The sequence below is a fragment of the Azospirillum sp. ST 5-10 genome, from assembly GCF_051225715.1.
In the GTDB taxonomy this organism is placed as follows: Bacteria; Pseudomonadota; Alphaproteobacteria; order Azospirillales; family Azospirillaceae; genus Azospirillum.
This window is the reverse complement of record NZ_JBPJSP010000039.1, coordinates 1-57,042: the sequence shown is the minus strand read 5'-3', so window position 1 is coordinate 57,042 and position 57,042 is coordinate 1. Positions and strand designations below refer to the sequence as shown.

Below are 57,042 nucleotides of genomic sequence, written 5' to 3'. Positions count from 1 at the left end.
AGCATGCGGCGGTAGGCCGCCGCGGCCTCGGCCGTGCGACCGGCACGGTGCAGCGCCAGGGCCTCGGGCATCGTCTCCGGGACGCCCGCGGCGGACGGGACGGGCCGGCCGGGCCGCGCCGGAAGCAGCCGGCCGCGGTCGCCTCCCGCCAGCGCCGCCAACTCGCCGGCGACCCGCTCGAACAGGCCGTCCCAATCCCCCGGCGCCGGCTGCCGGAAGAAGCGCAGGGTCGGATACCACGGGCTGTCCTCGCGCCCCTCCAGCCAGCGCCAGCAGGAATCGAAGCGCGACAGCACCCACACCGGCTTGCCCAGCCCGCCGGCGAGGTGCGCCACCGAGGTGTCGACGGTGATGACCAGGTCGAGCCGTTCCACCAGGCCGGCGGTGTCGGCGAAGTCGCCGGCCTCGTCCATCCAGTCGACCAGGTCCATGCCCGGCGGCGGGGTCTTGGCCTGAGCGGCCGCGGCCCCCTTCTGCAGGCTGACGAACCGCACCCCCGGTATCCGCGCGAACGGCGCGAAGGCGTCCAACGGGACACTGCGACGCCGGTCGGTCAGGTTGGCGCGCACCACGCCCGGCCGCGGGTCGCCGGACCACACCAGCCCGACCCGCACCCGGCCGTCCTGCGGCAGCCTGCCCTCCCAGCGGGCGACCGCCTCGGCGGGCGCCGACAGATAGGGGCAGGCGGCCGGGATGGAATCGAGGGTCGTGCCGAACAGGCGCGGCAGACTCATCAGCGGCGCGTGCCGATCGAACGCCGGCAGCGTTTCACCGGCGCCGCACACCGCGGCGAGGCCGGGCAGGCGCGCCACCAGCCGCTTGAGGGCGGGCTGCACCAGCAGCACCACCCGCGCGCCGCGTGCCGCCAGCAGAGGGGCGTAGCGCACGAAGTGGAGGGTGTCGCCGTGGCCCTGCTCGGCGTGCAGCAGGATCGTCCGCCCGGCCGGGTCCTCCCCCTGCCAGGGTGGCCGGCCCAGGGTCGGCGCGGCGAGCTGGCGCGTCCGCCAGCGCCATTCGTACTCCTCCCAGCCCTCCGCCAGGCGGCCGGACTTCAGCAGGACGAGCGACAGGTTGAAATGGGCGTCGGCGTCGTCGGGCCGCACCTCCAGCACCGCGCGGAACGCCGTCTCCGCCTCGGCCAGGCGGCCGAGATCAAGGGCGATGATCCCGAGATTGTTGAGCGCGACGGGATGGCGCGGATTCAGGCGCAGCGCCCGTCGGCACAGCGCCTCGGCGGCGGCATGGCCGGGACGGTCGCGGGCCTCGAGCCGGCCGAGATAGGCGAGGTTCGCATGGGAGTCCGCGGCGTCGGGACACGCCGCGACGGACCGCCGCAGGCTGCGGGCCGCCACGTCGAGCCGGCCGCGCTCCAGCAGCGCGCAGGCCCGATTGTTGTGGGCGTCGGGGTAGTCGGGACGCACGCGCAGCGACCGCAGGTAGAGCGTTTCCGCCTCGTCGTGCCGCTCCATGCCCAGGCATGCGCCGCCCAAATTGTTCATGGCCTCCACGAAGGCCGGCCGCAAGGCCACCGCCCGCCGGTAGCACGCGGCCGCGGCGGCGTGGTCGCCCGCGCCCATCCGTGCGTCGCCCGCCGCCCGTTCCGCCTCGGCCAGACGGTCGGCAACCGCCGGGTCGGCCGGCGCGAGGCGCAGGGCACCGGACAGCGTGTCCCGCGCGGCGGCGGCGTCACCGGCAAGGCGATGCATGCCGGCCAGCGTCAGCCGGAGATCGAGCCCCTCCTGCCCCAGGATCACGGCCCGGATCAGCGCCGCCCGGGCGTCCGCCGGCTCGCCGATCCCGGCCAGGACGATGCCGAGGTTGCGGTGCGCCTCGCCGTAGGCCGGATGGTCCACCAGCGCCCGTCGGTAGCTGTCGGCCGCCGCCGCGGCGCCGCCCAGCAGGCGCCGTGCCTCGCCGAGGCTGTTGCGGAAGGCCGCCCGCTCGCCACCGCTGCGCAGGGCGCGGCGGAGCCACGCGACGGCCACGCCGGCCCGGCCGGACTGCAGCTCGACGAGGCCGAGCAGGTGCAGGGCATCGGCGAAGCCGGGCTCGACCGCCAGCGCGGTGCGGTACAAGCCCCCCGCAGGCCGGACACGCCCGGCCCGGTGGTCGCCGAGGGCACGCGCCACGAGGTCGCCCGGACGCGGGAGCAGCGGGCGCGGGCGGACCGGGAGGAGATCTTGCATGTCTTCTTGTGCCACAGGGCGGGCCGCCCTGTCTTGCTCCCCAGGGCCACGGGGCGACGGGAACGCGGATCCCCCACCCCCGGATCTCCGACGTCGCCCACGGGGACGGCGCCCATCGCGCCGACGGCGGCGTCCGCCGAGCCCGACGCCGCAACCGCGCTGTCAGCTGGCCCGCGACGCGGCCCGGCCGGCCGGCCCCATCCCCCTCAGTCCCGCCGCCAGATCCCCCTCCCTTCCAGCCGGTCCCGGTCGTGCGGCCGGTCGAAGTCCAGCGCCGGCCCCTTGGGGACGATCAGCGTCGGGTTGATCGCCGGATTGGTGTAGTAGCCGACCTTGATGTGGTCCAGCCTCACCGTGCCGCGCACGCCGGGCCACTGGTGGAGCTCGCGCAGGTAGTCCGACAGGTTCGGGTAGTCGTCGAGGCGCCGCAGGTTGCACTTGAAGGCGCCGTGGTAGGCCGCGTCGAAGCGCACCAGGGTGACGAAAAGGCGCCAGTCCGCCTCGGTCAGCCAGGGGCCGGCCAGGTATCGGCTCCGGGCGAGCCGCGCCTCCAGCCGGTCCAGCGTGGCGAACAGCGTGTCGAAGGCCGCGTCGTAATGGGCCTGGGTGCGGGCGAAGCCGCAGCGGTACACGCCGTTGTTCACGTTGGGATAGACGAGGTCGTTCCAGGCGTCGATCTCGGGCCGCAGCGGCTCGGGATAGAGGTCGAGCCGGTCGCCGGTCAGATGGTCGAAGGCATGATTGAGGATGCGGACGATGTCGGCCGATTCGTTGTTGACGATGCGGCCGTCCCGCCGGTCCCACAGCACCGGGACCGACACCTTGCCGGTGTAGGCGGGATCGCTGGCGGTGTAGAGCCGGTGAAGGTGGCGGAACCCGCCGACCCGCGGGCCCGCGTCCTGCTCCGTGGCGAAGACCCAGCCGTCCTCGCCGATCACCGGCTCGGCGACCGAGACGCCGACCAGCCCCTCCAGCCCCTTGAGGGCGCGGACGATCAGCGTGCGCGACGCCCAGGGGCAGAGGTACGAGACGTAGAGATGGTAGCGCCCCGCCTCGGCCGGCAGGGCATCCCGCCCCGCACCGGCGGGCCGCCCGTCCGGGGTGATCCAGGCGCGGAACCGGGTCGGCTCGCGGTGGAAGGCGCCGTCCCGGATCTCGCCCCCGGCGATGGGCCCCTTGACCCACGCGCCGTTCACCAACTGCGGCATGGTCGCCCCCCGACTCGGCAAAAGGGAGGAGCCGGCGGAACGGCCCCTCCCACGGACAACAGGCCGGCGCCCAGGACGCTCCGGCGAGGGATCGGACGGACGCCCTCTCAGGCCTTCACGGCCTCGGCTTCGATCAGCACCTGGATCTCGTCGCCGACGTTGGGGGCGCCGTACTTCATGCCGAAGTCGGTGCGCTTGATCGTCCCGCGGGCCGAGAAGCCCACCGTCTCCTTCTTGCTGGCCGGGCTGACGCCGTCCTTGTTGAAGGTCACGTCGAGCACCACCGGCTTGGTGACGCCCAGCAGGGTCAGCTCGCCGTGCAGCTTGCCGGTGTTCTCGCCGGTCTTCTCCAGCCGGGAACTGGTGAAGGTGAGGGTCGGAAACTCCTTCACATTGAAGAAGTCCGGCGACTTCAGGTGCTCGTCGCGCTTGGCGTGGTTGGTGTCGACGCTGGCCGCGTCGATGACCACGGACACCTTGCTGTTCTCCACCGCCTCCTTGTCGAAGGCGACGTCGCCCGACACCGTGTTGAAGCGGCCGATGGCGTTGGAGAAGCCGAGATGGTTGACGATGAACACCACCGCCGTGTGCGCCGGGTCCAACGTGTAGGCGACGGGGGCCGCCGCCGCGGGGGTCAGGGCGGAGAGGGCGGTGGCGGCGGCCAGGGCGGCCGCGAGGAGAACCGGTTTCATCGGACGAACGACTCCAGCACGAGGAAGGGACAGGGCATCAGTAGGGGGAGGCTTCGCCGCCGCTGAGCGCGTAGGCGGCGGCCACCGCGACCGCCGCCGGCAGGACGGCGGCCACCGTCACCGCCGCCGCCCCGGCGGCGTGGCCGAAGCCGGTGTCGGCCACCGGCAGGATGCGGCGCAGGCGGTCGGCCAGCAGGGCCGGCAGCGCCAGCACCAGGACCGCCACCGGCGCCTCGGAGAAGAAGGCCAGCACGCCGGCGAGCAGCACGGCGATGCCGAGGGCGACCCGGCCGGACATCCCCCAGCCGTGGCGTTCGACCGGCCAGTTCCACAGCAGGAAGCCGCCCGCCGCCGCCGCCAGGGCGAGCCCGAGCTGGGCGACCGAAGCCGAGGAGCCGATCAGCGCCGTGCCGCCGACCGCCAGCCCGAGGGCCAGCAGGGAGGCCGCCGGTGCGGTCGGGCCGGCGGAGCCCGCCGGCCGCGCGAAGGCGACCCACGCCGCGACCGCCAGCAGCACCGCGAGGGTCGCCACCGCCGCCGCGGAGTCGAGAACCGGAAGGCCGATCCAGACGAGCGAGGCGGCGAGCCACAGCGCCGTCAGCGGCGGCGCGATCCGCCCGTCCGGCGCCGCCGCGTCGACGGCCGCCGCGAGGGCGACGCCGGCCGCGGCGCACCAGAACAGCTTGCCCATGCTGGAGGGCGGCGGCAGGGCGGGCACCCCGACCACCAGCGTGAAGATCGCCAGGAAGCCGAGGCCGATCCCGGCGGCGGCCAGGCCGCGCCGGGCGCCGAGGGCGTGCAGGACTCCCACCGCCAGCAGGCTCGCGACCAGCGGCAGGATGCTCGACTGGACGAAGGGGTCGTGCATCAGGTCGGACATGCGCGGAACCTGCGGATGGGTGAAAGCTTCCTCTCGACCGTACGGTGTGCTTGGGTGAGCGGGAATTGGGAAGTTTTGCAAATGGCCTCTGCATGAACGAGCGGGACGACTGGGACGACCTCCGCCACCTGCTGGCCGTGGCGCGCCACGGCTCCCTGTCGGCGGCGGCGCGCGCCCTGGGTGTCAACCACAGCACCGTGCTGCGGCGGATCACCGCGCTCGAGGAGGCGATGGGCGTGCGCCTGTTCGACCGGCTGCCCGGCGGCTACGCGCTGACCGCGGCCGGCGACGAGATGCACCGGGTGGCGCAGAAGGTGGAGGAGGATCTCGCCGCGGCGAACCGCCGCCTGTCGGGCCGCGACGCCCAGATCGGCGGGGTGCTGCGGGTCACCACCGTCGACATCGTCGCCCTGCACGTCCTGCCCCGCCACCTTGCGGCGTTCGGCCGCCGCCACCCGGAGCTGCGCATCGACCTGATGATCGCCGAGGCCTCCCTCAGCCTGACCCGGCGCGAGGCCGACGTCGCCATCCGCTCGACCAACCGGCCGCCGGAGAACCTGGTGGGCCGGGCGGTCTCCGGCCTCGCCTTCGCCGTCTACGGCGCGGCGCCGTACCTGGAGGGGGCGGCGCCGGCCGCGGAGCCGGCGGACCACGCCTGGGTGGTCCTCGACGAATCCTTCGACCACACCGCCCTGGGACGCTGGCACAAGAAGACCGTCCCGGACGAACGGATCGGCCTGCGGGTGAACTCCGTCGCCGCGGCGGTGGAGGCGGTGCGGGCGGGAGCGGGACTCGGCTTGCTGCCCTGCGGCCTGGCCGACCGCGACCCGCTCATGCGCCGCCTCGGCGCGCCGGTTGCCGAGGTGGCGACGAGGATCTGGCTGCTGACCCACGAGGACCTGCGGCAGATGGGCCGGGTGCGGGCCTTCCTCGACGCCATGGCCGACGCCTTCGCCGACGAGCGCGACCTTCTGGAAGGACGCCGCGGCGGCTGACCCGCCGGCCGGTCCGGCCGGCCGGCGGCGGCCGCGTCAGCGGGCCTCGGCCGTTCCCTGCATCGGCGGGATCCCCCCGCCGTTGCGCTCCATCTCCGCCTTGAGCGCGGCGGCGAGACGGCGGAAGGTCTCCTTGCGCCCGGAGGTGCGCCGCCACACCAGGCCGATCCGCCGGTAGGGCCGCTCCCCGCTCAGCGGCCGCACGGCGAGGTCGAGGCCGCGCAGGATGCCGGAATCGACCGCCATCTGCGGCAGCAGGGTCACCCCCAGGCCGTTGGCCACCATCTGCACCAGCGTGTGCAGGCTGGTGCCCTGGAACGCCGCGTTGCGCCGCCCGTCCTCCAGCGAGCAGGCGGCCAGCGCGTGGTCGCGCAGGCAGTGGCCGTCCTCCAGCAACAGCAGGTCGTCCACCGCCACGTCGGCGGGATGGGCCGAGGCCGAGCGGCACAGCCTGTGGCCCGGCGGGCAGACGACGGAGAAGCGGTCGACGGCGATGTCCGCCGACTCGACGTCGCCCGACGGGTACGGCAGGGCCAGCAGGGCGGCGTCCAGCTCGCCGGTGTCGAGCCGCTCCAGCAGGCGCGCCGTCTGGTCCTCGCGCAGGAACAGCTTGAGCTGGGGGAAGGTTGCCCGCAGCCCCGGCATGACGCGGGGAATCAGGAACGGCCCGATGGTCGGGATCACCCCGAGGTGGAGGGGGCCGGCCATCGGGTCCTCGGTGGCGCGGACGATGTCGACCAGGTCCTCGGCGCCCTTCAGCAGGTCGCGCGCCCGTTCCGCGACCTCGCGGCCGAGCGGCGTCGGCATCACGGAGCGCCGCGTGCGCTCCAAGAGCGGCGCGCCCAGGAGCTCCTCCAGCTCCTGCACGCCGGCGCTGAGGGTGGACTGGCTGACGTGGCAGGCCTGTGCCGCCTGGCCGAAATGGCAACGGTCGACGACGGCGACCAGATAACGGAGCTGGCGCAGGGTGGGGAGCGGTCTCATGCCGCCATTCTAATCGACTCAGTCGATCAATGCGATCTGAATTTTCCGCTTTTTGCGACGCAAGATTCCCCCTATTTTCGCTGCGGGCAACGGGCTGAGGAAAGCCGCCCCCTGGCAATCGGTCCCTGTTCGCGGACTCCTGGGAAGGCCGCGGCCGGCGGAACGGGCGACAGGATCGCGAGCGTTCCAAACTGTTTACACAACGGAGCATTATAATGTCGCTGATCAACACCGAAATCAAGCCCTTCAAGGCCACCGCCTTCAAGAACGGCAAGTTCATCGAGGTCACCGACGCCGACCTGAAGGGCAAGTGGTCGGTCGTGTTCTTCTATCCCGCTGATTTCACGTTCGTGTGCCCGACCGAGCTGGAGGACCTGGCCGACAACTACGGGGCGTTCCAGAAGCTCGGCGTCGAGATCTACAGCGTGTCGACCGACACGCACTTCTGCCACAAGGCCTGGCACGACACCTCGCCGGCGATCCGCAAGATCGAGTACACCATGGTCGGCGACCCGACCCTGGCGATCTCCCGCAACTTCGAAGTGCTGATCGAGGAAGCCGGCCTGGCCGACCGCGGCACCTTCGTCGTCGACCCCGACGGCAAGATCCAGATCATGGAGATCACCGCCGGCGGCGTCGGCCGCAGCGCCACCGAGCTGCTGCGCAAGATCAAGGCCGCCCAGTACGTCGCCGCCCACCCGGGCGAGGTGTGCCCGGCGAAGTGGGAGGAAGGCGAGAAGACCCTCGCCCCGTCGCTGGACCTGGTCGGCAAGATCTGAGTCCCGGCCGCGCCGCGGCCAAAAGCGATCCGGACCATCGCCGTCCCTGGGCCCGGACCCGTCCGGGCCCAGGGTGCGACGGAGCCAGTGCCGCGCGGGTCTGCCGCGCGGGTCTGCCGGCGTGGGACCGGCTCATCGAGAAGACCTGCCTGGGGGACCCATCGCCATGTTGGATGACACTGTAAAGGGCCAGCTCAAGGCCTATTTCGAGCGCATCACGCAGCCGGTCGAGCTTGTCGCCAGCCTGGACGATGGCGCCAAGTCGCAGGAGATGCTGACGCTGCTGCAGGAGATCGCGGCGCTGTCGGACAGGATCACCCTGGTCCGCCGCGACGACGATCCCCGCAAGCCGTCCTTCGCGATCAACCGCGCCGGCACCGGGATCGGCGTGCGGTTCGCCGGGCTGCCCATGGGGCACGAATTCAATTCCCTGATCCTCGCCCTGCTCCAGGTCGGCGGCCACCCGCCCAAGGAGTCGGCCGAGGTGATCGAACAGGTCAAGGCGCTCGACGGCGACTTCCGGTTCGAGACCTACTTCTCGCTGTCGTGCCAGAACTGCCCCGACGTGGTGCAGGCGCTGAACCTGCTCAGCGTGCTCAACCCGCGGATCAAGCACGTCGCCATCGACGGCGCCCTGTTCAAGGACGAGGTCGAGGCGCGCAAGGTGATGGCCGTGCCGTCGGTCTACCTCAACGGCGAGCCGTTCGCCCAGGGCCGCATGGGCCTGGAGCAGATCCTCGCCAAGCTCGACACCGGCGCCGAGGCGCGCGCCGCCGAGGCCATCAAGGGCAAGGAGGCCTTCGACGTGCTGGTGATCGGCGGCGGCCCGGCCGGCGCCGCGGCGGCGATCTACGCCGCCCGCAAAGGCATCCGCACCGGCATCGCCGCCGAGCGGTTCGGCGGCCAGGTCCTCGACACCATGGCGATCGAGAACTTCATCTCGGTGCCGCACACCGAGGGCCCGAAGCTGGCGGCCGCCCTGGAGCAGCACGTCAAGGACTACGAGGTCGACATCATGAACCTGCAGCGCGCCGAGGCGCTGGTGCCGGCCAAGGCGCCGGGCGGGCTCATCGAGGTCAGGCTGGCCAACGGCGCCTCGCTCACGTCGAAGACGGTGATCCTCTCCACCGGTGCGCGCTGGCGGCAGATGAACGTCCCCGGCGAGAACGAGTACCGCAACAAGGGCGTGGCCTACTGCCCGCACTGCGACGGCCCGCTCTTCAAGGGCAAGCGCACGGCGGTGATCGGCGGCGGCAACTCGGGCGTCGAGGCGGCCATCGACCTGGCCGGCATCGTCGCCCACGTCACCCTGATCGAGTTCGACAGCCAGCTCCGCGCCGACGCCGTGCTGCAGCGCAAGCTGCGCAGCCTGCCCAACGTCACCGTGATCGTCTCGGCGCAGACCACCGAGGTGCACGGCGACGGCGACAAGGTCACCGGCCTCACCTACAAGGACCGGGCGAGCGGCGACCTCAAGCGGATCGACCTGGAAGGCATCTTCGTGCAGATCGGCCTGGTGCCCAACACCGAGTGGCTGAAGGGCACGCTGGCGCTGTCGCCGCGCGGCGAGATCGAGGTGGACGCCCGCGGCCAGACCTCGGTGCCCGGCGTGTTCGCCGCCGGCGACGCCACCACGGTGCCCTACAAGCAGATCGTCATCGCCATGGGCGAGGGCGCCAAGGCGGCGCTGTCCGCCTTCGACCACCTGATCCGCATGGTCCCGGCCAACGAGTCGGTGGCCGCCTGACGGCGGGCCGGCACCGGACGAACAGCGGCCCGGCGGCAACGCCGGGCCGTTCCTTCATGGCGCCTCGGCGCCCGTATCCTTGGCGTTGCTCTGCAGCCAGACCTGCAGCAGACCCGTCTCCTCGCGGTCGAGGCGGGTCAGGCGCTTCATGGCGTTGAGGTTGCCGATCCAGGCATCGGCGGTGTAGGCGTCCGGCGCGTAGGGCGTGTGGCACAGGGTGCAGTTGGCGTCATAGATCGTCGCGGCGTAATCCCACAGGGCGTCGCGGTCGGCGGCGTAGCCGTCGGCGCGGGTCCAGGCGACCAGGCGCACCTCGGTCCAGTCCCGGCCGGTGTCGGCGTCGGCCACCGTGCGCAACGGCTCGAGCCGGGCGACGGCCGCCGCCTCGAGCCGGGCGCGCGGGATGCGCCGGCCCAGGCGGGCGTACAGCGTGTCGCCCGAGCCGCCGCGCTGCCAGCCCGTGATCTCCACCCGCAGGAAGCCGCCCTCGGCCGCCAGCACCTTGACCGGCGTGGCCGCGGCGATCTCCCCCTGCGGCGGCGCCCCCGCCGCCCCCGCCGCCCCCGCCGCCTCCAGGAGATCGAGGCCGGTGAGCGCGTACGCCGTGGCGCCGGGCGCCGGCGTGCGCGTCTTCGCCGCCGCGAGCAGGTCGGCGAAGATCCGCCGGTGCCCCGCGTCGATGTCGGGAAACTTATGGGCGATGCCCTTGTGGCAGTCGATGCAGGTCTTCCCCGCCTTCATCGCGTCCGGCATGGTCGAGGCCGCCTTGGCCGACTGCTTGTGGAAGTCCATCGCCGCGAAGGAGTGGCAGTTGCGGCACTCCCGGCTGTCGGAAGCGCGCATGCGGTCCCATTCGTGGCGCGCCAGCTCGTGGCGCTTGGCCTCGAACTTCTCCGGCGTGTCGATGGTGCCGACCAGCCAGTGATAGAGCTCCTTGGTCGCGTACACCTTGCGGACGAGCTTGTGCGTCCAGTCCCGCGGCACGTGGCAGTCGGCACAGACCGCGCGCACGCCGGAGGCGTTCTGGAAGTGCACGCTCTTCTGGTATTCCTGATAGACGGTGTCGCGCATCTCATGGCACGAGATGCAGAAGTCGAGGCTGTTCGTCGCCTCCATCGCGGTGTTGAAGGCGCCCCAGCCGACCACGCCCACGGCGACGCCGGCGACGCCCACCAGCGCGAGCGTGCTCCGCCAGCGCGACCGAACCCAAGCCAGAACCATGACCGATCGCTCCCGATCGTTGCACCGGCGGCCGCCCGACGCGGCACCGGCAGCCGAGACGCGCGGGGGCCGGACGGCGTGCCTGCCGTCCGGCCCCCTCTCATCCGGGACGCTGCGTCGCGAACGCGATCCCCTGCCTCATCCGATCAGTCGAACGGCTTCGGCAGCGGGGTCTTGTCGGTCGACGGCGGCAGGATCGGCAGCGCGAAGCTCGGCTGGTCGCCGGTCAGCGTGTGGAGGAACGCGACGATCTTGGCGTTCTCGGAGTCGGAGAACTTCCGGCCGAGCTGGATACGGCCCATGACGTCCACCGCCTGCGTCAGGGTCGTCGCCTGGCCGTCGTGGAAGTACGGGTAGGTCAGCTCGACGTTGCGCAGCGTCGGCACCTTGAAGTTGAAGCGGTCCGCCTCCTCCTTGGTCACGGCGACGCGGCCTTCGGCCGGGTTGGTGGTCTGGTAGGGCTCCATCACGCCCATCTTCTGGAACGTGTTGCCGCCGGCGGCCGCCCCGTTGTGGCAGGCGGTGCAGCCGGAATCGCGGAACAGCTCGTAACCCTCCAGCTCGTCGTTGGTCAGGGCCGTCTTGTCGCCCTTGAGCCACTTGTCGAAGCGCGAGTTGGGCGTGACCAGGGTCTCCTCGAAGGCGGCGATCGCCCGCGTCACCTCCTCGATGGTGATCTGCTCCTGGCCGAACACCGTCTTGAACTCGTTGACGTAGCCGGGGATCGAGGAGAGCAGCGTGACGGCCAGGGCGTGGGTGAAGGCCATTTCGCCGGGGTTGGCGATCGGCCCGCCCGCCTGGTCCTGCAGGGTCATGGCCCGGCCGTCCCAGAACTGGGCAACGTTGAGGCTGGCGTTGAGCACCGTCGGCGCGTTGATCGGACCCTGCGTCCAGTTGTGGCCGATCGACGTCTTCAGGTTGTCGGAACCGCCCATCGACAGGTTGTGGCAGGAGTTGCAGGAGATGAATCCGGACTTCGACAGCCGCGGGTCGAAGTAAAGCTTCTTACCCAGTTCCACGAGGCTCGGGTTCGCGACCTTCGCCGGCTCGATCGGCTGGATCGGCTCGTCCATCGCGGCGGTGGCACCCCCCGCTCCACCGACCACGACGGCCAGCATGGCCGCTACCGAAAGCGCATGACGCTTGGACATGTCCTGCTCCCTAAGGGTTCTAAGTTAGTGGGAACCGCGCTGATATCGTTGGGAGTTTAGATATCGGAACCGGCCTTCGCGCCCGGCTGGATGCCGCGCGTCAATTTGCCCCAGGCCGGGATGACCGCCGTCAAGGCGGTCCGGCCGGTCGCCACCGCCACCGACGCTCCGGCACCGCGACGGTGGCGGCGGCGGAACGAACCTCTATATTCCCTGGACCATCCGCTTGTCCGGCAAAGGGGATCCGCGTTTTGAAGGCCTTGCGCAGCGTGCTTCCGGCGACGGCCGGCCTGGTGCTCCTCACGGCGGCGGCGATGGCGCAGGACGACGGGTCGCGCAGCGGCGTCCGCGGCTGGATCGCCGGCACCATCGAGAAGCTCGTCTCCGGCCCCGACCTGCAGGTCCGCATCGGCGAGATCAGCGGCTTCGTGCCCTTCAACTTCCGGGTCTCGACGGTGTCGGTCGCCGACCGCGACGGGGAGTGGCTGCGCCTGGAAGGGCTGCACCTCAACCTCGCCCCGTCGGCCCTGTTCTCCGGCCGGCTCGGCGCCGACGCGATCGAGGCGGCGCGCGTGGTGGTCGAGCGCGCCCCGGCGGCGTCCGCCGCCGCGCCGCCGCCGGAGGAGGAGCCGGGCGGTCCGGCGTCCCTGCTTCCCGACCTGCCCATCGGCGTGCAGGTCGACCGGCTGGCGGTGGACGAGCTGCGGCTGGGCGCGCCGCTGCTGGGCGAGGCCGCGGTCCTCAGGATCGCCGGCCGGGACATCGTGCTGAGCTCCGGCGGATCGGCGGTGTCGGCCGACCTGGACGTCGAGCGCATCGACGACAAGCCCGGCCAAGCCAGCCTGGACGTCGCCTTCCGGCCGGAGGACCAGACCCTCGACCTCGGCCTCCAGGTGTCGGAACCGGCCGGCGGCGTCATCGCCCGGGCGGCCGGGCTGCCGGGCCTGCCGCCGGTGGAGGTGCGCGTCGACGGCAGCGGCACCCTGGCGGACTGGCGGGGAACGCTCGTCGCCGCCGCCGCCGACCTGCTGCTGAACGCCGAGGCGACCATCCGCGCCGAGAACGGCGGCCATCGCCTCGCCCTGGACGCCGGCGGGAACCTCGCCCCGCTGGTCGCCGCCTACGCCGGCCCCGACATGGCGCCGCTGGTGGGCGGGGAGCCGCGGGTGCACGCCGAGGTCCTGGTCGGCGCGGACGGCGCGCTCACCCTGCAGCCGGTCACCGCCACGCTGGCCGCCGGCACCGCCACCCTGTCCGGGACCATCGGCCCGCAGTTCGAACGGGTCGCCCTGGACTACGAGATCACCGCCGGACCGCAATCGGCCCTTCACGGCATGGTCGCCACCCCGACCTGGGACACCGCCACATTGACCGGCCGCGCCGAAGGCCCCCTGACGGCGCTCGCCGCCACCCTCCAGGCCCGGCTCACCGGCCTCGACGCCGGCGACCCCGCGCTCGCCCCGGCGATCGGCGACCGGCTGGAGGCGAGCGCCGACGCCACCGTGCACACCGGCACCGGCCGCATCGAGCTGACGCGCGCCGTGATCACGGCGGGCGCCGGCACGGCCACCCTGGACGGCACCGTCGGCAACTGGGGCGAGACCGTCGACGCCGTGCTCGGCCTCGCGCTGCCCGATCTCGCCCGTCTGTCGGCGCTCGCCGGCCAGCCGCTGTCCGGCGCCGCCGAGCTGCGGGGGCCCCTCACCGTGGCGTCCGGCAACGCCGTGCGGGCCGAGCTGACCGGCTCCGTCCGCGATCTCCGGACCGGCACGCCGGCCGACCCGCTGCTGGGCGACGCGGTCGGCGTCGCCGTGACCGCCGGCCTCGGCGCCGACGGCGCGGTCCGTCTGGAGCGGCTGACGGTGGACGGCGCCGAGGCCAAACTCAGCGCCGAGGCCACCCTGGCGGACGGCCGGCTCGATGCGGCGGCACGGGTCGCGCTGCCGCGGCTGGCGGCCGTCGGCGACGCGGTCGGCACGCCGATGCAGGGCGCCGCCACCGTGGAGGCCACCGCCTCCGGCCCCCTCGACGCCCTGCAGGCCCGCGCGGCGGTCGACGCGCGCGGGCTGGAGGCGGCCGGACGCCGCTTCGGCGACACCACGCTGACCGCCACCGCCGGCGATCTGGCCCGGCGGCCGAACGGCCGCGTCGAGGCGCAGGCGCAACTGGCCGGGCTCGGGCTGCGGCTGCAGACGGCCTACGCGCTCGACGGCAACGCCCTGCGCCTGTCGGACCTGGCGGTCGCCGGCGGCCGCAACCGGGTGAGCGGCGAGGCGACGGTCGCCCTCGACACCCTGACCGCGACGGGCAGGCTGAACGGCGCGCTGCCCGAGCTGCGGGCCTTGTCGGAACTGGCCGGCATGGACCTGCAGGGCGACGCCTCCTTCACCGTGGCGCTCGACGGCAGCGGCGGCGAGCAGGCGGCGACCCTGGAGGCCCGCGCCGCCGGACTGCGGGTGGCGCAGCCGGGCGAGGACCTGCTGGCGGCCCGCCGCCTCACCGTCTCGGCGCAGGTGCAGCGGGCGCTGACCGCGCCGTCCGGCAAGGCGCAGGTGCGCCTCGACGACGGCACGCTCGCCGGCACCGCGGTGACCCGCCTCACCGCCAGCGCCGACGGCGACCCGACCCGCGCCGCCTTCCAGGCGAAGGCGGAGGCGCCGGGGCCGGACGGTCTGAACGCGGAGCTCGCCGGCACCTTGGAAGCGGCGGGCGCCGTCACCACGGTCCGTCTCGACCGGCTGCGCGCCAGCGCCCACGGCGAGAGCGTGCGCCTGGCCGGACCGGCCCGTCTGGAGATCGGGACCGAGCGCTACGTCGTGGCGGACCTGCGGCTGGTCAGCGGCAACGCCCGGCTCGCCGCCGACGCCGGTCTCGTCGAGGGCCGGCTGAACGGATCGGTCCGCCTCGACCGCATCCCGCTGGCGCTGGCCCGGCTCGCCGCCCCCGACCTGCCGGTCGAAGGAACCTTGAACGCCAGCGCCGATCTCGGCGGCACCCTGGCGGCGCCGCGGGTCGACGCCCGCCTCCGCCTGGACGGCGTGCGCGCCCGGCAGATCGAGGAGGCCGGGATCGCCGGACTCGACGCCAGCGTCCAGGCGAACTGGCGCGACGCGCGCCTGACCGTTTCCGGGACGGTGCAGCCCCACGGCCGGTCCGACGCCCTCGCCCTGCGGGGCTCGGTCCCGCTGGTGATGGACCCGCAGACCATGGTGCCGGCGGTGCCGCCGGGCAGCCGGGTGGATGCGGCGGTGACCGGCAACGTCCAACTCGCCCAGTTCAACGACCTGCTGGCGACCACCGGCGACCGCATGGCCGGCCGCATCGGGCTGAACGTCACGGTGGGGGGAACGTTGGACGACCCGGCGGTCGGCGGCACCGTCACGATCGCCGACGCGCGCTACGAGAACCGCGCGTCGGGCGCGGTGCTGACCGGGATCGACGGCCGGATCGTCGGTTCGGGCGACGTCTTCCGGATCGAGAGCCTCGGCGGCCGGACGCCGGGCGGCGGCGGCTTCCGCGTCGCCGGCACCGTGGCGCCGGCGGCCGACCAGGTGTTCGACCTCACGGTCACCCTGAACGACGCGGCCCTGCTGCAGACCGACCTCGTGAGCGCCGCCTTCGACGCCGACCTGACGCTGACCGGCACCCTGGACCGCTCCGTGCTGGCCGGCCCGATCCGCATCGTCCGTGCCAACGTCCGCATTCCCGACAGTTCGCCGCCGGAGGTCGTCGACCTCGACGTCGTCGAGGTCGGGCGCGGGCGGCGGGCGCCGGTGCCGGAGCGCAAGCCCGGCCAGCCGGAGGCCGCCACGGCGCCGGCGGCGGACAACGCCGCCTTCACCTTGGCCCTCGACATGACGGTGGCGGCGCGCAACCAGATCTTCGTGCGCGGGCGCGGCCTGGACGCCCAGTTCTCCGGCGACCTGAGGATCGGCGGCACCGCCGACCGGCCGGCGGTCGACGGGCGCCTCGTCATGGTGCGCGGCGACCTCGACGTGCTGGGGCAGACCTTCGGATTCCAGCGCGGCATCATCGCCTTCGACGGCAATTGGCCGGTCGATCCCGGCCTCGACCTGGTGGCGCAGGCGACCGCCAACGACGTGACCGCCGAGATCCAGGTGTCCGGCCGCGCCAGCCGGCCGCAGATCGAGCTGTCGTCGCCCCAGGGTCTGCCCCAGGACGAGGTGCTGGCCCGCGTCCTGTTCGGCAAGCCGCTGAACCGCCTGAGCGCCTTCGAGGCGGTGCAGATCGCCCGGTCGGCGGCGGACCTCGCCGGAGTCGGCGGCGGCGCCGGCTTCGTCGATCGGCTGCGCGAGGGGCTCGGCATCGACCGGCTGGAGTTCGTCCAGGGGACCAACGGCAGCCCCGGCGGCGTCGAGGCCGGACGCTACGTCAGCGACCGCGTCTACGTCGGCATCGAGCAGGGCATCGGCCCCGCCCAGAGCCGCGCCCGCGTGGAGGTGGACGTCACCGACAACATCAAGGCCGAGGCCGGCGTCGGCGCCAACGCCGACACGCAGGTCGGCGTCACCTTCGAGTGGAACTACTGACGCCGCGCCATCGCCGGGAACGCCGCCGGCCCGGCGCGACCGGGTCTGCTCCGCCGCCGGCCGGGCCACCGCCCGAACGCATCGGCGCGGCGAACGGTGCGCGGGGGCGGCGTGGCCGACCGCGGCACCAAATGCCGCAGGCCGGCGCCGGCCGCCTTCCTTGAAGAGGCGGGCCCGCTCGGCCTACCGTCGTGAGGCGAAGACGGCGCCGCTGCCGCGCCCGTCGTTCCCGGCGCCTGGAGACCAGGCCGGATGCCACTCATGCCTGCCGGAACGGTCCACATGTTCCCGACGTCCGTCGCGCGCGCCGTACGGGTGTTCCTGTGGATCGCGGTGGCGGTGATCGTCGCCGCCGCCCTCGCCTACGCGACCGCCGCCTGGCGCAGCCATCTGGACTCGCGGCGCATCGTCGACCTCGCCGGGCTCGACCGCTCGGTGTTCGACGCGGTGACCGGCATCCGTGCCGAGATCGGCACGGTCGGCGTGGCGCTGCTGAGCGAGGCCGAGCCGTCGGCGACGGTCGCCGGCGCGCTGGCGACCGTCGCCGGGAAGACCCGCCACGTCCTCGTCCTGCTCCGCGACTCCGCGCTCGCCGACCGCGACGCGCTCGCCGCCGCGCTCGACACTGCGGTCCGGCGGCTGGAGGCCAGCGAGACCGCCGTTCGCGCGGAATCCCGACGCCCGCCGGGAGCCCGCGACGTCGTCCGCATCGAACCGTGGCGGCAGGCGATCTACGGCGCGGCCGACGCCCTGTCGGCGGTCGGCCGCGCCGTCGGCACGCGCCTGTGCGCGGTCGATTCCGCCCTGGCCGACCTGGTGGCCGTGCGCGAGCTGTCCTACGCCATCCGCGACCGCTACTCGCGCCAGTGCTCCGGCTTCCGCCGGCAGGTGCAGAACGACCTCCCGCTGACGACGGCGGAGCGGCGGACCTGGCACGAGGACATCGGCGCCTACCGGGAGCTCTGGAACCAGCTCGACCGCATCGCCGCGCACCTGCCGGAGACGTCCGCCCTGCGCCGCCTGGTCGAGGCGGGACGGCGCCGGACGGCGGCGACGCAGGCGGTCATGGACCGCGTCCTCGACGGCCTGTCGGGCTCCGGTGCGCCGGCCTACGATGCGGCCGGCTGGTCGCAGAACTGCATGTCGGCCTACGATTCGATCCTCGCCATCGGCTTCCGCGCGCTCGACGAGGCCGTCGAGCGCGCCGAGGAGCGGCGGGCCGGCGCCCTGGTCGCCGGCGCCGGCGCCACCGCCGTCCTGGCGCTCGCCCTGCTGTTCGGTGTCGTCGCGGTCCGCTTCGTCCGGCTGCGCCTGTCGCGGCCGCTGGACTCGCTGCGGGCCGCGGTCGCGCGGATCGGCCAGGGCGACCACGAGACGCCGGTCGCCGCCTCGCCCTGGCACGACGAGCCCGGCGCCATCGCCGACGCCCTGGAGACCCTGCGCCGCCGTGCCCTCGAAAGCGTGCGCCTGCGCAAGCGCATCGACGAGATGCGCGACGAGCTGGTGGAGCACGCCGGCCGGGCGAGCCGGGCCAAGTCCGAGTTCCTGGCGACGATGAGCCACGAGCTGCGCACGCCGCTGAACGGCATCCTGGGCACGGTCCAGCTCCTCGAGTCGAGCCCGGTGACCGAGGAACAGCAGCGCTGGCTGAAGGCGCTGGAACAGTCGGGACGGCTGCTGCGGGAGATCGTCGACGACATCCTCGACTACACCCGGATCGAGAGCGGCCGCGCCCCGGTGGAGCGGGTCGCCTTCTCGCTGGCCGACCGCATCGCCATCGTCGAGGCGACCATCGCGCCATCGGTAGCCGCCAAGGGGCTGGAGTTCCGGCGCACGATCGACGCCGCCCTCCCCGACCGCTTGGTCGGCGATCCCGGCAAGCTCGGCCAAATTCTGCTCAACCTGCTGGGCAACGCGGTGAAGTTCACCCGGACCGGCCGGGTCACCCTGAGCGTCCGCGGCGATCCCCGGCCGGCCGGCGGGGCCGGTGCCTGGGTGCGCTTCGTGGTGGCGGACACCGGGATCGGCATCGCCGAGTCCGCGCGCGGCGACCTGTTCCGCCCCTTCACCCAGGCCGACGGCAGCATCGCCCGCCGCTTCGGCGGCTCCGGTCTCGGCCTCGCCATCTGCAAGGGCCTGGTCGACCTGCTGGGTGGCGAGATCGCCCTGGAATGCCCCGCCGAGGGGGGCACCGTGTTCACCGTCCGGCTGCCGTTCACGACCGGAGACGGGCGTTCCGCCGCGCTGGACGACGAGGCCGCCGCCCCCACGCTGCCGCCCCTGGCCGTGCTGGTCGCCGAGGACAACCCGGTCAACGCGATGGTCGCCCGCACCCTGCTGGAACGGGCGGGCCACCGGGTCGACGTGGCGGGCGACGGACGGGTGGCGGTCGAGCGCGCCTGCGCCGCGGACTTCGACGTCGTCCTCATGGACCTTTCGATGCCCGGCGTCGACGGCGTGGAAGCGACGCGGCGCATCCGCGCGTGCGGCCACGAGACGCGGGCCATGGTGCCGATCGTCGCACTGACCGCAAACCTCGCGTCCGCCCGCCACCTGCCCGGCGGCGACCCGGGATTCGACGGCGTCGTCGGCAAGCCCTACCGTCGCAGCGACCTGGAGCGGGCGCTGGCCGCGGCGATCGGGCTGGCACCGCCGAGCGCCCCCGTTCCCCGCAGGCTGGCGGTCCTGTCCGAGCAGGCGCGCGACCTCAGTGTCGACGGCGCGCGCAAGCTGGTGGCGCTGTACCTCTCCGAGACGCCGGGCATGGCGCAGGCGCTGCGGCGCGCGCTGGAGGCGGCGGACCGCGCCGAGGCGGTCGCGCTCGCGCACCGGATGAAGGGCGGCGCCCGCCACGTCGGCGCCGAGGCGATCGCCGCCGTGGCGGCCGACATCGAACGGGAGGCCGCGACCGCCGATCGCGCCGTCCTGCACGCGCTGGCCCGGGACCTGGAACCGGCGGTCGACCGCGAATTGGACGCGCTGTTCGAGCGTGCCGAACGGGAGTTCGCGGCGCTGGAGGCGGCCGCGCTCTGAGGCCCCGCCGCCGTGTCAGGTCACGCGCTCGGCGAAGACGTAGCCGAGGCCGTATTCGGTGACGATCAGCCGGGGCTTGCCGGGATCGGCTTCGATCTTGCGCCGCAGACGGCTGATCAGCACGTCGATGGTGCGGTCGTTGGGATTCCACTCGCGGTCGCCGACGGCGTCGATCAGGTCGTTGCGGCTCATGATCCGGCCGGGGTGGAGGACCAGGGCGGCCAGCAGATCGTATTCGGCGTGGGTCAGGCGAACCGTCTCGCCGGTCGGCGACGACAGCCGCCGATCCTCCACGCTCAAGATCCAGCCGGCGAACCGGCGCACGCCGCGGGCCTTCTCCGTCTCGGGCCGGGGCAGCGTGCGCCGCAGCACGGTCTGCACCCGGGCCAGCAGTTCGCGCGGCGAGAACGGCTTGGTGACGTAGTCGTCGGCCCCCAGCTCCAGTCCGACCACGCGGTCGGTTTCCTCCGCCTTGGAGGTGACGAGGATGACCGGGATCTCGGAGTGCGCCCGAATGTCGCGCATCAGCGAGAGGCCGTTCTCGTCGGGCAGGCGGATGTCGAGCAGCACGAGGTCGACCGTGTTGTGGGCCAGCAGGCGACGCAGCCCCTCCGCGCTCTCGGCGCTGAAGACCTTGAATCCCGCGTCCTTGAAGTAGGCGGTCAGGGTCTCCAGGATGACCGGCTCGTCGTCGACGATGGCGATCTGCAGGTCCTGCGGTCTGACCGTGGCGGCGCTCAGCATCGTTCCCGTCACACTCCGTTCACAATTCCGCACGGTGCGTTCACGATCGCACCGCCGTGTCTTTACAGTCCGGCCGTAGCCTCCGCCAAGACCACAAGATCATGGTGGTTATTGGGGGCAGGTATGATCCATCCACTCGCCGTCGTCTTCCGGTTCCTGAAGCGGCCGGCTGCGACCGGCCTGGTCGGCGTGGTGGGACTCGTTCTCGGCATTCTCTTCTGGGGTGGTTTCAACACCGCGCTGGAAATCACCAATAATGTCGAGTTCTGCATCTCCTGTCACGAGATGCGCGACACCGTGTATCAGGAATACAAATCCTCCGTACACTTCCAGAATCCTTCGGGGGTGCGGGCCGGCTGCCCCGACTGCCACGTTCCGCGGGAATGGGGCCCGAAGGTCCTGCGCAAGATCCAGGCGACCAACGAGCTCTATCACAAGGCGATGGGCACGATCGCGACGCCGGAGCGGTTCGAGGCCAAGCGCCTCGAGCTGGCCAAGCACGAGTGGGCGCGCATGAAGGCCAACTACAGCCGAGCGAGCTGTACGGCACCTCCTGCGGGGCCTGCCACGGCCTGCCGGAGCCGACCCATTACCTGGCCAACCAGTGGACCGGCATCCTCAACGACATGAAGAACGACACCGGCCTCGGCCAGGAAGAGCTGCGCTTCCTCGAAGCCCATCTCCAGCGCCACGCCAAGGACACGGCCGGCCGGTCCTGAGCCGCCGCTCCCTCTCCCGCCACGGCACCATTCCCACGGAGGCATCGACCATGTCCATCCGACCTCTCCCGGCCGCCACCCTCGCCGACGTCTGCAGCGAGCTCGCCGGCTATTTCGGTGCACCGCTCGACGCGGACGACGTCCGCACCCTGCGCCGCGGCGGCGCCTTCGGCCCGCTGGCAGCGCTCGCCGGCGACCGGCGCTGCGCCGACGCCCTCCAGCGCGCGCTCGACGTGGTGCGGGCCGAGCCGAGCGACGAGGCGGCGACGGTTCTTCTCAACCGCAGCTACTGCCAGCTCTTCCTCGGCATCGGCGGCGCCGCCGGAGCGCCGCCGTTCGAATCCGCCTTCCGCGGCACCGGACGGCTGTTCCAGGAGCCGGCGGAGGCCCTGGCAGGAATGCTCGCCGCCTACGGCCTGCGACCGGCCGACGGGTTCGTGGAGCCGCCCGACCACATCGCCATGGAACTGTCGCTGCTGGCGCAACTCCTGCGTCTCGGCGCCAGCATCGCCGACGCCGGAACGGACCCCGCGGTCGCCACCCTGCGCGGCCGCCTCGCCGAATGGGTCCCGGCCTTCGCCCGGGCCTGCGCCCGGTTCGACTCCTCCGGCTTCTACGCCTCGCTGGCCGCCGTGCTGGCGACCGTGCTCGACGACGGCGAACGGGTTCTCGCCGCCTGAGCGTCCGCCCTCGACGAGGGCTTCGACAACAAGGAAGACACATCATGACGGAACTCGACACACTGCGCGTGTCGCGACGGCGCTTCCTGCAGGCGACGTCGGCGGTCGCCGCGCTCGGCGCCATCTCGGGGCTGCCGTTCGGCCTGTCCCAGGCGCAGGCCGCGGCGCTGCCGGACGGCGAGTATCTCCAGGCGTCGCACTGGGGCGCCTTCTGGGCAAAGATCGAGAAAGGCCGCTTCGTCGGGCTGCGGCCGTGGGAGAAGGACCCGCACCCGTCGCCGCAGCTCACCGGCGCCTGGGACGTGGTCTATTCGCCGACGCGCATCCGTTACCCGATGGTGCGGCGCGCCTGGCTCGAGAAGGGTCCGGGGGCAGCGCCGGAGACGCGCGGCGCCGGCGACTTCGTCCGCGTGAGCTGGGAGAAGGCGCTCGACCTCGTCGCCGGCGAGATCAAGCGGGTGCAGACCGATGTCGGTCCGTGGGGGATCTACACCGGCTCCTACGGCTGGGGCCCCATCGGCCGCGTCGGCAACCCGCAGACGATGCTGAAGCGGCTGATGAACCTGACCGGCGGCAGCGTGGTGTCGTCGAGCAACTATTCCAAGGCCGGCATCGAAGCGATCATGCCCTACGTTCTCGGCTCGATCGATGCCGAGGGGCCACAGACCAGCCACCAGACCATTCTCGACAACACCGACCTGATCGTCTTCTGGGCGTCCGATCCGCTGAAGGACAACCAGATCTCCGCGGCCATCCCGGACCATGGCGAGTACGGCTGGTTCGAGGCGATGAGGAAGGCCGGCAAGAAGGCCGTCTTCATCGATCCCGTGCGCACCGAGGGCTGCAAGCTCCTCGACGCGGAGTGGCTGCCGGTGCGGCCGCATTCCGACGTCGCCCTGGCGCTCGGCATGGCGCACACGCTGCTGGTCGAGGACCTGCACGACAAGGAGTTCCTCGACTCCCACACCACCGGCTTCCCGGTCTTCGCCGCCTACCTCAGGGGCGAGACGGACGGCACGCCGAAGACGGCGGAGTGGGCGGCGGCGCTGTGCGAGCTGCCGGCCGACACCATCCGCGACCTGGCGCGGCGGCTGACCAAGGGGCGCAGCATGCTGGTCAGCGGCTGGACGCCGCAGCGCCAGCAGTACGGCGAGCAATTCCCCTGGGCCTTCGTCACCCTGGCGGCGATGGTCGGCCAGATCGGCCTGCCCGGCGGCGGCTTCTGCCAACGCTACCACCTGGACAACGCCGGCACCCCGACCGCCAACGCGCCCGGCCTCGGCGGCTCGCTGCAGATCGGCAAGCGCAAGGAGATCAAGCCCTGGCCGGCGGAGAAGGGGACCACCAGCATCCCCTGCGCGCGCGTCGTCGACATGCTGCTGCATCCCGGCACCACCTACCAGCACAACGGCGGCACCTTCGTCTATCCCGACATCAAGCTGTGCTACTGGGCCGGCGGCAACCCGTTCCACCACCACCAGGACCGCAACCGCATGCTGGAGGCGTGGCGGCGGATCGAGACCTTCGTCGTCCAGGATTTCCAGTGGACGGCGACCGCCCGCCACGCCGACATCGTGCTGCCGGCGACCACCAGCGTGGAGCGCGACGACATCGAGCGGGTCGGCGTGGTGGCCCGCAAGGCGTTCGTCGCCATGAAGCGGCTGATCGACCCGGTGTTCGAGGCCCGCGACGACTACGACATCTTCATCGAGCTGGCCAAGCGCCTCGGCGTCGAGCCCGAGTTCTCGGAAGGCAAGTCGTCGATGGACCGCGTCCGCGAGGTCTACGAGGACGCGCTGAAGCAGGCGGCGGCCAAGAAGATCCCGATGCCCGACTTCGACACCTTCTGGAACAAGGCCGGCATCGTCGAGTTCGAGATCCCGGAAGTCGCCCTGCGCCGCACCAAATACGCCGATTTCCGCGCCGATCCCCTGCTCAACGCGCTGCCGACGGCGACGGGCCTCATCGAGATCCATTGCAAGGCCATCGAGAAGATGGGCTACGATGACTGCCCGCCGCACCCCACCTGGTTCGAACCCAGCGAGTGGCTGGGCCAGGCGGACCGGAAGTACCCGCTGCACGTCAACTCCAGTCACCCGCAGTACCGGCTGCACTCGCAGCTCAACGGCACCACGGTGCGCGAGCTCTACGCCGTCGGCGGGCGCGAGCCGTGCCGCATCAACCCCGCCGACGCCGCCGCCCGCGGCATCGCCTCGGGCGACATCGTGCGGGTGTTCAACGGCCGCGGCCAGTGCCTCGCCGGCGCCGTCCTCACCGACGACATCCGCCCCGGCGTCATCGAGCTGCAGGAAGGCGCCTGGTACGACCCGGCCGAGGGCGGCAAGCCGGGCACGCTGTGCAAGTACGGGGATCCCAACGTGCTGACGCCGGACATCCCGACGTCCAAACTCGGGCAGGCGACGTCGGCCCACACCTGCCTGGCCGAGGTCGAGCTGTTCAAGGGGCAGCCGCCGGCGGTCACCGTGTTCGACACGCCCGCCAACGCCTGAACCGGCCGCCCGCAGCCTCTCCGCAGGCGGCGGAATCGTCCTCTCCCGGGTCGGGAGAGGACGATTGCCGTGCGGGCATGCCCCGGATCAGGGGTGCGGGGGCAACGGTCTTGCGACTCCGTCCCCGCGCCCGCCGCCCATCGTCATCACAGCGGCACCAGCACCGGGCGCCCTTCGGCGTCGCGCCGTCGCAGTTGCGACGTCTTCCCCGACAGTTCGGCACAAGAATAATGCCAGGACAGAACGGGTTCTTCTCCCGCCCAGCGCGGCTTCCCTGGCACGATCTGCTGGCCGCACAGAGCGCAAAAGACGGGGTCCTGCTTCGGAACAGGCATTTCCGTCATCCTTTTCCGGTGCTCGCTGCTGCTTTTATACGCCGCCCGACGCGGACCCATTTTTGCGAATTCGGGGTAGCGGACGCCGTCGGGCACAGCTGTTGCCGGAAGAATACGCCGATTTTCCTAAAAGCCCCGGCGCCTGTGACCTGCCGCCGCCGGGGCGCCCCCTCACTTCTCCGCGACCAGCGTGCGCGGCGCCCGGTCGGCGCCGCTGGCCAGCGGCAGGTCCGGATGCTCGATCCACTGGATGATGTCGGCCTGCACCACCGGCCCCTGCAGGTCGCGCAGCAGCATGTGGTAGCCGTCGGGGTAGACGGCGATGCGGTGATGGCCGGACGCCTCCAGCTCGGCGATGGCCCGCTTGACCGGCCGCGGCGGCAGCACTTCCTCGTGGGCGCCGTAGAGCACCAGGGCGGGCACCCGCAGGCGCCCGGTGGCCTCCAGGCCGCGGCCCATCAGATCGGTGAGGCCGTTCAGGGTGTCGATACGCGACGCCTTGATGACCAGCGGGTCGCGCCCCAGGGCCCGCAGCATCTCGATGTTGTCGGACGGCTGGATGTCCAGCTCCTTCGGCGCGCTCACCGTCAGGCCGGGAACCAGCGTGCTGGTGAGCCACAGGGCGGCGCGCGGGAAGAAGCCCATGACCTCCTTCCCCCACACCGCCGGGGCCACCAGGATGGCGCCGTCCACCGGCAGCGCGTCGGCGCGGTCGAGCGCCGTCAGCACCACCGCCCCACCCATGCTCTCGCCCAGCAGGTAGAAGGGGACGCCGGGATGGCGCGACCGCACCACCGCGGTGGCGGTCCGCAGGTCGGCGACCAGCGTCTCGACGCCCGGCCAGATGCCGGGGTCGCGGGTGGCGCCGAAGCCGCGCTGGTCGTAGGCGTAGGTGGCGATGCCGTTGGCCGCGAAGGCCCGCCCAGTGTCGGCGAAGGCGTTGGAGTAGTCGTTGAAGCCGTGCAGCGCCAGCACCACCGCCCGCGGCCTGCCGGTCTCCGGCAGCCAGGACCGGGTCGGCAGCGTATAGCCGTCGGCGGCGACGATCGCGCCGTCGGCGAGCTGCGGATCGGCCAGCGCCGGCCCCATGGGCTGGAGGCGGGCGGCGCAGCCTGTCAGCAGGAGCCCCAGAACGAGCACGGCGGCCAGCCGGCGGATCGTCGGAATGCGCTCAGGCACCGGGGTGCCCCTCCTCCCGGCGCGCCGCCGGCTCGTGGGTGCCGCTGGTGAGCTGGAGGAAGATGTCCTCCAGGTCGGACTCCTCCGTGGTCAGGTCGATGACCGAGAGGCCGGCCTTGGCGACGCCAGCGAGGATCGCGTCGACCCGCTGCCGGCTCGGCTGGTAGCGCACCACCAGCCGGCGCGGCTCCGGCAGCTCGGTGGTGAACCCCGCCAGCTCCGCCGGCACCGCGTCCAGGTCGCGGTCGACGAACACCGTCAGGGCCTTGGCGTCGATGCGCCGCAGCAGGGTGCGGGTCGGCTCGCACGCCACCACCGAGCCGTGGTCGATGATGGCGATGGTGTCGCACAGCTCCTCCGCCTCCTGGAGGTAGTGGGTGGTCAGCAGCACGGTGGTGCCGGCGCGGTTCAGGGCGCGCACGTGCTCCCACAGCAGGCGGCGCAGCTCGATGTCGACGCCGGCGGTCGGCTCGTCCAGCACCAGCACCGGCGGGGTGTGCACCATCGCCTTGGCGACCATCAGCCGCCGCTTCATGCCGCCCGAGAGGGTGCGGGCGTAGGCGTTGGCCTTGTCCGCCAGGCCGACCGCCGCCAGGAGATCGTCGGTCCGGCGCTCCGCCTTGGGCACACCGTAGAGGCCGGCCTGCAACTCCAGCATCTCGCGCGGGGTGAAGAAGGGATCGATGTTGAGCTCCTGCGGCACGACGCCGATCGACGCCCGCGCCTGGCGCGGGTTGGCGTCGACGTCGGTGCCCCAGATGGCGACCCGGCCCTCGGTCTTGTTGACCAGGCCGGCGAGGATGTTGATCAGCGTCGACTTGCCGGCGCCGTTGGGCCCGAGCAGGCCGAACAGGGAACCGCGCGGGATCGCCAGGTCGATCCCCTTCAGGGCGTGCTTCGGGCCGGACCGGCCGGCGGCCTGGTAGGTCTTGACGAGGCCCCGGATCTCCACGGCGTGCGCCGGCAGGGAAACGGGCGATGGTGTGGGGCTGTGTGCAACCATGGCGTCGAAAGAGGGCTTTCCCGGTTCAATCCCGTTGATCGGCGCGGCGCGTCGGGTATCATCCCGCGGCCCCGCCACCGATCCTAACGGTGCGTCTATTGGGCGTGTGTGTCAAAAGGAAGGATGATGGCGATGCAGCCCATCGAAACCATCGAGGTGGAAACGGCCGAGGTCGGCTGCGACGGCGGCGGCGGCGCGCTCGGCCACCCGCTGGTCTATCTGCCGCTGGGCCAGGAAGGCCGGGTCGACTGCCCCTACTGCTCGCGCCGCTACGTCCTCAAGCAGGGCGCCAAGACCGGCACGCACGGGCACTGACGCCGGGGTGGCGGCGGGCGCCGCCGCCGATCCGCGCCGCCCGGACGCCGCTCAGAACGTCAGGCGCGTGCCGACCAGGAACAGGTCGTCGTCGAACGTGCCGCGCTGCCCGGCATCCGTGCGGAAGCGAACGTAGCCGCCATGGATGGAGAGGCCGGGCGCCAGGGCGTAGCCGGCCTCGACCGTCAGGGCGGTGAAGTCGAAGTCGCCGTTGCCGGCGGCCGGGGGAGCGTCGAAGGACACTTCGGCATAGGTGACGGCGAATTCCACGTCGCCGGCTTCGTACATGGCGCCGAGGTTCCAGCCGTCGTCGCCCTCGCCGTCCAGGGTGTCGAGCGAGGCGCGCGACAGGGTGAAGCTCCCGGTGAAGTCGCCGAACGAGACGTAGCCGCCGCCGACGGTCAGGCCGGCGTAGGCGATCTCGACGCCGGTCTGCCAGGCGACGAAATCGTCCAGTTCGTTCCCGTCGGCCTGCGCCGCGCTGACGGTCGCCGTCGCCGCGACGGTGACGTCGCCGAACGCGGTTTCGTAGCGCACGCCGCCTTCGACCCAGTCGCCATAGCGGTCGCGCGGCGCCGTCAGGTACACCGCATCGCCTTCGTTGGTTTCGGGAGCGAAGCTCACGCCCGCCTTGAAGCCGTACAGGTCCGGGCTGAGATAGGTGACCTTGGTGGAATCGCTGCTGTCGGGCACCCCGAAGAACTCGTCGAGCTCGACCGGAAGCCCCCAGTCGTCGGTCATGTCGGTGATGGTCGCCGACGGGGTCGGGGCGCGGACGACCAGGACCTCGGCCGCCCCGTCGTCGTCGCCGAGTTCGACACGGCCCCAGGCACCGGCGAGATAGATGTTGGCCTCGTCGGTGCGGATCGTCCGGCCGTCGCCGTCGATCACGGTCCCGCCGGTTTCCAGTTCGATCTTCACGCCGTATTCCAGCCCGTTGTCCGCCTTGCCGTCGGCGCGCACGTGAATCTCGACCTCGTTGCGGAACTCGGCGTCGTTCTCCCCGTCGCGATCGTCGTAGGCGAAATGGCCGGCCTGGAACTGGACGTACCCGCCGAGCTTGACGGTCGTTTCCGCCAGCGCCGGGCTTGCCGCCGCGGTGAGCAGCGCCGCGGCGCCGGTCGCGATCCGGTGTCTCATCACGCACCTCGGGATTGGCTGCAAAGGGACGACGTCGGGACCGGCCGCCGTCACCTCGGCGGCCAGCGGACGGGCGGCGCAACTATAGCCGGCGGACGCCCGCGACGTTTCGCCCCGAAGGGGCAATCCTTATGGACCGCTCCGCCCGCACCATCGCCCCGGGGACCACGGCCGTCGCCGTTTACCCTTGTGTTCCAATGGATGGGAGCGGATCGGACAGCCGGAGCGCGGGGCGATGGAGCGGGTGGGGCGGCATGGACTCCGCGGCGACACGAACAATTCATGGAACGGCAACGGGAAGTCCCCCGCCCTTCGCCCGCAGCCGGGGCGCCTTCCGGCGGCGACGCTCGCGGATCGGGCAAGCTCGGCGCCGAACACGCGCGCCCGTGGCGCCGCTCGGCTCGGCCCGAGGCGTTCGCCGGCGCCGCCGGCGCCGAGTCCGGCCGCCGTCCCCGGCCATGTCCGGTTGACTTGCCGGCGTGCCGGGGATATCACGCACCCGGCCCTCCGGCGTGCCGTCGGCACCGGGCCGTTCCGCCGTGTCGCGCGGCCGGATGCCAGGTGTTGGAAACCCGCAGCGGAGGACGGACGGACGTGCATGAAGTGGTGGTGCTGCTGCAGGGCGTGATACTGGGCATCGCCATCGCCGCGCCCGTCGGACCGATCGGGCTCCTGTGCATCCGCCGGACGCTCGAGCACGGCCCGCTCATGGGCTTCGCCACCGGCATGGGGGCGGCCGTCGCCGACACCTTCTACGGCGGCATCGCCGCCTTCGGCGTCTCGGCGGCGCTCAACTTCCTGACCGGGCACCAGGTGTTCTTCCGCATCATCGGCGGCGTCTTCCTGCTGGCCGTCGCCGTGCGCACCTTCCGTCAGCAGCCGCAGGCGGAGGAGCGCGAGGCCGCCGCCGCCCCGGACAGCCGCACCGCCATCGGCGGCTTCCTCACCGGCCTGTCGCTGACGCTGACCAACCCGGCCACCATCCTCGCCTTCATCGCCATCTTCGCCGGCTTCGGCCTGGGCGCCGATCTCGGCAACTTCGACGCCGCCACCATGGTGCTGGGCGTCTTCATCGGCTCCGGCGGATGGTGGCTGGCCCTGTCCTGCGGGGTGGCGGCGCTGCGCCACCGCATCTCCGACGAGCGGCTGACCCTGCTCAACCACTGCACCGGACTGGCGCTGGCCGGCTTCGGCCTGTGGGCCCTCACCACCGGCTTCACGGGCATCGTCGCCGCGGGGATGGGCTGATCACCTCGCGCGGCCCGTCGTCCTCGCCGCCCCGGCGGGTCCAGAAGAAGTGCGCCAGCCGGGCGAGATAGGCGCCGACCAGCACCACCACCAGGCCGACGGTGACGTAGCCGACCCAGTCGACGATGCCCGGCCAGGTCGACAGCATGTAGCCGGCCCACGCCAGCACCAGCGTCCACAGGATGGAGCCGCTGGCCGAGGCCAGGCTGTAGTGCCACACCGGCATGCGGCAGGCCCCGGCGGGGATCGAGATCAGGGTGCGCAGACCGGGTACGGGCTGGCAGAAGAACACGGCGACGCCGCCGTAGCGCTGGAACCAGCGGGTGGCGCGGTCGACCTTGTCCTTGCGGATGGTCAGCCAGTGGCCGTGCCGCTTGAGGAAGCGCTCCAGCCGTTCGGGCCGGGCGAAGCGGGCCGGCGCGTACCAGACGAGCTGCCCGGCCAGCGAGCCCAGACCGCCGGCCAGCGCGATGCCGATCAGGCTGTATTCGCCGGTGGCGGCCGCCAAGCCGGCCAGGGGGATGACGCTCTCCGCCGGGACCGGCGGCACGACGCGGGCGAGCACGAGCAGCAGGAAGATGCCGACGTAGTGCATCGAGTGCAGCACCTGCACCAACCAGTCGGTCATGAACCTCCTCGGGCGGCAAGGAACGGGGAGCCCATACGGCTCCGGTCCCATGGCAACGCCGCCGGTGCGCCGCCGGTTCCCGGCCGCCCGGCACGGGCGGCCTCCGCCCCCTCCGACGGAGCCGGGGCCGACGCCGGAACGAGCACGGCGCGTCGATGACGGAGCCGCCGCGGGCCGGCGCACGGTGCCGCCGAACGGCCTGCGACGACCTGCCGCACCATCCGGTTTGCCGTTTGCATTGGCGACACGGAATGTCGCAGATTAGAAGGCCGCCATGCGACAGATCGTTGCGTGAGGCACGGAGAAATCCGCACAAAACTTATAATCCGAGGACGCCCCGATGACTGAGACGTCAGCCGCCACGTTCGACGCCATGCACGCCCGTTCGCTCGCCGACCCCGCAGGATTCTGGGGCGAGGCAGCGGAAGCGATCAGCTGGATCAAGCGCTGGGACACGGTCCTGGACGACGGCAACCCGCCCTTCTACCGCTGGTTCCGCGGCGGCGTCCTCAACACCTGCTACAACGCCGTCGACCGCCACGTCGAGGCCGGCCGCGGCGGCCAGGCGGCCATCATCTACGACAGCCCGGTCACCGGCACGGTCCAGACCATCACCTACGCCGAGCTGAAGGACCAGGTCGCGCTGTTCGCCGGCGCCTTGCGCCGCCTCGGCGTCGAGAAGGGCGACCGGGTCATCCTCTACATGCCGATGATCCCGCAGTCGCTGGTGGCGATGCTGGCGTGCGCCCGCCTCGGCGCCGTGCATTCGGTGGTGTTCGGCGGCTTCGCGCCGCACGAGCTGGCGACCCGCATCGACGACGCCAAGCCGCGGGTGATCGTCTCGGCGTCCTGCGGCATCGAGCCCAACCGGGTCGTCAAGTACAAGCCGATGCTGGACGCGGCGATCGACCAGTCCACCCACAAGCCGGAGCGCTGCATCGTCTTCCAGCGCCCGCAGGAGCAGGCGGTCCTGGTCGCCGGCCGCGACGTCGACTGGCACGAGGCGGTGGCGGCCGCCCAGCCGGCGGACTGCGTGCCGGTGGAGGCAACCGATCCCCTCTACATCCTCTACACCTCCGGCACCACCGGCCAGCCCAAGGGCGTCGTCCGCGACAACGGCGGCCACGCCGTGGCGCTGGCGTGGACGATGAAGAACATCTACGGCGTCGCCCCGGGCGAGATCTACTGGGCCGCCTCCGACGTCGGCTGGGTGGTCGGCCACTCCTACATCGTCTACGCGCCGCTGCTCAACGGCAACACCACCATCGTCTTCGAGGGCAAGCCGGTCGGCACCCCCGACGCCGGCACCTTCTGGCGCGTCATCCAGCAGCACAAGGTGTCCACCCTGTTCACCGCGCCGACGGCGTTCCGCGCCATCAAGCGCGAGGACCCGGACGCCGTGCTGCTGAAGAGGTACGACCTGTCGTGCCTGCGCGCCCTGTTCCTGGCCGGCGAGCGGTCGGACCCCGACACCCTGCACTGGGCCGAGGACAATCTGAACGTCCCGGTAATCGACCACTGGTGGCAGACCGAGACGGGCTGGGCGATCTCCGGCAACCCGCTCGGCGTCCACCTCTTCCCCGTCAAGTACGGCTCCGCCACCCGGCCGATGCCGGGCTGGGACGTGCGCATCCTCAACGCCGAGAACAAGGAGGTGCCGCGCGGCGACATCGGCGCCATCTGCGTCAAGCTGCCGTTGCCGCCGGGCACCCTGCCGACGCTGTGGAACGCCGACGAGCGCTACAGGAAGTCGTACCTGACCGAGTATCCCGGCTATTACCAGACCGGCGACGCCGGCTTCGTCGACGACGACGGCTACGTCTACATCATGGCCCGCACCGACGACATCATCAACGTCGCCGGCCACCGCCTCTCCACCGGCGGCATGGAGGAGGTCCTGGCCTCCCACCCCGACGTCGCGGAATGCGCGGTCATCGGCGTCGCCGACCCGCTCAAGGGCCAGGTGCCGCTGGGATTCCTCTGCCTCAAGGCGGGCGTCAGCCGGCCCCACGACCAGATCGTCAAGGAGGTGGTGGCGCTGGTGCGCGAGCAGATCGGCCCGGTCGCCGACTTCAAGCGCGCCCTCGTCGTCGACCGCCTGCCCAAGACCCGCTCGGGCAAGATCCTGCGCGGCACCATGCAGAAGATCGCCGACGACCAGGAGTACAAGATGCCGGCGACCATCGACGACCCCGGCATCCTGCCGGAGATCGCCGAGGCGCTGAAGTCCCTGGGCTACGCCAGGGGGCACAAGGAAGTGGCCTGACCGGCCGGGCGGCGGATCGGGGGAGGAGGGCTCTCCCGATCCGCCCCCCTCATCCCGGCGCCAGCGGCCACACCAGGGCGATCGCCAGGGTGCCGACCACCACCACCAGCAGCGACAGCGGCAGGCCGAGGCGGGAATAGTCGGCGAAACGGTAGCCGCCGGGGCCCATGACCAGCGTGTTGCACTGGTGGCCGATGGGGGTGAGGAAATCGCAGCCGGCACCCACCGCCACCGCCATCAGGAAGGCATCGGGCCGCAGGCCGAGGTGGGCGGCCAGGCTGGCGCCGATCGGCGCCATCACCAGCACCGTCGCGGCGTTGTTGAGGAACGGCGTCACCGCCATCGCCGCCACCATCATCAGCGCCAGTGCCCCGACGGGCGGCAGCGAGGCCGCGGCGACCGACAGCCACTCGGCGATCAGGTCGGTGCCGCCGGTCGCCTTCAGCGCCCCGGACACCGGGATCAGGGCGCCGAACAGCACCAGGATGGGCCAGTCCACGGCGTCGTAGGCCTCCTTGGGCGTCAGCACGCCGAACAGCACCATGGCGACCGCGGCGGCGAAGAAGGCGGGGGCGACGTGCACCAGCCCCGTCGCCACCAGTCCGACCGTGACGGCGACGATGGCGACGGCGAAGCCGCGCTTGCTCGGCCGGCCGATCGGCAGGTCGCGCTCGGCCAGCGGCAGGCAGCCCAGGGTCGCCAGGGTCTCGTGCACGCCCGCGGCGCGGCCCTGAAACACCACGAGGTCGCCGAACTGGAAACGCACGCGCCGCAGCCGCTGGCGGATCGGCCGGCCACGCCGCGACAGGGCCAGCAGGATCACCTCGTAGCGGCTGCGCAGGAACAGCTCCTCCGCGGTGTGGCCGATCAGCAGCGATCCCTGGGTGACCACCGCCTCGACCACGGTGAGCTCGTCGTTGCCGACCACGCCGTCCAGCGTCTTGCCCTCGGCCAGCTCGAGGCCGGCCGCCTCGACGATGCGGGCGAGCGCCTGGGTGTCGCATTCGAGGACCAGCACGTCGCCCTCGAACAGCACCCAGTTGCCGGAGGGCACGTAGCGCCGCCGCTGCTCGCGCAGGATCGCCGCCACGGTGACGTCACCGTCGCCGCGGTCCTCCAGCTCGGCGACGGTGCGGCCGACGAACGGGGAGCCGGCGGGCAGGCGCGCCTCCGCCGTGAAGTCGTCGACCGAGAAGGCGGCCTGGCTGGCCTGGGTGCGGCGCAGCGGCAGCAGGCGCCAGCCGAGCGCCAGGAACGCGACCCCGGTCAGTGCCAGGGCGACCCCGACGGGCGTGAAGTCGAACATCCGGAACGGCTCGCCGAGGATGTCCTCGCGCATGCGCGAGACGATGATGTTGGGCGAGGTGCCGACCAAGGTGATCAGCCCGCCGAGCAGCGACCCGAAGGCCATCGGCATCAGGAGCGCCGACACCGGCGTGCCGGTGCGGGCGGCGATCTGCACCGCCACCGGCATCAGCATGGCGAGCGCGCCGACGTTCTTGACGACGGCCGACAGCACCGTCACCGTGCCGGCCAGCACCACCACCTGCGAGGCCGGCGTGCGCATGCGGGCGCTGAGCGGCTTCATCGCCGCCTCCACCACGCCCGACCGCGCCACCCCGGCGCTCACCACCAGGGCGGAGCCGACGATGATGACGATCTCGTCCGAGAAGCCGCGGAACGCCTGGTCCTCGGGCACGATGCCGACGGCCAGCGCCGTCACCAGGGCCAGCAGGCCGACGATGTCGTAGCGCAGACGGTCCCACACCAGCAGCACCACGACGGCACCGATGATGGCAAAGGCCAAGCCCTGGTCTGTTATCATGAAGCTCGCACACGGGTGGTTGGGGAAGCGGCGCGACCCGCTGACATGGAGGCGCCGGGGCGCCGCGGCAACGGCGGGCCGGCCTAACGGCCGCCGTCGGCCTCGTCGTCGGGCGCCAGCGCGCGGCGGATCAGGGTGCCGCAATTGGGGCCCGCCTCGGTGCCGGGGTCGAGCAGGGGCAGCAGGCCGGCCAGCGGCGTCAGCAGGACTCCCAGGGCCACGGCCGCAGCGCCGCGCGCCGCCGATTCCGCCGGATCGAAGCCGATCTCCGGGGCGGCGAACCGCCCGTGCACCAGGACCGGCACCTGGGTGGAGAGAAGGTTGGCCTCCTTCGGCCGCCCCTCGATGCGCAGGTCCAGCGTCTCGACCCCGAGGTCGACGGTGCCGCCGCCGACCGCCAGCGTCTCCGGCGTGTCGAGCACCAGGGCCTTGACCCGGCCGACGCCCTGTTCGACCGCGACGTCGGCGACGAAGCAGTTGAAGGGCGCCGGCTCGTCGCCCGACAGGACGATGCCGAGGGTCTCCAGGATGTCGGTCTGCAGCCCCTGGACCACCAGGCCGCCGACGGTCCCGCCGTCGACCGCCAGGCCGATGGAGCCGTCGGACACGGCGGCGATGTCGGCGACGGTGGCGCCGCGACCCGACAGGACGATGCGGCCGGTCACGGTGCCGCCCATCTCGGCGGCGAGATCGGTGCCCTCGAAGAGATCGGCCAGGCCGATGCCGCGCACGCCGAGGTCGACGGCGGCGGACGGGATCCGCCGACGCCCGTCCAGCGTGACCTTGCCGAGGATGCGGCCGTCGCCGACCCCGAACGACAGCGGGTCGGCGGCGAGGACGCCGTCCTCCAGGTGCAGGACCATGGCGAAATTGTCGAGGGCCGCGGCGGCGGCTTCCAGGCGCCGGCCGTTGAGGCGCAGGTCGATGTCGGTGGCGCGCAGCCGGTCCAGGTTCACCGGGGTCGCCGGCAGGACGCGGGCGGCCTCCTTGGTCGGATAGCCCTCCGGCCCCTCGGGCGCGGCGCCGACGAGGCCGGCGAGGTCGGCCAGCGCCAGCCGCTCGGACACCAGCTCGGCGGCGACGTGCGGCCGTTCGCCGCCGCCGTCCACCGTGACGGTGCCCGACAGGTCGCTGCGCCCGACCCGGCCCTTCAGCCCGGTCAGCCGCCACACCGCCCCGTCGCGGGCGAGGTGCCCGCTCAAGGTGTAGGGGCCGGTCTGCGGCGCCGGGATGCCGAAGATCGGGAAGATCGTCGAGAGGTCGTCGCCGCGCAGGTCGATGCCGAGGTCGACCCCTTCGAAGCGCACCGGCTCCGCCAAGGTGCCCTCGACGGTGCCGCGGGTGCGGCCGACGGCGGCCTCGGCGCGGACCGGATAGGGCTCGGTGCCGTCGCGCAGCAGGCGCAGGGAACCGCCGTCGACGGCCAGCCGGAAGGGCTGGCCGGCGAAGCTCCCCTGCCCTTCCAGGTGCACGCGGTCGTCGCCGCTGCCGCCGACCGCGGTGCTGATGGTGCTGTCGAGGTCGATGTCCCGCGTGGCGTCGCGGTAGCGCAACCGGCCGTCGTCGATGCGCAGCCGCTCGATCACCGGCATCTCGCTGCGGTCGTCCGGGGCCGTCGCCTCGCGCACCGCCGCCGCCCGCGGGTCCGAGGCGAAGGTCCAGTTGCTCTCGCCGGCCTCGTTCCGCTCGACGGCCAGCTTCGGCGCGATCAGCCGCACCTCCGGCAACTCCCAGTCGCCGCGCAGCAGCGGCCACAGGCGCAGCCGGGCGTCGAGCGCGCCGATCTCCACCAGGGCCGGTTCCCGCGCCCAGGGCGCGTTGGCGATCCGCACCCCTTCGGCACGGATGCGGATGGGGTCGCCAAGGCCGACGTGGAGGTCGCCGTCGAGGGCGACGTCGCGGCCGAGGGCATCGCCGAGCCGGGCTGCCAGGAAGCCGCGCGCGTCGTTCCAGTCGTAGAGCGCCGCCACGACACCGATGCCGGCCGCCACCAGAAGCACCAGCCCGAGAAGGACCAGCCCCGTCCACTTCAGCACGGCCATGCGCAGCGCCCTCCCGTCGCCTCTGCCGGACTCAACGGACGAGCGGGCGCGGCGGTCCGGCCTACCGCCAAAGGTCGCCGGCGCGGCGCCCCTTGGCAGGCGCCGCCGCGCCGGGCGATGATCGGTCGCGGGGCGCCGAGACCCGGCGCCGCCGATCCCGGAGCCACGGACCATCCGCCGCCATGCCCCTGCCGCCCCGCCGCCCCCCGGTGCCCGCCACCATCGCCGTCGTGTTCCGCGACGGCTGCGTCCTCCTGGTGCGCCGCGCCAATCCTCCGGACGCCGGCCTCTGGGGCTTTCCCGGCGGCCGGATCGAGCCGGAGGAGACCATCGAGGCGGCGGCGCTCCGCGAGCTGTTCGAGGAGACGGCGGTGCGCGCCGAGGCGCAGACGGTGGTGACCGCGCTCGACGCCTTCGACCGCGACGACGCCGGCGCCGTCCGCCGTCACTTCATCCTGGTCGCCGTGCTCTGCCGCTGGATCGCCGGCGAGCCGGTCGCCGGCGACGACGCGCTCGAAGCGCGCTGGGTGCCGCTGCCGGAGGTCGCCGCCGGCCGCTTGGCGATGAGCGCCGGCGTGGCCGAGGTCGCGCGCCGCGCCGCCGCGGCCGCCGCCGGCCTGGACGACGGCACCATGCCGGCCCCGGTGACGCCGCCGGCCCTATCCTGAGCACGGGCGGCGGAGCCCCCCGCCCGCCTCACTCCCCCGGGCCCATCGTCGTTCCCGCCGCGGCGGCGACGCCGCTGCGCACGGTCTGCTCGCGGTGGAAGACGAACAGGCCGCTGGCGATGATCAGGGCGGCGCCCGCCGCCACCGGTAGGGCCGGCGCGTGGCCCCAGACCACCGCATCGAGCACCACCGCCAGGACGATGGAGATGTACTGGAACGGCGCCACCACCACCGGCGGGCTGAGCTGGAGGGAGCGGTTGACCGCCACGTGGCCGGCCAGCGCCACCAGCCCCAGCAGGCCGAGCAGCAGGAAATCCACGGCGTCCGGCACCGCCCACGCCGTCGGCAGCGCGGCCGCGCCGGCCAGGCCGGTGCCGAAGACGCTGAAGGAGACGAGCGTCAGGTTGCCGTCGGCGCGCAGGAAGCGCGAGCCGATCATGCTGAGGGCGTAGGCGAACGTCCCCGCCAGCGCCACCAGCGACGGCACCGGGTCGAAGTCGCCCGCCGGGTTCAGCACCAGGACGACGCCGGCGAACCCCACCAGCACCGCCGTCCAGCGCCGCCACCCCACGCTCTCGCCCAGCAGCGGCACCGACAGGGCGGTGACGATCAGCGGCGAGGCCATGTAGATGGTCATGACGTCGGCCAGCGGCAGGTAGCGCACCGCCCAGTAGAAGCAGCCGATCTCGGTGGTGGACGCCAGCACGCGCAGGAGGTGGAGCGGCAGCCGGCGCACGGCGAACACGGACCGCCAGCCGCGCCGCAGGATGAAGGGCAGGATCACCGCCGCCGCGAACAGGCTGCGCACGGACAGCAGCACGGCCACGGCGTGCTCCGCCACCAGCCACTTCCCGAGCGCGTCGTTGACGGTGAACAGGATGCTGCCCAGCAGCATCATCAGGATGCCGAGGCGTGTGTCGGACATGGGGCGCCGCGTGGGGAAAGGGGGCGGGGGATGGCCTCTCCCGCTGCGGGACAGGCCCCCTCAGATGCCGCAGCGCGGCGGTTAAATCACCTTCTTGCTGCGCAGGGCTTCCCTGTCGGCGGCGCATAGGCCGAGCCGTTCGGCGAGCACGACGTCGGTGTGCTGGCCGAGCGTCGGCGGCGCCACCGCATGCTCCAGCGGGGTCGCCGAATAGCGGATCGGGCTCGCCACCGTCGGCACCGTGCCGACCGTGGGGTGCGGCAGCGAGCGCTGCAGCCCGCGGGCCACCACGTGGGGATCGGCGAACACCTGGGCCAGGTCGTTGATCGGCCCGCACGGCACCCCCAGCGGCTCCAGCACCGCCAGCCAGTCGGCCGTCGTGCGGGTCCGCATCAGCGCGTCGACGACGGGCACCAACTCCGCCCGGTGGCCGACCCGCGCCGGGTTGGTGGCGAAGCGGGGGTCGGCGGCCAGCTCCGGCCGGCCGGCGGCGGCGCAGAACTTGGCGAACTGGCCGTCGTTGCCGACCGCCAGCACCATGTAGCCGTCGCGGGTGGCGAAGGCCTGGTACGGGACGATGTTGGGGTGGGCGTTGCCGATCCGCCCCGGCACCGCGCCCGACACCAGATGGTTCATCGCCATGTTGGCGAGGACGGCCACCTGCACGTCGAGCAGCGCCAGGTTCACCCATTGCCCCTCGCCGGTCCGCTCGCGGTGGGCCAGCGCGCCCATGATGCCGACGGTGGCGTAGAGGCCGGTGAAGATGTCGGCAACCGCCACGCCGACCCGCATCGGCCCGGCCCCCGGCTCGCCGTCGGGCACGCCGGTGATGCTCATCAGCCCGCCCATGGCCTGGATCATGAAGTCGTAGCCGGCCCGCGCCGCGTACGGCCCGTCCTGCCCGAAGCCGGTGATCGAGCAGTAGACGAGCCGCGGGTTGGCCGCCCGCAGGCTCTCGTAGTCGAGACCGTACTTCTTCAGGCCGCCGACCTTGAAGTTCTCGATCACCACGTCGGATTCGGCGGCGAGCCGGCGCACCAGCTCCCGTCCCTCCGGCCGTTCGAAGTCGATGGTCACGGACCGCTTGCCGCGGTTGGTGGAGAGGAAGTAGGCGGCCTCCTTCCCCTCGCCGTCCGGCCCGGTGGCCCAGGGCGGCCCCCAGGTGCGGGTGTCGTCGCCGGTCCCCGGCCGCTCCACCTTGACGACGTCGGCGCCGAGGTCGGCCAGGGTCTGCGCCGCCCAGGGCCCGGCCAGGACGCGGCTCAGCTCCAGCACGCGCACGTGCGACAGGGGACCACCCATGGCGCTCAGCCCGTGAAGGCCTGGATGCCGGTGATGGCCCGGCCGAGGATCAGGGCATGGATGTCGTGGGTGCCCTCGTAGGTGTTGACCGCCTCCAGGTTCATGGCGTGGCGGATCACGTGGAACTCGTCGGCGATGCCGTTGCCGCCGTGCATGTCGCGCGCCACCCGGGCGATCGCCAGCGCCTTGCCGCAGTTGTTGCGCTTGACCAGGGAGACCATCTCCGGCGCCGCCGTCCCCTCGTCCATCAGCCGCCCGACGCGCAGCGCGCCCTGCAGGCCCAGCGCGATCTCCGTCTCCATGTCGGCGAACTTGAGCTGGGAGATCTGGGTGGCGGCGAGCGGCCGGCCGAACTGCTTGCGGTCGAGCTGGTACTGGCGCGCGGCGTGGAAGCAGAACTCGGCCGCCCCCATGGCGCCCCAGGCGATGCCGTAGCGCGCGCGGTTGAGGCAGCCGAACGGCCCCTTGAGTCCCTTCACGTTGGGCAGCAGGGCGTCCTCGCCGACCGCCACCTCGTCCATGACGATCTCGCCGGTGATCGAGGCGCGCAGCGCGAACTTGCCCTCGATCTTCGGGGCGGACAGCCCCTTCGCCCCCTTGTCCAGCACGAAGCCGCGGATCTCGCCCTCGTCGTCCTTGGCCCAGACGACGAAGACGTCGGCGATCGGGGAGTTGGTGATCCACATCTTGGAGCCGTTGAGCACCCAGCCCTCGGCCGTCCGGCGCGCCCGCGTCTTCATCCCGGCGGGGTCGGAGCCGGCGTCCGGCTCGGTCAGGCCGAAGCAGCCGATCCACTCGCCCCGCGCCAGCTTCGGCAGGTACTTGCGGCGCTGCTCCTCGGTGCCGTAGGCGTGGATCGGGTGCATGACGAGCGAGGACTGCACGCTCATCATCGAGCGGTAGCCGCTGTCCACCCGCTCCACCTCGCGGGCGATCAGGCCGTAGGAGACGTAGTTGGCGCCGGCGCAGCCGTACTCCTCCGGCAGGGTGGCGCCGAGGAAGCCCAGCTCGCCCATCTCCCGGAAGATGGCGGGGTCGGTCCTCTCGTGCCGATTGGCCTCCAGCACGCGCGGCATCAGCCTGTCCTGGCAGTAGGACCGGGCGCTGTCGCGGATCATCCGCTCGTCGTCGGTCAGCTGCCCGTCCAGCAGCAGCGGGTCGTCCCAGGCGAACGTCGCGCGCGTATCGGTCTTCGCCACCCTTGCATCCTCCCTCTTCGGAACGGGCGCCTTGACGCGCCCTCCGCGGCAGAGTGAAGCAGGATCGTTTGATGGGTCCAATACATTTGTGCGGCGGCACTTATAGGATTGCCATATGAGTGCCGCCACCTCCGGCACCGCCGCTCAGATCCACTCGATGTAGGGATCGATGCCGTAGCTGTGGCCGTCGAAGTGCATGAAGACGTTGCCGGTCGCGCCGTAGGCTTCGATGATGGTGGACGGCGCCTCGCCGGGCGCCAGCGGCCCGCCGTCGGTGTTGGAGCCTTCCCAGATGTCCTGCGGCGCGCCGCCGATGGCCACGACGATGCGGTCTCCCTCCTCCGGGTTGAAGTCTGGGAAGTGGAGATGGACCGTCTCCCCGTCGGCCGCGGGGTCGACGTAGAAGGTGTCGGCGCCGATGCCGCCCTGCACGGTGTCGTGACCGCTGACGGCGATCAGCCGGTCGTCGCCGACCCCGCCGTAGAGCTGGTCGTCGCCCAGCCCGCCGTCCAGCGTGTCGTTGCCGCCGACGCCGCGCAGCTTGTCGGCACCGTCGCCGCCCTGGAGCAGGTTGCCCGACGCGTTGCCGACGATGGAGTCGCCGCCGGCGCTGCCGGCGACGTTGGCGGCCCCCGCCTCGTCCTGGAGCAGCACCTGCTCGACCCCCGACGCGTTGCGCAGATCCCAGCCGGAGAACAGGAACACCCGGTCGGCGGCGCCGCCGTCGTCGACGATCTGGTCGCCCGGCTCGGCGACGTAGTAAGTGTCGTTGCCGACGCCGCCGGACAGGAGGTCGGTGCCGGTGCCGCCGTACAGCGTGTCGTCACCGCCGAGGCCCCACAGCCGGTCGTCGCCGCCGTTCCCGTAAATAATATCCGAAGACGCGCTCCCCGAGATCGCGTCATTCCCGTTGTTACCCCGAAACAGCGCCATGATTGCCTCCGACAAAAAGGGCTCTTATTGTTGCCGGCGATCACCCAGCGTTTTGGTCTGTTAAAACCTACACGCTTGATTGATCACTCGAACTCTTCTCCGAAGTTGCGGCGCCGGCTTCCCCGCGTCAAGAAACCGAAGGGGTTAGATGGTAAATTGTTTCTTAACTCGGGCTTTTGCGCCAAAAGCAACCCGGAATAGCAGGACCCGTCGCAGCGCATTGACGGCGCCGGCCGCTCCGGCATAGTGCGGCGATGGATCTCCGCCATCTCCGCCACTTCGTCGCCGTCGCCGAGGAGTTGCACTTCAGCCGCGCCGCGGCGCGGCTCGGCATCGGCCAGCCGCCGCTCAGCCAGTCGATCCAGTCGCTGGAGGGGGACCTCGGCGTGCGCCTGTTCGAGCGCACGCGGCGACGGGTCGAGCTGACCGAGGCCGGGCAGACGCTCCTGAAGGAGGCGCGCGCCATCCTCGCCCACGCCGAGCGGGCGGTGACGCTGACCCGCCGTGCCGCCCGCGGCGAGGTCGGGGAGCTGCGGGTCGGCTTCACCGCCGCCGCCCCCTTCCAGCCGGTGGTGCCGCGGCTGATCGACGCCTACCGCCGGGCCAGCCCGGACGTCCATCTGACCTTGGTGGAGATGCCGTCGAAACCGCAGCTGGCGGCGCTGACCGAGAACCGCCTCGACGTCGGCTTCATCCGCGAGCCGCTGACGCCGCCCGGTGACGCCGTGCGCTTCCGGCCGATCCTGCGCGAGCCGCTGCTGGCCGTGCTGCGCGCCGACCATCCGCTGGCGGCCCGCGAGCCGGTGCCGCTGGCCGCCCTGGCGGACGAGCCCTTCGTCTTCTACCCCGCCGAGTACGGCACGGCGACCCACGAGCGGGTGATGGCGCTGTGCGCCGGCGCCGGCTTCCGCCCGACGATCGCCCAGGAGGCGCGCGAGGCCTTCACCATCATCGGTCTGATCGCCGCCGGCCTCGGGGTGTCGATCCTGCCGGCCAACCTGCGCCAGGTGGCGGTGGCCGACGTGGTCTACCGCCGCCTCGACGCGGCCGACGCCCACACCACCCTGATGCTGGCCCACCGCCGCGGCGACCGCTCGCCGCTGGTGCGCGCCTTCACCGATCTGGTGGGGCGGACGGTCGCCGCCTGAAGGCGCGGGCGCGCGCCGTGTGGACGCTGGCGCCGGCTTCGGCTATCCCTGGCGGCCGGAGGTCGCCATGGATGTCGGCGTTGAGGATTTCGACGTGGGGGCGCGCCTGAAGCAGGTGCGCGAGGCCCATGGGCTGTCGCAGCGCGGGCTGGCGCAGCGGGCCGGCGTCACCAACGGCACGATCTCGCTGATCGAGCAGAACCGCTGCAGCCCGTCGGTGTCGTCGCTGCGCAAGGTCCTGCAGGGCATCCCGATGACCCTGGCCGAGTTCTTCGCCGGCGACGCCCTGCCGCCGCGCGGGCAGATCTTTTTCGCGAGCGACGACCTGGTGGAGCTGGCCGGACCGCTCAAGGGGGCGGTCGGACCGATCTCCTTCCGCCAGGTCGGCGACCTGCGCGGGCGCACCCTGCAGATCCTGCACGAGCGCTACGCCCCCGGCGCCGACACCGGCCGCACCATGCTGCAGCACGATTCCGAGGAGGGCGGCGTGGTGCTGCGCGGGCGGATCGAGCTGACGGTGGGCGACCGCAAGGCGGTCCTCGGCCCCGGCGACGCCTATCTCTTCGACAGCCGCGTCCCCCACCGCTTCCGCAACCTCGGCGACGAGGAATGCGAGATCGTCAGCGCCTGCACGCCGCCCTACCTGTGACGGCCGGCCTCGGGCGCGGTCACGCCCCCTGCTTCTTGTGGTCCTCCTCCTCCAGCTCGCGGCGTGTGGCGCGCTTCAGGTGCTCGATGCGGTCGTTGGCCTCGTCGCGGCCGTAGGGACCTTCGACGTCCATGCCGAAGGCGACGTAGCAGCCGTCGGGCCGGTCGATGCGGGTGCCGACCGGCAGGTAGCCGTCGCCGGGATCGTCGTTGCTCGCCACGGCGCCGCCGCGGATCTCGATCAGGTGCGACATGGGTCACCTCCAAGCGCTTCGGGTCGCCGCCCCCGGTGCGTCGCCGTCCGGACGCACCGTTCGGGCCTGTCGCGGGACAACCGGCCGCCGACCCCTTGGTTCCGGGCACGCCGGCCCTTGCGCGGCGGCGACGCCGGGCTATGGTGGGCGCTCCCGCCCGACGACGCATTCCGGATCCGCCCCATGCCGCCCTCGTCCGCCAGTCCCGTCGCCTTCAGCCACCGGGAGATCCTGGAGGTGTTCAGCGGCGTGGCGCTCGCCATGCTGATGGCGGCCATGGACCAGACCATCGTCGCCACCGCCCTGCCGACCATGGCCGCCGATCTCGGCAGCCTGGACGTGCTGCCCTGGGTGGTCACCGCCTACATGCTGGCCTCGACGGCGACGACGCCGGTCTACGGCAAGCTGTCCGACCTCTACGGCCGCAAGCGGCTGCTGCAGATCGCCATCGTCCTGTTCCTGGCCGGCTCGCTGCTGTGCGCCATGGCCCAGGACATGGTGCAGCTCATCCTCTTCCGCGGCCTCCAGGGGCTGGGCGGCGGCGGGCTGATGGCGCTGGCCTTCACCATCATCGGCGACGTGGTGGCGCCGCGCGAGCGCGGCCGCTACCAGGGGCTGATCGGCGGCGTCTTCGCGCTGGCCAGCGTCGTCGGCCCGCTGCTCGGCGGCCTGTTCACCGAGTACCTGTCCTGGCACTGGATCTTCCTCATCAACCTTCCGGTCGGGGCGGCCGCCCTGGTGATGACCAACCGGGCGCTGGGGCGCCTGCCCACCGGCATCGCCCGGCCGCGGGTCGACGTGGTCGGGGCGGTGCTGCTCATGGGGGCCGTCACCAGCCTGCTGCTGGTGGTGTCGCGCGGCGGCACGCTGGCCTGGACGTCGCCGCTCGTCCTCGGGCTGGCGGCGGGCGGGCTGGCGCTGCTCGCCCTCTTCCTGTGGCACGAGCGGCGGGTCGAGGAGCCGATCCTGCCGCTGCGCCTGTTCCGCATCCCCGTCTTCGCCGTCGCCAATCCGGTGGTCGCGGTGTCGGCCATGGTGCTGTTCGCCGGCATCGTCTTCCTGCCGCTGCACCTCCAGCTGGTGCGCGGCACCGGCGCCACCCAGTCGGGGCTGCTGCTGCTGCCGCTGGTGCTCGGCATGACCTTCGGCGCGGTCGGCGGCGGCCGGCTGATCGCCCGCAGCGGCCGCTACAAGATCTTCCCCCTGGCCGGGCTGACCCTGGCCGCGGCGATGTACCTGGTGCTCGGCCTCCACGCCGGGGCGGCGGCGGACCCGCTGCTGTCGGTGCTGGTCCTGGTGCCGCTGGGCATCGGCCTGGGGCTGGTGATGCCGGTGATGACGGTGGCGGTGCAGAACGCCGTCGACCGCGCCGACCTGGGGGCCGCCACCTCGTCGGTCGGCTTCTTCCGCTCGCTCGGCGGGTCGGTCGGGGTGGCGGTGTTCGGCGCCGTCCTCAGCGCCGTGGTGACCGCCCGCCTGGGCGCGTCCGGCGTCGCCGGCCTCGATCCGCGGGCGGTGATGGACGGCGGCGCCGCGGCGCTCGACCGGCTGGCGCCGGCGGCGCGGGCGGCGGCGCTGCGGGCCTTCGAAGCCGGCTTCGAGACCCTGTTCCTGGTCGCCGCCGGCCTCGCCGTGGTGTCCCTGGTGCTGACCCTGTTCCTGGAGGAGCTGCCGCTGCGCTCCGCCAAGCCCGAGGGCGACGCCGCGTGACCTACCGCCCGGCGCGCAGGCCGCCGGAGCGGTCGCCGCGGCGCGACAGCCGCTCCGGCTCGCCGATGCCGAGGGCGAGGAAGCGGTGCAGGTCCTCGTCCGACCACGCCTTGGCCCGCGCGCTGTGCTGGATGTCGTAGCCGAGGCGAGAGACGCCGAGGCCGATCATCACCCGCCGGCTCAGCGGGCCGCGCATGACGAGGCCGCTGCGCTCGTCGACGACGCGGTGGTCGTCGCCCACCCGGAAGCGCAGGTTGACGAGACTGAGACCGACGTGGCGGCGCTTCAGGTCGTCGCCGTCCCACTGGTGGAAGGTCTCGGGATAGACGCGCACCGTCACCTCCGAACCGCCGCCGCGCAGATCGTCGGCGATGTCGCGGGAGCGGCGGATCGACACGTTCTCGTCCAGCTCGCCCAGCAGCAGCAGCACCGGCGCCCCGGTGGTCTCCGGCCGGTCGAAGCGGGCCACCGACCAGCCGTAGTAGGAGGCGTGGGCGGCGAAGGACGGTCCGTCCGCGCCGGCGAACAGGTCGCGGATCTGCCGGTAGGCGCACAGCACGGCGATCATGCCGCCGCAGGAGAAGCCGACGACGCCGATGCGCCGCGGGTTCACCCGGGGATGCTCGGCCAGATGCGCCAGGGCGGCGTGGGCGTCGGCCAGCAGCATCGCCTCCGTCACCCGGACGGCGCGCCGGTGGTGGCCGGCGTCGCCGAAGCCGCGCGGCCCGTAGCTGTCGACGACGAACGCCACGTACCCCCAGCGCGCGAGCTGCTCGCCGTAGGCGATCCCGCGGCACTCCTTCGGGCCCCCCACCCCCTCCAGGACGACCACCGCCGGCAGGCTGCGCGCCTCGCCCGGCCCGGCCGGCTCGAACAGCAGTCCCGCCCCCTCGGTCCGCCGCCGCCGCCGCACGCGCGGGTCCGCGGCATCGCGCAGGACATAGGGGTTGAAGGTGGGGAACGTGACCCGGCGCATTGGCGGCTCCTCCGTCTTGGCCGGGAATCCAACCGAGGGGCGGCGGCCCGGGTTCCGCCGGCGGCGAACGGTTCGAATGCGTCGGAACCGTGACGGTCGCCGCTCGTTGTCGTCCGCAGCGGTATCCTCATCACCAAGGGACGGCCCACGCCCCATGCCTTCGCTCGGCACGACGTGGGGGCTCGGACGGTTGGCGGCCCGCGTCGTACCGATGGCGTTGCGCCGGGGGCCACCCCGGCGGGCGACGACGGCGGAACGGCTGCAGGCGATCCCGACCCGCAACCTGCCGGTTCGCGCCCCCGTCATCATCCACTGGAACGACCAGCATGTCCCCTTCATCGAGGCCGCCCACGACGACGACCTCGCCGTGGCGCTCGGCGTCGTCCACGCCCACCTCCGCCTGGCGCAGATCGAGCTGATGCGCCGCGCCGCCCAGGGGCGGCTGGCCGAGCTGCTGGGGCCGGTGGCGGTCGACCTCGACCGCACCCTGCGCACGCTGGGCCTGACCAGTGCGGTGCGCGCCATCGTCGCCACCATGCCCGAGCGGACCTTCGCCTGGCTGACCGGCTTCGCCCGCGGCATCAACACGGTCATCGCCCAGGCGCGCGAGCTGCCCGAGGAACTCGCCCTGCTCGGCCACCGGCCCGAGCCGTGGACGGTGGAGGATCTGGTGGCGCTCGGCCGGCTGGCCGGCACCGACTTCACCTGGCGGGTGTGGATCCCCCTGCTGCGCCTGCGTGCCCGCAGCGACTGGCCCGCCCTGTGGGAGCGCATGATGCGCGGCAACGCCATGCCGGTGCCGAGCTTCGCCGGCGGCGGCGGCGGAACCGACGCCCTGCTGGCCCTCCTGGCGGCGTGCGGCCGCCATGGCAGCAACTCCTGCGCCGTCGCCGCCGAACGCAGCGCGAGCGGCCACGCGCTGATCGCCAGCGACCCCCATCTCGGCATCATGCTGCCCAACACCTGGCTGCTCGCCGGCCTGTCGGGGCCGGGGCTCAACGCGGTGGGGCTGATGATCCCCGGCGTGCCGGCCGTGGCGCTCGGCCGCAACCGCCGCATCGCCTGGGGCGGCACCAGCCTGCACGCCCAGTCCAGCGAGCTGTTCGACGTCACCGACCTGCCGCCGTCGGAGATCACCGAGCGGCAGGAGACGATCGGCGTGCGCTGGGGCCGGCCGGTCACCATGACCGTGCGCGACACCGCCTACGGCCCCATCCTCACCGACGCCCCGCTGCTGCCGGCGGCGGGCGGCCGGCGGCTGGCGCTCCACTGGGTCGGCCACCGGCCGAGCGACGAGGTCACGGCCCTGCTCGGCGTCAACCGCGCCACCGGCTGGGAGGACTTCCGCAGCGCCCTGGACGGCTTCGCCATCCCGGCGCAGAACATGGTGTACGCCGACGTCGACGGCCGGGTCGGCCAGTGCATGGCGGCGCACCTCCCCTGGCGGCCGCCGCAATCGCCCGCCGACCTGTTCATGCCGCGTGAGGCGCGCCGCCATTGGGAGCGCTTCGCCACCGCCGACACCCTCCCCGCCATCGTCGACCCGCCGCGCGGCTTCGTCGCCTCGGCCAACAACCGGCCGGAGCGGGCGGGCGAGGTTCCCGTCGGCTACTTCTTCTCGCCGGACGACCGGGTGCGCCGCCTGCGCGAGCTGCTGGGGCGCGACGCTCCGGTCGGCATCGACGACCTCAAGGCGGCGCAGCGCGACGTGCTCGTCCCCTCGGCGCCGGAGCTGCGCGACCGGCTGCTCGACACCGCCCGTGCGGCCGGCCTGGACACGTCGGCCGGCCGCGGCGCCTTCTGCCGCACGCTCGCGGCGTGGGACGGCCGCTACGACGCCGAGTCCGCGGGCGCCCTCGGCTTCGAGCTGCTGCTCTACCATTTCGCCCGCGCGCTGCACGGGCCGGCCGGCCTCGACGTCTACACCGCGGGCTGGGAGCCCTGGGCGTTCCTGCGCGACGACCTCGAGCGCACGCCGCCGGAGCGGCTGGCGGCGGCGCTCGGCCCCGCCCTGGACCGGGCGGCCGGGGAGATGCGGCGCCACGGCACCTGGGGGGCGGTGCACCGGCTGCGGCTCGCCCACGCGCTGGGCGCGGTGCCGGTGATCGGCCCGCGCTACCGCTTCGCCGACGTGCCGGCGGCCGGCGGCAACGAGACGGTGATGAAGACCGCGCACGGCTTCGCCGGCGACGTCCATCGCGTCAAGCTCGGCGCCAACGCCCGCCACATCTCCGACCTCGGCGATCCCGACGCCAACTGGTTCGTCCTGCTGGGCGGCCAGGACGGCTGGCTGGGCAGCACCACCTTCCTCGACCAGTTCGCGCTGTGGCAGCGTGGCGCCTACCTGCAGATCCCGCTGCGCGCCGAAACCGCCCGGACCCTGTTCCCCCACAAGACGGTTCTCACCCCCTGAGCCGGACGGGAGCCCGGCCCCGCCACGGAGGAGCCACGGCCGCCCCATGTTCGACGCCACGCCGCTGCTGCGCCTCTACGCCCGCACCCGCCTGCGCCGCCTCGCCGCGCAGCGGCCGGCGGCGGTGCAGGAGGAACAGCTGCTGCGCCTGGTGCGGCGCGCCGAGGCGACCCGCTTCGGCCGCGACCACGGCTTCGCCGCCGTCCGCTCGGTGCGCGATTTCCAGGAGCGGGTGCCGTTGCGCCGCTACGAGGATTTCTGGCGGGACTACTGGCAGGCGGTCTTCCCGCTGCTGAGCGACGTCACCTGGCCCGGCACCATCCCCTACCTCGCCGCCACGTCCGGGACGACCACCGGCGTCACCAAACACGTGCCGGTGTCGCGCGCCATGGTGCGGGCCAACATCCGCGCCGCCTTCGATCTGCTGGTCTTCCATCTGGCGAACTGCCCGCACAGCCGGGTGTTCGGCGGGAGCAACGTCATGCTGGGCGGCTCCACCGCCCTGGTCGAGCTGGCTCCCGGCGTGTGCAGCGGCGACCTGTCCGGCATCGCCGCGCGCGAGGTGCCGGCCTGGGCGCGCCGCCTCACCTTCCCGCCGCCGGAGCTGGCGCTGCTGTCGGACTGGGAGGAGAAGGTCGACCGCATCGGCCGGGCCTCGCTGGAGCGCGACGTCCGCACGCTGGGCGGCACGACGAGCTGGCTGCTGCTGTTCCTCGACCGCCTGGCCGAGCTGTTCCCCGACCGGCCGCGTTCCCTCGCCGCCTTCTATCCCGACCTGGAGCTGCTGGTGCACGGCGGCGTCAGCTTCGAGCCCTACGCGGCGCGCGTCGCCCGCTGGCTGGCGGGCAGCCGGGCGGAGCCGCGCGAGGTCTATCCCGCCAGCGAGGGGTTCCTCGCCATCGCCGACCGCGGCAGCGGCGAGGGGCTGCGCCTGCTGCTCGACAACGGCCTGTTCTTCGAGTTCGTGCCGCTGGAGGAGCTGGGAGCCGCCGTGCCCCGGCGGTTCTGGGTGCACACCGTCGAGCCGGGGGTGAACTACGCCGTGGTGCTGAGCTCGTGCGCCGGCGCCTGGGCCTACGTGCTGGGCGACACGGTGCGCTTCGTCGAGCGCGACCCGCCGCGGGTGCTGATCACCGGGCGCACCGCCTACACCCTGTCCGCCTTCGGCGAGCACCTCATCGGCGAGGAGATCGAGCGGGCGGTGAGCGACGCGGCGGCGACGATCGGCGCCGCCGTCGCCGACTACTCCGTCGGCCCCGTCTTCCCCGACTCGCCCGGGCAGCCGGGCGGCCACGTCTTCGTGGTGGAGTTCGCCGACACGCTCCCGGAGCCGGCGCGCCTCGCCGCCTTCGCCGCGGCGCTCGACCGGCGCCTGGGCGAGCTCAACGCGGACTACGAGGCGCACCGCGCCGGCGGCTTCGGCATGGCGCCGCCGCGGGTCGAGGCGGCGCCCCCCGGGACCTTCGCCGCCTGGATGCGCGGCCGCGGCAAGCTGGGCGGCCAGAACAAGGTGCCGCGCATCATCACCGACCAGGCGCTTCTGCGGTCCCTGCGCCGGGCCGGCGAAGGCGCACGAGGAGGTGGCCGTTCCTGAACCATTTGTAATCCGCCGGCAAGGCGGTCGTCAGCGGCCGCTCCCTAGATTGGCTCCATCGATAGCCCGTCATGGAGACCTCACGATGTCCAACGTCACCCCTGTCCGCGGAGCGCCGAAGCGCCGGCTGCGGCACACCGTCGCCGCGGTGATGCTCGGCACGACGGTCCTCACCGGCACCGCCTTGCTGTCGACGCCTCCGGCCGCCAACGCCGCGTCCGAGGCGCCGGTCGCCGTCGCCGGCCCCGAACTGCCGCGCAGCTTCTCGCCGCTGGTGCAGCGCGTCCAGCCGGCGGTCGTGACCATCACCGCCCGCCACTCGGCGGCCCGGACGGCCGAGCGCGGCCCGATGCCGCCCCTGCCGTTCCCGCCGGGTTCGCCCTTCGAGGAGTTCTTCCGCCGTTTCGGCGCACCGTCCCCCTTCGGCGACGACGACGGCCAGCCGGGCCCGCAGGGCCGCGAAGGCACGGCGCTGGGTTCCGGCTTCGTCATCGACGCGGGCGGGCACGTCGTCACCAACAACCACGTGGTCGACGATGCCGACAGCATATCGGTCACCCTCGACGACGGCACCGAGCTGCCGGCCAAGCTGGTCGGCCGCGACCCCAAGACCGACCTGGCCCTGCTCAAGGTGGAGAGCGACAAGCCCCTGCCCTACCTGGAGTTCGGCGACAGCGACCAGGCCAAGGTGGGCGACTGGGTGGTCGCCGTCGGCAACCCGTTCGGCCTCGGCGGCACGGTGACCACCGGCATCGTCTCGGCCCGCGGCCGCAACATCGACGCCGGCCCCTACGACGACTTCATCCAGACCGACGCCGCCATCAACCGCGGCAACTCCGGCGGGCCGATGTTCGACCTGGACGGCCGCGTCATCGGCATCAACACCGCCATCTACTCGCCCAACGGCGGCTCGGTCGGCATCGGCTTCGCGATTCCCTCCAACCTCGCCAAGACCGTCGTCGCCCAGCTCAAGGAGAACGGCCGGGTGGAGCGCGGCTGGCTGGGCGTGCGCATCCAGGAGGTGACGCCGGAGATCGGCACGGCGCTCGGCCTCGACGGCGGGCACGGCGCCCTGGTGGCCGACGTCACCCTCGGCAGCCCGGCGGCGGCGGCCGGCCTGGAGCAGGGGGACGTGATCCTGCGCTACGGCGACACCGCGGTGGACGACGTCCGCGACCTGACGCGTGCGGTGGCGGAGACCCGCCCGGACAAGTCGGTGAGTGTCAAGGTGGTGCGGCAGGGCAACGAGAAGAGCCTGGACGTGCGCATCGGCGCCATGCCGGACGACGACCAGGTGGCCTCGGCCGACGGCCCGTCCGCGACGGCGAGCGGCGATGTGGTGAAGGGGCTGAAGCTCGCCCGCCTCGACGACCGCACCCGCGCCAGCCTCGGCCTCGACGAGAACGTCGAGGGCGTCGTGGTCGCCGGCGTGTCGGCCGAGGCCGGCCGGCTGCCGGTGCAGCCGGGCGACGTCATCGTCAAGGTCGCCGGCAAGCGCGTGTCCTCACCCGCGGAGGTGGCCAAGCGCGTCGCCGGAGCCGAGAAGGAGGGGAGCAACGCCGTCCTCCTGCTCATCAACCGGCACGGCGCCGAGAGCTTCGTTGCGCTGAAGCTGAAACGGGCCTGAGCGCCGGTGGCTGGCGCCCTTCAGGGCGCCAGCCACCGCGCGACGATGGCGTCGATGGTGCCGTCCGCCTGCAATTCCGCGAGCGCCTTGGCGAACCGCTCGGCCTTCTCCTTGCGGGCCTTGGGAAAGGCGATGTAGCGCGGCACCTCGCTGAGCGGCTTGGGAAGGAAGCGGATCTTGGCCGAGACCTTCTCCTCGCGGGCAACGGAGGCCAGGGTGTGGAGATCGCCGATGACGACGTCCAGGCGCCCGGCCGCCAGTTTGCGGATGTTCAGGGTGTTGTTGGCGACGGGCTCCTTCTCGAGGAAGTCGGCGCCGTCGAACTCCGGCGTGTAGGCGAAGCCCTGGACGGTGCCAATCCTCTTTCCCCCGAGATCGGCCAGAGTGTCGTAGGCGATGCCGGAGTCGGCGCGGACGGCGAAGACGGTCAGGCCGGCGCGGTGGGGGCCGACCATGTTGTAGGCCTCGAAGCGCTCCGGCTTGCCGACGAACTGGAAGGCGAGGTCCGTCTGGTTCTGGTCGACGTCGTGGACAACGCGGCTCCAGGGTGCCGGACGGTGGTCCGGGGTGACGCCGATGCGCCCGAGGACGGCCTCGACGATCTCGGTGTCGAGGCCGGTGCGCCTGCCGTCCGCCGTGTAGTTGTAGGGTGGGAAATTTTCCTCCGACGCGACGGTCCAGGTCTCGCCGGCGCCCGCACCGGCGGCCATGCCGGTCAGCAGCGCTCCCACGGCCACCGCGAGCCGCACCAGGCCAGCAAGGGTCACGACCATCTCCCGGGGACATCCATCCGTGGCTCCGGCATAGCCGTCCCAGGTTGCAGGGGTTTGTCAGTTTTGCGGCGCCTCGATGATGGCGGCGGCGGGAGCCGGCCGGCGGCTTGGCGCCCCGCGGAGGGAGGACTACAATGCCCGACATGAAGGTTCTCGTGATCGAAGACGACGCCGAGGCCGCGGCCTACCTGGCCAAGGGGCTGAAGGAGTCCGGCCACGTCGTCGACGTGGCCAACGACGGCAAGGACGGCCTGTTCCTGGCCGGGTCGGAGCACTACGACGTGCTGATCGTCGACCGCATGCTGCCCGGCCGCGACGGTCTGGCGCTGGTGGAGATCCTGCGCGCCACGGGCAACCACACGCCGGTGCTGTTCCTGTCGGCGCTGGGCAGCGTCGACGACCGGGTGAAGGGGCTGCGGGCCGGCGGCGACGACTATCTCACCAAGCCCTACGCCTTCGCCGAGCTGCTGGCGCGCATCGAGGTGCTGGCGCGCCGGCGCGGCGCCGGCCAGCCGCAGACCCGGCTCAGCGTCGGCGATCTGGAGATGGACCTGCTGGCACGCACCGTCCATCGCGCCGGCCGCGAGATCGACCTGCTGCCGCGGGAATTCGCGCTGCTGGAGTACCTGATGCGCAACGCCGGCAGCGTCGTCACCCGGACGATGATGCTGGAGAACGTCTGGAACTATCATTTCGACCCGCAGACCAACGTCATCGACGTGCACATCGCCCGCCTGCGCCAGAAGATCGACAAGGACTTCCCGACGCCGCTCATCCACACCGTGCGCGGCGCCGGCTATTCCCTGCGCGCCGCGCCGGCGTCCTAGGCCCGGCGCCGTGCCCAAGCTGCTGCGCACCACCACCTTCCGCCTGGCGCTGCTCTACCTCGGCCTGTTCGCCGCCTCGGTGATGGTGATCCTGTGGGTGGTGTGGCGCACCACCGCCGGGTTCCTGGAGGCGCAGGTCACCGATTCCATCGCCGGCGACATCGAGCTGCTGCGCGAGGAGTACCGGTTCGGCGGGCTGGGGCGCCTGATCGACACCGTGCGCGACCGCAGCGACGATCCGCACACCAACGCCATGTATCTCGTGCTGTCGCCGCACGGCGCCCCACTGGCCGGCAACCTGTCGGGCTGGCCGCAGGCGGTGCCCGACGGCGACGGCTGGATGCACTTCCAGGTGGCCCCCACCGGCGGCCCGCGCGGCGAGCCGGCGACGGCGCGCGCCCAGGGCTTCGCCCTGCCCGGCGGGCTGAAGCTGCTGGTCGGCCGCGACATGAGCGAGCTCGACTCCCTGCGCGGCCGCATCGCCGCCTCGCTGGGCTGGGTGCTGGCGGTGACGGCGGCCCTGGGCGTCGCCGGCGGCCTGCTGCTGAGCCGCGGCGCGCTGACGCGCATCGAGGCCATCAACCGGACGACGCGGCGCATCATGGCGGGCGATCTGGCGGAGCGGGTGGCGCGCAGCGGTTCGGGCGACGAGATCGACCAGCTCGCCGGCAACCTCAACGCCATGCTCGACCAGATCGTCCGGCTGATGGACGGGCTGCGCCACGTCAGCGAGAGCGTCGCCCACGACCTGCGCACCCCGCTCACCCGCATGCGCTCGCGCATCGAGCTGGTGCTGCTGCACGACACCGACGACGCCGAGGTCTACCGCGGCGCCCTGCAGGAGACCATCGCCGAAGCCGACGGCCTGCTCGCCACCTTCCGGGCGCTGCTGTCCATCGCCGAGGCCGAGGGCGGGCGGCGCGGCACCGAGTTCGAGACCGTCGATCTGGCGGAACTCGCCCGCAGCGCCGCCGACCTCTACGAACCCGTGGCCGAGGAGAAGGGGCTGGCCTTCACGGTGACGCTGCCCGACGGGCCGGTGCCGGTGCGCGGCAACCCGCACCTGCTGTCGCAGGCGGTCGCCAATCTCCTGGACAACGCGGTCAAGTACACCGGCGCCGGCGGGCGGGTCGACCTGCGGGTGGAAGGAGCCGCCGACCACCAGGCCGGCCGTGTCGTCGTCGCCGACAGCGGGCCGGGCATCCCCGCGGAACAGCGCGAACGCGTCGTGCAGCGCTTCGTCCGCCTCGACACCGCGCGCGCCACGCCCGGCAACGGGCTGGGGCTGAGCCTGGTCGACGCGGTCGCCCGCCTGCACGAGGCCCGCCTGGAGTTCGCCGACAACGCGCCGGGTCTGACGGTGGCGCTGGTGCTGCCGCCCGGCGCGGCGGCCGGGGACGCCGGTCCCGGCCCGTCATCGTAGGAACTCCCGCCGGCCCCGCCGGTTTGCCAGGGCAGCGAACCGGCACGACCGCGATCCTGAGCAGGTTTGCCCAGGCCGGGCCATCTGTGGACCGATCTGGGCAAACCTGCTTGGCGTGCGCCGAGGCAAAAAGAGGGCCCGCCGGAGGGCGGGCCCAGTGATGACATCAGCGAGAATGACTCCTTGGCGTCATCCTGGAATATGGGGACCGCCGCGGCGGCGAGAACCCGGCAAGGGGTATTAACGCCAACGCCATAGGCGCCATCGCCGGGCGGGCGCCACCGGAAAATGCGGCGGAGCGCCCCGAGGTGCGTGGCCGTCCGCCCGCCCCGGCCGTTTTCCGGAGACCCCTCCCGCGCGGGCCGGGGACGGGGAGCACACGGCGCATGGACCATTCGATGGGAACGACCGGAGGACGACCGCAGCGCCGGAACGGGATCGGGTCCGACGGCGGCAGCCCCGGTCTGCGGCCGTTCGTGTGGCGCGTGCTGATCGTGGTCGGCGTGGTCGCCCTCACCTTCCTGGCCTGGCGGGCGGCGGACGCCCTGCTGCTGGTGTTCGCCGGGGTGCTCCTGGCCATCCTCTTCCTGCGCCTGGCCGGCTTCGTGCGGTGTTGGACCGGTCTGGGGCACGGCTGGGCGCTCGGCCTCGTGCTGACGGCGCTGGCGGCGGCCGTGATCGGCGGCGGCTGGCTGCTGGGCTCCGCCCTGGCCGGGCAGTTCGGCCAGCTGGGCAGCCAGATCGACAGCGCCCTGCAGGCACTGCCCGAGGACGTGCGCGCCCGGATCACCGAGAACGCCGCCAGCGCGTCCTGGAGCTCCTATCTCCGGGCGGCGGCGTCCAACGTCGTCTATTTCCTCAGCTACCTCGTGATCGTTCTTTTCGTCGGAATCTACACGGCGGCGTCGCCGCACCTGTACCGGCACGGCCTCATCCTGCTGGTGCCGCCGTCCGGCCAGCGCCGCGCCAACGAGGTGCTCGACGTCACCGGCTCGGCGCTCTGGAAATGGCTGCTCGGGCAGCTCGTCTCCATGGCCGTGGTCGGCATCCTGACCACCGCCGGGCTCCTCATGCTGGGGGTACCGGCCGCCGTGGCGCTCGGGCTGGTCGCGATGGCGCTCGAGTTCATCCCCATGGTCGGCCCGTTCCTCGCCGCCGCCCCGGCGGTGCTGGTCGCCTTCGCGCAATCGCCGTCCCTGGCGATCTGGACCGCCGTCGTCTACGTCCTCATCCAGCAGATCGAGGGCAACGTCATCCTGCCCGTCGCCCAGAAGCGCGTGGTCCATCTGCCGCCGGTGATCACCGTCGCCGCGATCACCGCCGGCGGACTGCTGTTCGGGCTGCTCGGCATGTTCCTGGCGACGCCGCTGGCCGTCGTGGCGCTCGTCGTCGTCAACATGCTGTACGTCGAGGACAGGCTGGGGGAAGGGCGGCATTTCCCGACGTGAAGCCGCCGGTGCACCGGCGGAGCCCACCGTCTATAACCGGCGCCGGCATGGAACCGACGTGGGAGCGGGGGGCGGATGGCCGGGAATTTGCTGATCTATGCGGCGGCGGCGGCGGCGGAGATCGCCGGCTGCTTCGCCTTCTGGGCCTGGCTGCGACTGGGGAAATCGGCCCTGTGGGCCGGCCCGGGGCTGCTCAGCCTGGTCGCCTTCGCCTGCCTGCTCGCCCGCGTCGACTCGGCGTTTGCCGGGCGGGCCTACGCGGCCTATGGCGGCGTCTACATCGCGGCGTCCCTGGTCTGGCTGTGGGCCGCCGAGGGAACGCGCCCGGACCGCTGGGACGTGGCGGGCGCCGGGCTCTGTCTTCTCGGCGCCGTCGTGATCCTCGCGGGACCACGCGGCGCCTGAAGACCGGTGGACGAGGCCGGTGTCAGCGCCGGGGCAGGCGCGGCAGCTCCATGGCCCGGCGGGCCAGCTCGTCACGGTGCAGACCGCGCTCGGCGAGGTCGCTGGGGCTCTTGCGGGCCAGCTCGCGGTAGGCGACGTAAGCGGCCGAGGTCTCGGCCCAGGCAGTCACGAATTCCTGGATCGCGTGCAGGATGCGGGAAGAGGCGCGCTCGGTGCCGTGATGGGAAAAGGTGGCGAAGCTCATAACGTCCTCCTGTCTTCTCGATGAAGGGAAGATACTCTGGGATGCCACATCCCACCACCCTCATTTCTGCATTGCAGTAGCGCAAAAACCTAGGAAATCCGCCATTTGTTGCCCTTATTTATTGCGCCGCAAATGATTTGGGCGTCCGAATGTTTGGTTCGTCTTTATGACGGTCCGTGGGTCCACCAATGCTGCGGGGGCAAGGGGCGGTGGAAGCCGGCGGAGGTGAAGCAAGCGTCGCCTCTTCCCGTTCGCCACCGGTCTGCGGCCCGCCCGTCGCTGCCGTGCCCCGGCCTCCTGCGGAGGCGAAGCGGGGGAGCGTTCCCACCCCGACGGCGCGCGAACGCGACGACGCCCGCACCGGGAGGTGCGGGCGTCGTCCGGGATCGAAGAGGGTGATTTGCGCTGTGTGCGTCCTGGTGACCTGGCGGCGACCTACTCTCCCACGTCTTGAGACGCAGTACC

Annotated in this window: 44 protein-coding genes (1 of these 44 only partly in view); 22 read left to right on the top strand and 22 right to left on the bottom strand. The window is 72.6% G+C overall.

The genetic code is table 11. The features are described 5' to 3' along the window. The 4 genes from ACSBPG_RS28575 to ACSBPG_RS28560 form a co-directional block, all read right to left on the bottom strand. Positions 1-2,186, bottom strand: the 5' portion of a protein-coding gene (locus tag ACSBPG_RS28575) for a tetratricopeptide repeat protein (RefSeq protein WP_435540648.1). Its footprint begins 1,915 nt before the window's first position; 2,186 of the gene's 4,101 nt are visible here — the first part of the coding sequence; it begins with the start codon at positions 2,184-2,186; the stop codon falls past the left edge of the window. A gap of 206 nt (positions 2,187-2,392) precedes the next feature. Further along, positions 2,393-3,394, bottom strand: coding sequence for a glutathione S-transferase family protein (locus tag ACSBPG_RS28570; protein ID WP_435540647.1), 1,002 nt, complete (start codon positions 3,392-3,394; stop codon positions 2,393-2,395). Positions 3,395-3,501: 107 nt separating this feature from the next. Continuing rightward, entirely contained in the window at positions 3,502-4,086 is a 585-nt protein-coding gene (locus ACSBPG_RS28565; protein ID WP_435540646.1) for a YceI family protein, read from the bottom strand. A gap of 37 nt (positions 4,087-4,123) precedes the next feature. After that, a complete protein-coding gene (locus ACSBPG_RS28560; protein ID WP_435540645.1) occupies positions 4,124-4,966 on the bottom strand; it encodes a hypothetical protein in 843 nt (280 codons plus the stop codon). A gap of 92 nt (positions 4,967-5,058) precedes the next feature. Between ACSBPG_RS28560 and ACSBPG_RS28555 the strand changes: the two genes are divergently transcribed. Continuing rightward, a complete protein-coding gene (locus ACSBPG_RS28555; protein ID WP_435540644.1) occupies positions 5,059-5,961 on the top strand; it encodes a LysR family transcriptional regulator in 903 nt (300 codons plus the stop codon). 36 nt (positions 5,962-5,997) lie between these two features. Here the strand turns inward: ACSBPG_RS28555 and ACSBPG_RS28550 are convergent, their stop codons facing one another. Beyond that, the gene (locus ACSBPG_RS28550) at positions 5,998-6,945 is read right to left on the bottom strand and encodes a hydrogen peroxide-inducible genes activator (RefSeq protein WP_435540643.1); all 948 of its coding nucleotides are present in this window, start codon (positions 6,943-6,945) and stop codon (positions 5,998-6,000) included. Positions 6,946-7,160: 215 nt separating this feature from the next. On the opposite strand from ACSBPG_RS28550, the gene ahpC reads away from it, so the two are divergent. Both ahpC and ahpF read left to right on the top strand, forming a co-directional pair. Continuing rightward, the gene (gene ahpC / locus ACSBPG_RS28545; protein ID WP_435540642.1) at positions 7,161-7,724 is read left to right on the top strand and encodes an alkyl hydroperoxide reductase subunit C; all 564 of its coding nucleotides are present in this window, start codon (positions 7,161-7,163) and stop codon (positions 7,722-7,724) included. A gap of 166 nt (positions 7,725-7,890) precedes the next feature. Beyond that, positions 7,891-9,471 carry an alkyl hydroperoxide reductase subunit F gene (gene ahpF, locus ACSBPG_RS28540; protein WP_435540641.1) on the top strand — a complete coding sequence of 527 codons (1,581 nt, stop codon included), beginning with the start codon at positions 7,891-7,893 and terminating at the stop codon, positions 9,469-9,471. 54 nt (positions 9,472-9,525) lie between these two features. On the opposite strand, the gene ACSBPG_RS28535 is transcribed toward ahpF, so the two are convergent. Both ACSBPG_RS28535 and ACSBPG_RS28530 read right to left on the bottom strand, forming a co-directional pair. Beyond that, positions 9,526-10,692 (bottom strand): NapC/NirT family cytochrome c, encoded by a 1,167-nt coding sequence (locus tag ACSBPG_RS28535; protein ID WP_435540640.1) that lies wholly within the window; start codon positions 10,690-10,692, stop codon positions 9,526-9,528. A gap of 146 nt (positions 10,693-10,838) precedes the next feature. Then, the gene (locus ACSBPG_RS28530; RefSeq protein WP_435540639.1) at positions 10,839-11,843 is read right to left on the bottom strand and encodes a cytochrome-c peroxidase; all 1,005 of its coding nucleotides are present in this window, start codon (positions 11,841-11,843) and stop codon (positions 10,839-10,841) included. Positions 11,844-12,094: 251 nt separating this feature from the next. Here ACSBPG_RS28530 and ACSBPG_RS28525 point away from each other — a divergent pair, with 251 nt between their 5' ends. Further along, complete coding sequence (locus ACSBPG_RS28525) at positions 12,095-16,393, top strand: translocation/assembly module TamB domain-containing protein (RefSeq protein ID WP_435540638.1); 4,299 nt, start codon at positions 12,095-12,097, stop codon at positions 16,391-16,393. A gap of 282 nt (positions 16,394-16,675) precedes the next feature. Next, a complete protein-coding gene (locus ACSBPG_RS28520; protein ID WP_435540637.1) occupies positions 16,676-19,426 on the top strand; it encodes an ATP-binding protein in 2,751 nt (916 codons plus the stop codon). A gap of 15 nt (positions 19,427-19,441) precedes the next feature. On the opposite strand, the gene ACSBPG_RS28515 is transcribed toward ACSBPG_RS28520, so the two are convergent. Continuing rightward, on the bottom strand, positions 19,442-20,170 hold the full coding sequence (locus tag ACSBPG_RS28515; RefSeq protein WP_435540636.1) for a response regulator: 729 nt from the start codon (positions 20,168-20,170) through the stop codon (positions 19,442-19,444). Between the two features lie 123 nt (positions 20,171-20,293). Between ACSBPG_RS28515 and ACSBPG_RS28510 the strand changes: the two genes are divergently transcribed. The 3 genes from ACSBPG_RS28510 to torA all read left to right on the top strand — a co-directional run bounded on the left by ACSBPG_RS28510 (position 20,294) and on the right by torA (position 24,079). Beyond that, on the top strand, positions 20,294-20,800 hold the full coding sequence (locus ACSBPG_RS28510) for a NapC/NirT family cytochrome c (protein ID WP_435540635.1): 507 nt from the start codon (positions 20,294-20,296) through the stop codon (positions 20,798-20,800). Positions 20,801-20,939: 139 nt separating this feature from the next. Continuing rightward, positions 20,940-21,569 carry a TorD/DmsD family molecular chaperone gene (locus ACSBPG_RS28505; RefSeq protein ID WP_435540634.1) on the top strand — a complete coding sequence of 210 codons (630 nt, stop codon included), beginning with the start codon at positions 20,940-20,942 and terminating at the stop codon, positions 21,567-21,569. Positions 21,570-21,613: 44 nt separating this feature from the next. After that, the gene (gene torA / locus ACSBPG_RS28500) at positions 21,614-24,079 is read left to right on the top strand and encodes a trimethylamine-N-oxide reductase TorA (protein WP_435540633.1); all 2,466 of its coding nucleotides are present in this window, start codon (positions 21,614-21,616) and stop codon (positions 24,077-24,079) included. Between the two features lie 506 nt (positions 24,080-24,585). On the opposite strand, the gene ACSBPG_RS28495 is transcribed toward torA, so the two are convergent. After that, entirely contained in the window at positions 24,586-25,593 is a 1,008-nt protein-coding gene (locus ACSBPG_RS28495) for a lysophospholipase (protein ID WP_435540632.1), read from the bottom strand. Then, positions 25,586-26,596 (bottom strand): ABC transporter ATP-binding protein, encoded by a 1,011-nt coding sequence (locus ACSBPG_RS28490; RefSeq protein ID WP_435540631.1) that lies wholly within the window; start codon positions 26,594-26,596, stop codon positions 25,586-25,588. The genes ACSBPG_RS28495 and ACSBPG_RS28490 overlap by 8 nt, the downstream gene beginning before the upstream one ends. Before the next feature lie 132 nt (positions 26,597-26,728). Here ACSBPG_RS28490 and ACSBPG_RS28485 point away from each other — a divergent pair, with 132 nt between their 5' ends. Further along, positions 26,729-26,911, top strand: coding sequence for a zinc-finger domain-containing protein (locus tag ACSBPG_RS28485; RefSeq protein WP_435540630.1), 183 nt, complete (start codon positions 26,729-26,731; stop codon positions 26,909-26,911). Between the two features lie 51 nt (positions 26,912-26,962). Here the strand turns inward: ACSBPG_RS28485 and ACSBPG_RS28480 are convergent, their stop codons facing one another. After that, on the bottom strand, positions 26,963-28,051 hold the full coding sequence (locus tag ACSBPG_RS28480; protein ID WP_435540629.1) for a porin: 1,089 nt from the start codon (positions 28,049-28,051) through the stop codon (positions 26,963-26,965). Between the two features lie 594 nt (positions 28,052-28,645). Between ACSBPG_RS28480 and ACSBPG_RS28475 the strand changes: the two genes are divergently transcribed. Beyond that, positions 28,646-29,299: a LysE family translocator gene (locus ACSBPG_RS28475; RefSeq protein ID WP_435540628.1), complete on the top strand. Its 654-nt coding sequence runs from the start codon at positions 28,646-28,648 to the stop codon at positions 29,297-29,299. On the opposite strand, the gene ACSBPG_RS28470 is transcribed toward ACSBPG_RS28475, so the two are convergent. Next, a complete protein-coding gene (locus tag ACSBPG_RS28470) occupies positions 29,268-29,927 on the bottom strand; it encodes a DedA family protein (RefSeq protein WP_435540627.1) in 660 nt (219 codons plus the stop codon). The genes ACSBPG_RS28475 and ACSBPG_RS28470 overlap by 32 nt on opposite strands. 340 nt (positions 29,928-30,267) lie before the next feature. Here ACSBPG_RS28470 and ACSBPG_RS28465 point away from each other — a divergent pair, with 340 nt between their 5' ends. Then, complete coding sequence (locus ACSBPG_RS28465; RefSeq protein ID WP_435540626.1) at positions 30,268-32,193, top strand: propionyl-CoA synthetase; 1,926 nt, start codon at positions 30,268-30,270, stop codon at positions 32,191-32,193. A 49-nt stretch (positions 32,194-32,242) separates the two neighbouring features. On the opposite strand, the gene ACSBPG_RS28460 is transcribed toward ACSBPG_RS28465, so the two are convergent. Both ACSBPG_RS28460 and ACSBPG_RS28455 read right to left on the bottom strand, forming a co-directional pair. Then, positions 32,243-34,018 carry an SLC13 family permease gene (locus ACSBPG_RS28460; protein ID WP_435540625.1) on the bottom strand — a complete coding sequence of 592 codons (1,776 nt, stop codon included), beginning with the start codon at positions 34,016-34,018 and terminating at the stop codon, positions 32,243-32,245. A gap of 83 nt (positions 34,019-34,101) precedes the next feature. Next, the gene (locus tag ACSBPG_RS28455) at positions 34,102-36,060 is read right to left on the bottom strand and encodes an AsmA family protein (RefSeq protein ID WP_435540624.1); all 1,959 of its coding nucleotides are present in this window, start codon (positions 36,058-36,060) and stop codon (positions 34,102-34,104) included. 182 nt (positions 36,061-36,242) lie between these two features. Here ACSBPG_RS28455 and ACSBPG_RS28450 point away from each other — a divergent pair, with 182 nt between their 5' ends. After that, entirely contained in the window at positions 36,243-36,728 is a 486-nt protein-coding gene (locus tag ACSBPG_RS28450) for an NUDIX hydrolase (RefSeq protein WP_435540623.1), read from the top strand. A gap of 28 nt (positions 36,729-36,756) precedes the next feature. On the opposite strand, the gene ACSBPG_RS28445 is transcribed toward ACSBPG_RS28450, so the two are convergent. The 4 genes from ACSBPG_RS28445 to ACSBPG_RS28430 all read right to left on the bottom strand — a co-directional run bounded on the left by ACSBPG_RS28445 (position 36,757) and on the right by ACSBPG_RS28430 (position 41,087). Beyond that, positions 36,757-37,653 carry a DMT family transporter gene (locus tag ACSBPG_RS28445; protein ID WP_435540622.1) on the bottom strand — a complete coding sequence of 299 codons (897 nt, stop codon included), beginning with the start codon at positions 37,651-37,653 and terminating at the stop codon, positions 36,757-36,759. Positions 37,654-37,734: 81 nt separating this feature from the next. Next, complete coding sequence (locus ACSBPG_RS28440; RefSeq protein ID WP_435540621.1) at positions 37,735-38,955, bottom strand: CaiB/BaiF CoA transferase family protein; 1,221 nt, start codon at positions 38,953-38,955, stop codon at positions 37,735-37,737. A 5-nt stretch (positions 38,956-38,960) separates the two neighbouring features. Next, entirely contained in the window at positions 38,961-40,154 is a 1,194-nt protein-coding gene (locus tag ACSBPG_RS28435) for an acyl-CoA dehydrogenase (protein ID WP_435540620.1), read from the bottom strand. 144 nt (positions 40,155-40,298) lie between these two features. Next, positions 40,299-41,087, bottom strand: coding sequence for a calcium-binding protein (locus ACSBPG_RS28430; protein ID WP_435540619.1), 789 nt, complete (start codon positions 41,085-41,087; stop codon positions 40,299-40,301). Positions 41,088-41,341: 254 nt separating this feature from the next. Between ACSBPG_RS28430 and ACSBPG_RS28425 the strand changes: the two genes are divergently transcribed. Continuing rightward, a complete protein-coding gene (locus ACSBPG_RS28425) occupies positions 41,342-42,235 on the top strand; it encodes a LysR substrate-binding domain-containing protein (RefSeq protein WP_435540618.1) in 894 nt (297 codons plus the stop codon). Between the two features lie 67 nt (positions 42,236-42,302). After that, positions 42,303-42,884, top strand: coding sequence for a cupin domain-containing protein (locus ACSBPG_RS28420; protein WP_435540617.1), 582 nt, complete (start codon positions 42,303-42,305; stop codon positions 42,882-42,884). Between the two features lie 19 nt (positions 42,885-42,903). Here the strand turns inward: ACSBPG_RS28420 and ACSBPG_RS28415 are convergent, their stop codons facing one another. Then, positions 42,904-43,137 carry a hypothetical protein gene (locus ACSBPG_RS28415; RefSeq protein ID WP_435540616.1) on the bottom strand — a complete coding sequence of 78 codons (234 nt, stop codon included), beginning with the start codon at positions 43,135-43,137 and terminating at the stop codon, positions 42,904-42,906. On the opposite strand from ACSBPG_RS28415, the gene ACSBPG_RS28410 reads away from it, so the two are divergent. Then, positions 43,129-44,847, top strand: coding sequence for an MDR family MFS transporter (locus ACSBPG_RS28410; protein WP_435540615.1), 1,719 nt, complete (start codon positions 43,129-43,131; stop codon positions 44,845-44,847). The genes ACSBPG_RS28415 and ACSBPG_RS28410 overlap by 9 nt on opposite strands. A gap of 1 nt (position 44,848) precedes the next feature. Here the strand turns inward: ACSBPG_RS28410 and ACSBPG_RS28405 are convergent, their stop codons facing one another. Further along, positions 44,849-45,823 carry a dienelactone hydrolase family protein gene (locus ACSBPG_RS28405; protein WP_435540614.1) on the bottom strand — a complete coding sequence of 325 codons (975 nt, stop codon included), beginning with the start codon at positions 45,821-45,823 and terminating at the stop codon, positions 44,849-44,851. Positions 45,824-45,977: 154 nt separating this feature from the next. Here ACSBPG_RS28405 and ACSBPG_RS28400 point away from each other — a divergent pair, with 154 nt between their 5' ends. The 3 genes from ACSBPG_RS28400 (at position 45,978) to ACSBPG_RS28390 (ending at position 51,457) form a co-directional block, all read left to right on the top strand. Further along, positions 45,978-48,236, top strand: coding sequence for a penicillin acylase family protein (locus ACSBPG_RS28400; protein WP_435540613.1), 2,259 nt, complete (start codon positions 45,978-45,980; stop codon positions 48,234-48,236). 46 nt (positions 48,237-48,282) lie between these two features. After that, a complete protein-coding gene (locus tag ACSBPG_RS28395) occupies positions 48,283-49,830 on the top strand; it encodes a GH3 family domain-containing protein (protein WP_435540612.1) in 1,548 nt (515 codons plus the stop codon). A gap of 85 nt (positions 49,831-49,915) precedes the next feature. Continuing rightward, on the top strand, positions 49,916-51,457 hold the full coding sequence (locus ACSBPG_RS28390) for a DegQ family serine endoprotease (protein WP_435540611.1): 1,542 nt from the start codon (positions 49,916-49,918) through the stop codon (positions 51,455-51,457). Between the two features lie 20 nt (positions 51,458-51,477). Here the strand turns inward: ACSBPG_RS28390 and ACSBPG_RS28385 are convergent, their stop codons facing one another. Next, positions 51,478-52,230, bottom strand: coding sequence for a substrate-binding periplasmic protein (locus tag ACSBPG_RS28385; protein ID WP_435540610.1), 753 nt, complete (start codon positions 52,228-52,230; stop codon positions 51,478-51,480). Positions 52,231-52,373: 143 nt separating this feature from the next. On the opposite strand from ACSBPG_RS28385, the gene ACSBPG_RS28380 reads away from it, so the two are divergent. From ACSBPG_RS28380 to ACSBPG_RS28365, 4 genes are all read left to right on the top strand, one after another. Then, positions 52,374-53,057, top strand: coding sequence for a winged helix-turn-helix domain-containing protein (locus ACSBPG_RS28380; RefSeq protein ID WP_435540650.1), 684 nt, complete (start codon positions 52,374-52,376; stop codon positions 53,055-53,057). A gap of 10 nt (positions 53,058-53,067) precedes the next feature. Beyond that, positions 53,068-54,480, top strand: a complete 1,413-nt coding sequence (locus ACSBPG_RS28375) for a sensor histidine kinase (RefSeq protein ID WP_435540609.1) — start codon at positions 53,068-53,070, stop codon at positions 54,478-54,480. A 386-nt stretch (positions 54,481-54,866) separates the two neighbouring features. After that, a complete protein-coding gene (locus tag ACSBPG_RS28370) occupies positions 54,867-55,928 on the top strand; it encodes an AI-2E family transporter (RefSeq protein ID WP_435540608.1) in 1,062 nt (353 codons plus the stop codon). Between the two features lie 75 nt (positions 55,929-56,003). Continuing rightward, positions 56,004-56,333: a YnfA family protein gene (locus ACSBPG_RS28365; protein WP_435540607.1), complete on the top strand. Its 330-nt coding sequence runs from the start codon at positions 56,004-56,006 to the stop codon at positions 56,331-56,333. 22 nt (positions 56,334-56,355) lie between these two features. Here the strand turns inward: ACSBPG_RS28365 and ACSBPG_RS28360 are convergent, their stop codons facing one another. Continuing rightward, positions 56,356-56,577, bottom strand: coding sequence for a hypothetical protein (locus ACSBPG_RS28360; RefSeq protein ID WP_435540606.1), 222 nt, complete (start codon positions 56,575-56,577; stop codon positions 56,356-56,358). Between the last annotated feature and the right edge of the window lie 465 nt (positions 56,578-57,042).

What these genes read in the sequence shown, in the direction of transcription:
- ACSBPG_RS28570 (WP_435540647.1), bottom strand. Translation starts at nt 3,394, where the DNA reads ATGCCGCAGTTGGTGAACGGCGCGTGGGTCAAGGGGCCCATCGCCGGG.
- ACSBPG_RS28565 (WP_435540646.1), bottom strand. Translation starts at nt 4,086, where the DNA reads ATGAAACCGGTTCTCCTCGCGGCCGCCCTGGCCGCCGCCACCGCCCTC.
- ACSBPG_RS28560 (WP_435540645.1), bottom strand. Translation starts at nt 4,966, where the DNA reads ATGTCCGACCTGATGCACGACCCCTTCGTCCAGTCGAGCATCCTGCCG.
- ACSBPG_RS28555 (WP_435540644.1), top strand. Translation starts at nt 5,059, where the DNA reads ATGAACGAGCGGGACGACTGGGACGACCTCCGCCACCTGCTGGCCGTG.
- ACSBPG_RS28550 (WP_435540643.1), bottom strand. Translation starts at nt 6,945, where the DNA reads ATGAGACCGCTCCCCACCCTGCGCCAGCTCCGTTATCTGGTCGCCGTC.
- ahpC (WP_435540642.1), top strand. Translation starts at nt 7,161, where the DNA reads ATGTCGCTGATCAACACCGAAATCAAGCCCTTCAAGGCCACCGCCTTC.
- ahpF (WP_435540641.1), top strand. Translation starts at nt 7,891, where the DNA reads ATGTTGGATGACACTGTAAAGGGCCAGCTCAAGGCCTATTTCGAGCGC.
- ACSBPG_RS28535 (WP_435540640.1), bottom strand. Translation starts at nt 10,692, where the DNA reads ATGGTTCTGGCTTGGGTTCGGTCGCGCTGGCGGAGCACGCTCGCGCTG.
- ACSBPG_RS28530 (WP_435540639.1), bottom strand. Translation starts at nt 11,843, where the DNA reads ATGTCCAAGCGTCATGCGCTTTCGGTAGCGGCCATGCTGGCCGTCGTG.
- ACSBPG_RS28520 (WP_435540637.1), top strand. Translation starts at nt 16,676, where the DNA reads ATGTTCCCGACGTCCGTCGCGCGCGCCGTACGGGTGTTCCTGTGGATC.
- ACSBPG_RS28515 (WP_435540636.1), bottom strand. Translation starts at nt 20,170, where the DNA reads ATGCTGAGCGCCGCCACGGTCAGACCGCAGGACCTGCAGATCGCCATC.
- ACSBPG_RS28510 (WP_435540635.1), top strand. Translation starts at nt 20,294, where the DNA reads ATGATCCATCCACTCGCCGTCGTCTTCCGGTTCCTGAAGCGGCCGGCT.
- ACSBPG_RS28505 (WP_435540634.1), top strand. Translation starts at nt 20,940, where the DNA reads ATGTCCATCCGACCTCTCCCGGCCGCCACCCTCGCCGACGTCTGCAGC.
- torA (WP_435540633.1), top strand. Translation starts at nt 21,614, where the DNA reads ATGACGGAACTCGACACACTGCGCGTGTCGCGACGGCGCTTCCTGCAG.
- ACSBPG_RS28490 (WP_435540631.1), bottom strand. Translation starts at nt 26,596, where the DNA reads ATGGTTGCACACAGCCCCACACCATCGCCCGTTTCCCTGCCGGCGCAC.
- ACSBPG_RS28485 (WP_435540630.1), top strand. Translation starts at nt 26,729, where the DNA reads ATGCAGCCCATCGAAACCATCGAGGTGGAAACGGCCGAGGTCGGCTGC.
- ACSBPG_RS28480 (WP_435540629.1), bottom strand. Translation starts at nt 28,051, where the DNA reads ATGAGACACCGGATCGCGACCGGCGCCGCGGCGCTGCTCACCGCGGCG.
- ACSBPG_RS28470 (WP_435540627.1), bottom strand. Translation starts at nt 29,927, where the DNA reads ATGACCGACTGGTTGGTGCAGGTGCTGCACTCGATGCACTACGTCGGC.
- ACSBPG_RS28465 (WP_435540626.1), top strand. Translation starts at nt 30,268, where the DNA reads ATGACTGAGACGTCAGCCGCCACGTTCGACGCCATGCACGCCCGTTCG.
- ACSBPG_RS28460 (WP_435540625.1), bottom strand. Translation starts at nt 34,018, where the DNA reads ATGATAACAGACCAGGGCTTGGCCTTTGCCATCATCGGTGCCGTCGTG.
- ACSBPG_RS28455 (WP_435540624.1), bottom strand. Translation starts at nt 36,060, where the DNA reads ATGGCCGTGCTGAAGTGGACGGGGCTGGTCCTTCTCGGGCTGGTGCTT.
- ACSBPG_RS28450 (WP_435540623.1), top strand. Translation starts at nt 36,243, where the DNA reads ATGCCCCTGCCGCCCCGCCGCCCCCCGGTGCCCGCCACCATCGCCGTC.
- ACSBPG_RS28445 (WP_435540622.1), bottom strand. Translation starts at nt 37,653, where the DNA reads ATGTCCGACACACGCCTCGGCATCCTGATGATGCTGCTGGGCAGCATC.
- ACSBPG_RS28440 (WP_435540621.1), bottom strand. Translation starts at nt 38,955, where the DNA reads ATGGGTGGTCCCCTGTCGCACGTGCGCGTGCTGGAGCTGAGCCGCGTC.
- ACSBPG_RS28430 (WP_435540619.1), bottom strand. Translation starts at nt 41,087, where the DNA reads ATGGCGCTGTTTCGGGGTAACAACGGGAATGACGCGATCTCGGGGAGC.
- ACSBPG_RS28425 (WP_435540618.1), top strand. Translation starts at nt 41,342, where the DNA reads ATGGATCTCCGCCATCTCCGCCACTTCGTCGCCGTCGCCGAGGAGTTG.
- ACSBPG_RS28420 (WP_435540617.1), top strand. Translation starts at nt 42,303, where the DNA reads ATGGATGTCGGCGTTGAGGATTTCGACGTGGGGGCGCGCCTGAAGCAG.
- ACSBPG_RS28415 (WP_435540616.1), bottom strand. Translation starts at nt 43,137, where the DNA reads ATGTCGCACCTGATCGAGATCCGCGGCGGCGCCGTGGCGAGCAACGAC.
- ACSBPG_RS28405 (WP_435540614.1), bottom strand. Translation starts at nt 45,823, where the DNA reads ATGCGCCGGGTCACGTTCCCCACCTTCAACCCCTATGTCCTGCGCGAT.
- ACSBPG_RS28400 (WP_435540613.1), top strand. Translation starts at nt 45,978, where the DNA reads ATGCCTTCGCTCGGCACGACGTGGGGGCTCGGACGGTTGGCGGCCCGC.
- ACSBPG_RS28395 (WP_435540612.1), top strand. Translation starts at nt 48,283, where the DNA reads ATGTTCGACGCCACGCCGCTGCTGCGCCTCTACGCCCGCACCCGCCTG.
- ACSBPG_RS28390 (WP_435540611.1), top strand. Translation starts at nt 49,916, where the DNA reads ATGTCCAACGTCACCCCTGTCCGCGGAGCGCCGAAGCGCCGGCTGCGG.
- ACSBPG_RS28385 (WP_435540610.1), bottom strand. Translation starts at nt 52,230, where the DNA reads ATGGTCGTGACCCTTGCTGGCCTGGTGCGGCTCGCGGTGGCCGTGGGA.
- ACSBPG_RS28380 (WP_435540650.1), top strand. Translation starts at nt 52,374, where the DNA reads ATGAAGGTTCTCGTGATCGAAGACGACGCCGAGGCCGCGGCCTACCTG.
- ACSBPG_RS28370 (WP_435540608.1), top strand. Translation starts at nt 54,867, where the DNA reads ATGGACCATTCGATGGGAACGACCGGAGGACGACCGCAGCGCCGGAAC.
- ACSBPG_RS28365 (WP_435540607.1), top strand. Translation starts at nt 56,004, where the DNA reads ATGGCCGGGAATTTGCTGATCTATGCGGCGGCGGCGGCGGCGGAGATC.
- ACSBPG_RS28360 (WP_435540606.1), bottom strand. Translation starts at nt 56,577, where the DNA reads ATGAGCTTCGCCACCTTTTCCCATCACGGCACCGAGCGCGCCTCTTCC.